This is a genomic window from Aquibium pacificum (assembly GCF_040839445.1).
Classification (GTDB): domain Bacteria; phylum Pseudomonadota; class Alphaproteobacteria; order Rhizobiales; family Rhizobiaceae; genus Aquibium; species Aquibium pacificus.
On the sequence record NZ_JBDPGJ010000005.1, the window covers coordinates 1 to 56,234 of the forward strand.

General features: G+C 64.6%; 54 protein-coding genes and 1 tRNA gene (1 of these 55 running past the window's edge). 23 read left to right on the forward strand and 32 right to left on the reverse strand.

The window, feature by feature from the left end; genetic code table 11:
• Positions 1 to 266: 266 nt before the first annotated feature.
• Positions 267 to 343, reverse strand: a tRNA-Met gene (locus ABGN05_RS20420).
• A gap of 274 nt (positions 344 to 617) precedes the next feature.
• Here ABGN05_RS20420 and ABGN05_RS20425 point away from each other — a divergent pair.
• Complete coding sequence (locus ABGN05_RS20425) at positions 618 to 1,574, forward strand: Gfo/Idh/MocA family protein (protein WP_367955902.1); 957 nt, start codon at positions 618 to 620, stop codon at positions 1,572 to 1,574.
• 57 nt (positions 1,575 to 1,631) lie between these two features.
• Here ABGN05_RS20425 and mnmA read toward each other — a convergent pair whose 3' ends face one another.
• The gene (gene mnmA, locus ABGN05_RS20430) at positions 1,632 to 2,813 is read right to left on the reverse strand and encodes a tRNA 2-thiouridine(34) synthase MnmA (protein ID WP_367955903.1); all 1,182 of its coding nucleotides are present in this window, start codon (positions 2,811 to 2,813) and stop codon (positions 1,632 to 1,634) included.
• 250 nt (positions 2,814 to 3,063) lie between these two features.
• Here mnmA and sciP point away from each other — a divergent pair, with 250 nt between their 5' ends.
• Complete coding sequence (gene sciP / locus ABGN05_RS20435) at positions 3,064 to 3,339, forward strand: CtrA inhibitor SciP (RefSeq protein ID WP_024849925.1); 276 nt, start codon at positions 3,064 to 3,066, stop codon at positions 3,337 to 3,339.
• Between the two features lie 100 nt (positions 3,340 to 3,439).
• Here sciP and ABGN05_RS20440 read toward each other — a convergent pair whose 3' ends face one another.
• Positions 3,440 to 3,904 (reverse strand): paraquat-inducible protein A, encoded by a 465-nt coding sequence (locus ABGN05_RS20440; protein ID WP_367955904.1) that lies wholly within the window; start codon positions 3,902 to 3,904, stop codon positions 3,440 to 3,442.
• 148 nt (positions 3,905 to 4,052) lie between these two features.
• Positions 4,053 to 4,430: a flagellar export protein FliJ gene (locus ABGN05_RS20445; protein WP_367955905.1), complete on the reverse strand. Its 378-nt coding sequence runs from the start codon at positions 4,428 to 4,430 to the stop codon at positions 4,053 to 4,055.
• A 438-nt stretch (positions 4,431 to 4,868) separates the two neighbouring features.
• Here ABGN05_RS20445 and ctrA point away from each other — a divergent pair, with 438 nt between their 5' ends.
• The gene (gene ctrA / locus ABGN05_RS20450) at positions 4,869 to 5,564 is read left to right on the forward strand and encodes a response regulator transcription factor CtrA (protein ID WP_367955906.1); all 696 of its coding nucleotides are present in this window, start codon (positions 4,869 to 4,871) and stop codon (positions 5,562 to 5,564) included.
• A 130-nt stretch (positions 5,565 to 5,694) separates the two neighbouring features.
• Here ctrA and ABGN05_RS20455 read toward each other — a convergent pair whose 3' ends face one another.
• Both ABGN05_RS20455 and chpT read right to left on the reverse strand, forming a co-directional pair.
• Positions 5,695 to 6,063: a response regulator gene (locus ABGN05_RS20455; RefSeq protein WP_367955907.1), complete on the reverse strand. Its 369-nt coding sequence runs from the start codon at positions 6,061 to 6,063 to the stop codon at positions 5,695 to 5,697.
• 166 nt (positions 6,064 to 6,229) lie between these two features.
• Positions 6,230 to 6,859: a histidine phosphotransferase ChpT gene (gene chpT, locus ABGN05_RS20460; protein ID WP_367955908.1), complete on the reverse strand. Its 630-nt coding sequence runs from the start codon at positions 6,857 to 6,859 to the stop codon at positions 6,230 to 6,232.
• A 280-nt stretch (positions 6,860 to 7,139) separates the two neighbouring features.
• On the opposite strand from chpT, the gene ABGN05_RS20465 reads away from it, so the two are divergent.
• On the forward strand, positions 7,140 to 7,727 hold the full coding sequence (locus tag ABGN05_RS20465; RefSeq protein ID WP_367955909.1) for a DUF1134 domain-containing protein: 588 nt from the start codon (positions 7,140 to 7,142) through the stop codon (positions 7,725 to 7,727).
• A 127-nt stretch (positions 7,728 to 7,854) separates the two neighbouring features.
• Complete coding sequence (locus ABGN05_RS20470; RefSeq protein WP_367955910.1) at positions 7,855 to 9,108, forward strand: coiled-coil domain-containing protein; 1,254 nt, start codon at positions 7,855 to 7,857, stop codon at positions 9,106 to 9,108.
• A gap of 10 nt (positions 9,109 to 9,118) precedes the next feature.
• Here the strand turns inward: ABGN05_RS20470 and ABGN05_RS20475 are convergent, their stop codons facing one another.
• The 15 genes from ABGN05_RS20475 to ABGN05_RS20545 form a co-directional block, all read right to left on the reverse strand.
• On the reverse strand, positions 9,119 to 9,946 hold the full coding sequence (locus ABGN05_RS20475) for a TrmH family RNA methyltransferase (protein ID WP_367955911.1): 828 nt from the start codon (positions 9,944 to 9,946) through the stop codon (positions 9,119 to 9,121).
• A gap of 93 nt (positions 9,947 to 10,039) precedes the next feature.
• A complete protein-coding gene (locus ABGN05_RS20480) occupies positions 10,040 to 10,372 on the reverse strand; it encodes an ArsR/SmtB family transcription factor (protein ID WP_367955912.1) in 333 nt (110 codons plus the stop codon).
• A gap of 143 nt (positions 10,373 to 10,515) precedes the next feature.
• Complete coding sequence (locus ABGN05_RS20485) at positions 10,516 to 11,289, reverse strand: HugZ family pyridoxamine 5'-phosphate oxidase (protein WP_367955913.1); 774 nt, start codon at positions 11,287 to 11,289, stop codon at positions 10,516 to 10,518.
• 76 nt (positions 11,290 to 11,365) lie between these two features.
• The gene (locus ABGN05_RS20490) at positions 11,366 to 12,523 is read right to left on the reverse strand and encodes a CaiB/BaiF CoA transferase family protein (protein WP_367955914.1); all 1,158 of its coding nucleotides are present in this window, start codon (positions 12,521 to 12,523) and stop codon (positions 11,366 to 11,368) included.
• Positions 12,524 to 12,534: 11 nt separating this feature from the next.
• A complete protein-coding gene (locus ABGN05_RS20495) occupies positions 12,535 to 13,296 on the reverse strand; it encodes a 3-hydroxyacyl-CoA dehydrogenase (protein WP_367955915.1) in 762 nt (253 codons plus the stop codon).
• Between the two features lie 228 nt (positions 13,297 to 13,524).
• On the reverse strand, positions 13,525 to 14,685 hold the full coding sequence (locus ABGN05_RS20500) for a DUF2333 family protein (RefSeq protein WP_367955916.1): 1,161 nt from the start codon (positions 14,683 to 14,685) through the stop codon (positions 13,525 to 13,527).
• A 112-nt stretch (positions 14,686 to 14,797) separates the two neighbouring features.
• Positions 14,798 to 16,084, reverse strand: coding sequence for a DUF6638 family protein (locus ABGN05_RS20505; protein WP_367955917.1), 1,287 nt, complete (start codon positions 16,082 to 16,084; stop codon positions 14,798 to 14,800).
• 97 nt (positions 16,085 to 16,181) lie between these two features.
• Positions 16,182 to 16,592 (reverse strand): endonuclease domain-containing protein, encoded by a 411-nt coding sequence (locus tag ABGN05_RS20510; RefSeq protein ID WP_367956445.1) that lies wholly within the window; start codon positions 16,590 to 16,592, stop codon positions 16,182 to 16,184.
• 11 nt (positions 16,593 to 16,603) lie between these two features.
• A complete protein-coding gene (locus ABGN05_RS20515) occupies positions 16,604 to 16,921 on the reverse strand; it encodes a type II toxin-antitoxin system Phd/YefM family antitoxin (protein ID WP_367955918.1) in 318 nt (105 codons plus the stop codon).
• A gap of 78 nt (positions 16,922 to 16,999) precedes the next feature.
• Entirely contained in the window at positions 17,000 to 17,260 is a 261-nt protein-coding gene (locus ABGN05_RS20520) for a hypothetical protein (protein WP_367955919.1), read from the reverse strand.
• Positions 17,248 to 19,158: an AAA family ATPase gene (locus ABGN05_RS20525; protein WP_367955920.1), complete on the reverse strand. Its 1,911-nt coding sequence runs from the start codon at positions 19,156 to 19,158 to the stop codon at positions 17,248 to 17,250. Before ABGN05_RS20525 ends, ABGN05_RS20520 begins: the two co-directional genes overlap by 13 nt.
• A 63-nt stretch (positions 19,159 to 19,221) precedes the next feature.
• Entirely contained in the window at positions 19,222 to 20,367 is a 1,146-nt protein-coding gene (locus tag ABGN05_RS20530) for a hypothetical protein (RefSeq protein WP_367955921.1), read from the reverse strand.
• A gap of 55 nt (positions 20,368 to 20,422) precedes the next feature.
• Entirely contained in the window at positions 20,423 to 21,517 is a 1,095-nt protein-coding gene (locus tag ABGN05_RS20535) for a coiled-coil domain-containing protein (protein ID WP_367955922.1), read from the reverse strand.
• 127 nt (positions 21,518 to 21,644) lie between these two features.
• Entirely contained in the window at positions 21,645 to 21,926 is a 282-nt protein-coding gene (locus ABGN05_RS20540; protein ID WP_367955923.1) for a hypothetical protein, read from the reverse strand.
• 11 nt (positions 21,927 to 21,937) lie between these two features.
• On the reverse strand, positions 21,938 to 22,768 hold the full coding sequence (locus tag ABGN05_RS20545) for a sterol desaturase family protein (RefSeq protein WP_367955924.1): 831 nt from the start codon (positions 22,766 to 22,768) through the stop codon (positions 21,938 to 21,940).
• A 111-nt stretch (positions 22,769 to 22,879) separates the two neighbouring features.
• Between ABGN05_RS20545 and ABGN05_RS20550 the strand changes: the two genes are divergently transcribed.
• Positions 22,880 to 23,515 (forward strand): TetR/AcrR family transcriptional regulator, encoded by a 636-nt coding sequence (locus tag ABGN05_RS20550; RefSeq protein WP_367955925.1) that lies wholly within the window; start codon positions 22,880 to 22,882, stop codon positions 23,513 to 23,515.
• 77 nt (positions 23,516 to 23,592) lie between these two features.
• Here ABGN05_RS20550 and ABGN05_RS20555 read toward each other — a convergent pair whose 3' ends face one another.
• A complete protein-coding gene (locus ABGN05_RS20555) occupies positions 23,593 to 23,988 on the reverse strand; it encodes a c-type cytochrome (protein ID WP_373695963.1) in 396 nt (131 codons plus the stop codon).
• Positions 23,989 to 24,091: 103 nt separating this feature from the next.
• Positions 24,092 to 24,703 carry a thymidine kinase gene (locus tag ABGN05_RS20560; RefSeq protein WP_367955926.1) on the reverse strand — a complete coding sequence of 204 codons (612 nt, stop codon included), beginning with the start codon at positions 24,701 to 24,703 and terminating at the stop codon, positions 24,092 to 24,094.
• A gap of 262 nt (positions 24,704 to 24,965) precedes the next feature.
• Between ABGN05_RS20560 and ABGN05_RS20565 the strand changes: the two genes are divergently transcribed.
• From ABGN05_RS20565 to ABGN05_RS20580, 4 genes are all read left to right on the forward strand, one after another.
• Positions 24,966 to 25,910, forward strand: coding sequence for a choline ABC transporter substrate-binding protein (locus ABGN05_RS20565; RefSeq protein WP_367955927.1), 945 nt, complete (start codon positions 24,966 to 24,968; stop codon positions 25,908 to 25,910).
• Positions 25,911 to 26,006: 96 nt separating this feature from the next.
• Positions 26,007 to 26,867: a choline ABC transporter permease subunit gene (gene choW / locus ABGN05_RS20570; RefSeq protein ID WP_367955928.1), complete on the forward strand. Its 861-nt coding sequence runs from the start codon at positions 26,007 to 26,009 to the stop codon at positions 26,865 to 26,867.
• Positions 26,864 to 28,045, forward strand: a complete 1,182-nt coding sequence (choV, locus tag ABGN05_RS20575; RefSeq protein ID WP_367955929.1) for a choline ABC transporter ATP-binding protein — start codon at positions 26,864 to 26,866, stop codon at positions 28,043 to 28,045. Before choW ends, choV begins: the two co-directional genes overlap by 4 nt.
• 156 nt (positions 28,046 to 28,201) lie before the next feature.
• Positions 28,202 to 29,881, forward strand: coding sequence for a formate--tetrahydrofolate ligase (locus tag ABGN05_RS20580; protein WP_367955930.1), 1,680 nt, complete (start codon positions 28,202 to 28,204; stop codon positions 29,879 to 29,881).
• 11 nt (positions 29,882 to 29,892) lie between these two features.
• Here ABGN05_RS20580 and ABGN05_RS20585 read toward each other — a convergent pair whose 3' ends face one another.
• From ABGN05_RS20585 to ABGN05_RS20595, 3 genes are all read right to left on the reverse strand, one after another.
• Positions 29,893 to 31,194, reverse strand: a complete 1,302-nt coding sequence (locus tag ABGN05_RS20585; protein ID WP_367955931.1) for a hypothetical protein — start codon at positions 31,192 to 31,194, stop codon at positions 29,893 to 29,895.
• 10 nt (positions 31,195 to 31,204) lie between these two features.
• Positions 31,205 to 31,414 (reverse strand): hypothetical protein, encoded by a 210-nt coding sequence (locus ABGN05_RS20590; protein WP_367955932.1) that lies wholly within the window; start codon positions 31,412 to 31,414, stop codon positions 31,205 to 31,207.
• Between the two features lie 136 nt (positions 31,415 to 31,550).
• The gene (locus ABGN05_RS20595; protein ID WP_367955933.1) at positions 31,551 to 31,859 is read right to left on the reverse strand and encodes a DUF4342 domain-containing protein; all 309 of its coding nucleotides are present in this window, start codon (positions 31,857 to 31,859) and stop codon (positions 31,551 to 31,553) included.
• A gap of 144 nt (positions 31,860 to 32,003) precedes the next feature.
• On the opposite strand from ABGN05_RS20595, the gene ABGN05_RS20600 reads away from it, so the two are divergent.
• From ABGN05_RS20600 to ABGN05_RS20625, 6 genes are all read left to right on the forward strand, one after another.
• On the forward strand, positions 32,004 to 32,771 hold the full coding sequence (locus tag ABGN05_RS20600; protein ID WP_367955934.1) for a phosphatase PAP2 family protein: 768 nt from the start codon (positions 32,004 to 32,006) through the stop codon (positions 32,769 to 32,771).
• A 54-nt stretch (positions 32,772 to 32,825) separates the two neighbouring features.
• Positions 32,826 to 34,082: a DUF2254 domain-containing protein gene (locus ABGN05_RS20605; protein WP_367955935.1), complete on the forward strand. Its 1,257-nt coding sequence runs from the start codon at positions 32,826 to 32,828 to the stop codon at positions 34,080 to 34,082.
• A gap of 113 nt (positions 34,083 to 34,195) precedes the next feature.
• Positions 34,196 to 35,449 carry an adenylate/guanylate cyclase domain-containing protein gene (locus tag ABGN05_RS20610; RefSeq protein WP_367955936.1) on the forward strand — a complete coding sequence of 418 codons (1,254 nt, stop codon included), beginning with the start codon at positions 34,196 to 34,198 and terminating at the stop codon, positions 35,447 to 35,449.
• A 217-nt stretch (positions 35,450 to 35,666) separates the two neighbouring features.
• Positions 35,667 to 37,862 (forward strand): anthranilate synthase, encoded by a 2,196-nt coding sequence (locus tag ABGN05_RS20615; protein WP_367955937.1) that lies wholly within the window; start codon positions 35,667 to 35,669, stop codon positions 37,860 to 37,862.
• Between the two features lie 37 nt (positions 37,863 to 37,899).
• On the forward strand, positions 37,900 to 38,814 hold the full coding sequence (locus tag ABGN05_RS20620; protein ID WP_373695964.1) for a cation diffusion facilitator family transporter: 915 nt from the start codon (positions 37,900 to 37,902) through the stop codon (positions 38,812 to 38,814).
• Between the two features lie 97 nt (positions 38,815 to 38,911).
• The gene (locus tag ABGN05_RS20625; RefSeq protein WP_367955939.1) at positions 38,912 to 39,172 is read left to right on the forward strand and encodes a hypothetical protein; all 261 of its coding nucleotides are present in this window, start codon (positions 38,912 to 38,914) and stop codon (positions 39,170 to 39,172) included.
• Positions 39,173 to 39,438: 266 nt separating this feature from the next.
• On the opposite strand, the gene purU is transcribed toward ABGN05_RS20625, so the two are convergent.
• The 4 genes from purU to ABGN05_RS20645 form a co-directional block, all read right to left on the reverse strand.
• Positions 39,439 to 40,302, reverse strand: coding sequence for a formyltetrahydrofolate deformylase (gene purU / locus ABGN05_RS20630; RefSeq protein ID WP_367955940.1), 864 nt, complete (start codon positions 40,300 to 40,302; stop codon positions 39,439 to 39,441).
• 68 nt (positions 40,303 to 40,370) lie between these two features.
• A complete protein-coding gene (locus tag ABGN05_RS20635) occupies positions 40,371 to 41,327 on the reverse strand; it encodes an AEC family transporter (RefSeq protein ID WP_367955941.1) in 957 nt (318 codons plus the stop codon).
• 120 nt (positions 41,328 to 41,447) lie between these two features.
• The gene (gene ligM, locus ABGN05_RS20640; RefSeq protein WP_367955942.1) at positions 41,448 to 42,851 is read right to left on the reverse strand and encodes a vanillate/3-O-methylgallate O-demethylase; all 1,404 of its coding nucleotides are present in this window, start codon (positions 42,849 to 42,851) and stop codon (positions 41,448 to 41,450) included.
• Positions 42,852 to 42,915: 64 nt separating this feature from the next.
• Positions 42,916 to 43,689 carry a GntR family transcriptional regulator gene (locus tag ABGN05_RS20645; RefSeq protein WP_367955943.1) on the reverse strand — a complete coding sequence of 258 codons (774 nt, stop codon included), beginning with the start codon at positions 43,687 to 43,689 and terminating at the stop codon, positions 42,916 to 42,918.
• A gap of 433 nt (positions 43,690 to 44,122) precedes the next feature.
• Between ABGN05_RS20645 and ABGN05_RS20650 the strand changes: the two genes are divergently transcribed.
• Complete coding sequence (locus tag ABGN05_RS20650; protein WP_367955944.1) at positions 44,123 to 45,052, forward strand: methylenetetrahydrofolate reductase; 930 nt, start codon at positions 44,123 to 44,125, stop codon at positions 45,050 to 45,052.
• 304 nt (positions 45,053 to 45,356) lie between these two features.
• Here the strand turns inward: ABGN05_RS20650 and ABGN05_RS20655 are convergent, their stop codons facing one another.
• On the reverse strand, positions 45,357 to 46,505 hold the full coding sequence (locus ABGN05_RS20655) for an acyl-CoA dehydrogenase family protein (RefSeq protein WP_367955945.1): 1,149 nt from the start codon (positions 46,503 to 46,505) through the stop codon (positions 45,357 to 45,359).
• Positions 46,506 to 46,609: 104 nt separating this feature from the next.
• On the opposite strand from ABGN05_RS20655, the gene ABGN05_RS20660 reads away from it, so the two are divergent.
• The 3 genes from ABGN05_RS20660 (at position 46,610) to ABGN05_RS20670 (ending at position 49,351) form a co-directional block, all read left to right on the forward strand.
• On the forward strand, positions 46,610 to 47,521 hold the full coding sequence (locus ABGN05_RS20660; protein ID WP_367955946.1) for a LysR substrate-binding domain-containing protein: 912 nt from the start codon (positions 46,610 to 46,612) through the stop codon (positions 47,519 to 47,521).
• Positions 47,522 to 47,860: 339 nt separating this feature from the next.
• Positions 47,861 to 48,583: a class I SAM-dependent methyltransferase gene (locus ABGN05_RS20665; RefSeq protein WP_367955947.1), complete on the forward strand. Its 723-nt coding sequence runs from the start codon at positions 47,861 to 47,863 to the stop codon at positions 48,581 to 48,583.
• A 297-nt stretch (positions 48,584 to 48,880) separates the two neighbouring features.
• Positions 48,881 to 49,351 carry a nucleoside deaminase gene (locus ABGN05_RS20670; RefSeq protein WP_367955948.1) on the forward strand — a complete coding sequence of 157 codons (471 nt, stop codon included), beginning with the start codon at positions 48,881 to 48,883 and terminating at the stop codon, positions 49,349 to 49,351.
• Between the two features lie 106 nt (positions 49,352 to 49,457).
• Here the strand turns inward: ABGN05_RS20670 and ABGN05_RS20675 are convergent, their stop codons facing one another.
• The gene (locus tag ABGN05_RS20675) at positions 49,458 to 50,471 is read right to left on the reverse strand and encodes an NAD-dependent epimerase (RefSeq protein ID WP_367955949.1); all 1,014 of its coding nucleotides are present in this window, start codon (positions 50,469 to 50,471) and stop codon (positions 49,458 to 49,460) included.
• Between the two features lie 368 nt (positions 50,472 to 50,839).
• Here ABGN05_RS20675 and ABGN05_RS20680 point away from each other — a divergent pair, with 368 nt between their 5' ends.
• From ABGN05_RS20680 to glgA, 3 genes are all read left to right on the forward strand, one after another.
• Entirely contained in the window at positions 50,840 to 53,329 is a 2,490-nt protein-coding gene (locus ABGN05_RS20680; RefSeq protein WP_367955950.1) for a glycogen/starch/alpha-glucan phosphorylase, read from the forward strand.
• A gap of 212 nt (positions 53,330 to 53,541) precedes the next feature.
• Positions 53,542 to 54,804, forward strand: a complete 1,263-nt coding sequence (gene glgC / locus ABGN05_RS20685) for a glucose-1-phosphate adenylyltransferase (protein ID WP_367955951.1) — start codon at positions 53,542 to 53,544, stop codon at positions 54,802 to 54,804.
• Positions 54,805 to 56,234: the 5' portion of a glycogen synthase GlgA gene (gene glgA, locus ABGN05_RS20690; RefSeq protein ID WP_367955952.1), read on the forward strand. It continues 4 nt past the right edge of the window; 1,430 of the gene's 1,434 nt are visible here — the first part of the coding sequence; the start codon lies at positions 54,805 to 54,807; its stop codon lies off the right edge, out of view.

The window sequence follows — 56,234 nt, forward strand, 5'->3', positions numbered from 1 at the left end:
GCTGCTGGAGCCCATCGGCAACATCCCGCCGGCCGAAGCCGAGGCACGATACTACGCCATGCTCGAAGAGCCGGCCATGGCGGCGTGACTCAAACAAAACGGCCTCCGGCAAACCCGGCGCGGTTCATGAAGCCCATTTCGCCAAGGCTGGACTGCAGGCACTCAAGCGGATTGCTCGGGTTACCCAAAATGGCACCCAGCGCCATTCGAGCACCATCGCCATGCGTTGCGATTGGGGCTATCTATCTGAAATCATTGAATTTTATTGGTAGCGGAGGAGGGATTCGAACCCCCGACACAAGGATTATGATTCCTCTGCTCTAACCGACTGAGCTACTCCGCCCCGCAAGCGGCACAAGCCGCTCGATGGCTCGCGCCAAGGCTGGGCGGATATAGTGGCGGCATCGCGAGGCTGTCAAGCGCATGTCGGAACTCCGTGGACATACGCTTCCACCCAAGGGCTTACGGCAGCAGACCGCTGGAGGCGGCCGCAGGGCAGTCGCTGGACCACCCTCGAAAGTCCGCGCGATGCGGTGGCCGTGCATGCAAGCGTGCAGGGGTTGAGTTCGGCCCTTCCGCCCGATATGTCAGGCCCAACTTTTTCGGACATGCAAGACATGGCGCCACGCATAGCAGTCCTCGGTTGTGGCTACTGGGGAAGCAATCACATCCGTACCTTGAAGAAGCTCGACGCGCTCCATGCCGTGTCGGACGCCAACCGCGCGCGCGCCGAGGGTTTTGCCGCCGAGGAGGACTGCCTGGCGATCCCGCCCGAGGAGATTTTCGGGCGCGACGACGTGGACGCGATCATCATGGCGTTGCCGCCGCAGTTTCATGCCGAGTTCGCCGTCAGGGCGGTCGAGGCGGGCAAGGACGTCCTGGTCGAGAAGCCGATCGCGCTGACCGTAGCCGACGCCGAGCGGGCGGTGGCGGCGGCGCGCGAACACAAGCGCATCTTCATGGTCGGTCACGTCCTGCGCTTCCATCCGGCCTTCGAGAAGCTCAAGGCGCTGATCGACAATGGCGAGCTCGGCGAGGTGAAGTACATCCACTCGCACCGGCTGGGGCTCGGCAAGTTCCACACCGAGAACGACGCCCTGTGGGACCTCGCCCCGCACGACCTGTCCATGATCCTTGCGATCACCGGTCAGCCGCCGGTGGAGGTGCGCGGCGAGGGCGCCGCCATTCTCGACAATCTTTCCGATTTCGCGCATCTCCACATGCGCTTTGCGAGCGGCGTCCGCAGCCACCTGTTCACGTCGCGGCTCAATCCGTACCGGGAGCGGCGGCTGACCGTGGTGGGAACCAAGGCGATGGCCGTCTTCGACGACGTGGAATCATGGGACCGGAAACTCGCCGTCTATCGCCATGCCGTGTGGCAGGACAGCGGCCAGTGGGCGTTCACGGCCAACGAGCCCGCCTATGTGGAGATCGTGAACGATGCGATGCCGCTGACCCGCGAACTGCAGCATTTCATCGACTGCATCGAGACCCGCCGGGAGCCGCGCACCAGTGGCGAGGAAGCCATCACCGTCCTGCGCATCCTGACGGCCGGCAGCGTCATCCACGACTGACCCGGCGCCTCTCTCCGGCCGCGCAACAGCGGAGGCGGTACCGGTGTCCGGTCCCGCTCAGACCGCCGGCGCCTCGGCGATGCGCGCCAGCATGGCCTCGGCCTTGCCGCTGCGACGGGTCCGTTCGATGAAACCGCCGCCCAGCACGCGTGCCTCGTTGCCGTCGTCGGAATAGAAGACGCAGGCCTGCCCCGGCGCGACGCCCGTCTCGCCTTCCGTCAACTCCACCTCGATGCCGGCGTCGCCGCCCGCATGCAGCAGCGCGGGCCTCGGCGGCCGTGTGGAGCGCACCTTTGCGAACACCTCCATCGCGCTGCCGGCCAGCGCAGCAAGGGGCCGGTCGCCGAGCCAGTTTACGTCGCGCAGCGACACGCGCCGCGTCTCCAGGGCCTCGCGCGGGCCGACGACGACGCGGGCTGCGTCGGCGTCGAGATGGACGACGTAGAGGGCTTCACCGGTCGCCACGCCGATGCCGCGCCGCTGGCCGATCGTGAAGTGCAGGATGCCGTCGTGCCTGCCGAGCACGCGGCCGTCGATGTGAACGATCTCGCCGGCTACCGATGCGTTCGGCCGCAGCTTGGCGATGACGTCGCTGTAGCGTCCCTGCGGAACGAAGCAGATGTCCTGGCTGTCCTGCTTGGCCGCCACCGACAGCCCGAGTTCGGCCGCCAGCGCGCGCACCTGCGGCTTGGCCATGCCGCCGAGCGGAAAGCGCAGGTAATCGAGCTGCTCCTGCGTGGTCGCGAAGAGGAAGTAGCTCTGGTCACGATCTGCGTCGACCGGGCGGAAAAGGGCCCGATGGGCACCGTTGGTACTGGAGCGGATGTAGTGGCCGGTGGCGAGCGCCTCCGCGCCGAGTTCGCGCGCGGTGCCCAGCAGGTCGGCGAACTTGACGGTCTGGTTGCAGGCCACGCACGGGATCGGCGTTTCGCCGGAGACGTAGCTCGCGGCGAAGGGATCGATCACCGCCTCGCGGAAGCGCTGCTCGTAGTTGAGCACGTAGTGCGGAATGCCGAGCGTCTCGGCCACGCGGCGCGCATCCTCGATGTCGCGGCCCGCGCAGCAGGAGCCCGCGCGGTGGACGGCGGCGCCGTGGTCGTAGAGCTGCAGCGTCACCCCCACGACATCGTAGCCTTCCTTCTTCAGAAGACCCGCAACGACGGACGAATCCACTCCGCCCGACATCGCGACCACGATGCGGGTGTCTTCGGGACGGCCGGGAAGGTCCAGGCTGTTCATCGGTCGTTCGCTCTGTCCGTGCGCTCGAGGCTATGCTTTCTCGAGCTCGCGACCCCTACATAAGGCAGGCCGGACCAGGATGCCAGTTCCGGTTCTCGCCCGCGCCTTTGCGCCGCGCCGGAGCGTTTTGAATCGCATTTTAAGAAGTCCCGATTCGTTACGATCCCATTACCGCCTGCTTAGCTATTTTTTAAAGCTGAACCGCTAGGCTGCGGAGGATTGGTACTGAGTGTATTGTGTAGAGAGTGCAATGACCGATCTGGTTAGACCTCGCGTCAAATACGTCATAGGGCCAGACGGCAGCCCACTCACGATTGCGGATCTTCCTCCGTCGAACACGCGCCGTTGGGTCATCCGCCGCAAGGCGGAGGTGGTCGCTGCGGTGCGGGGAGGGCTCCTGAGCTTGGAGGAAGCCTGTCAGCGCTACAAGCTGACGGTCGAGGAATTCCTTTCCTGGCAGGCCTCCATCGACGAATATGGTCTTGCCGGCCTGCGCACGACGCGCATCCAGCAGTATCGGCACTAAAGCGCGTCGCGATCTTTCAGATTCGCTTCCTGCGCTTTAGCTGTCTGTTTTTCCGCATGTCTTTGTCCCGAAACCGGTTCCCACTTTCGGGAGACATGCTTTAGCCGGACAGTTCCTCGGCACCGGAGCGGCGCTTGAGAAGCGCCGTCGCGGTCGCGGTCAGAACCACCGAAAGCGCGAAGAACCAGAGCCCCGGCTTCGTGAAAGCCGTGGCCAACCCGCTTGTCTTGGCCGCGAAGATCACCAGAGCGACCAGCAGCACGTCGAGCATCGACCAGTTCGCGAGACCCTTTATCCATTCGGGAAGGCGGGCATGCGCCTCGGTGCCGCCATGCATGGCGATGTGCAGCAGCGCGAGCTTCAGCGACGGAAACACGATCGAAAACAGCGCGACCGCCGCGGCAAGCAGCCCGTCGCCCCCGGTCCAGAGCGCGACCACGATGCCGGTTAGCGAAGGTTCGTCGGTGAAAAGGTAGAGACGTTCGACCCGGATCAGCGGAAGCACGATGCCGAGCGCGAAGCACAGCGTCGCCGCAAAGAGGATCAGGGGGAGGGTGAGCCGCATGGGTAGGCGTCAGTCCGTTTCCGGTGTCGAGCCCGGCAATGATAACGGACGGCGTCTGAAAGGCCACCTGCGAGATTGGTTGGGGAAGTAATGCCGCGGGGGATTGCGGCCGACCCGGGAGTCCGTCGGCCGTCGTCTTGCGGCAGGCTCAGCCGACGATCGCGCGGCGCAGGTCGGTTTCGGCGTCGCGCACACGCGCGTCGCGATTCTCCAGGTGCTCGGCCTTTTCCAGTTCCGCCTCCGCTTCGCTCAGGCCCGCCTCGGCCGCGCCCTTCTGATGCAGCAGGTCGAGCCGCGAATTGTTGAGGTTGTCGCGGCGCTGGCGCGCCGCCTTCGCAAATGTCGGATAGGCGAAGTGATTGATGTCGCTGATGCCCGAACGCTTCTCCTCGATGGAGATCTGAGCGTCGAGTTCGGCCGCCATGCGGTCGAACTCCGCGATCATGAGGTCCAGTTGCGAAAGCTGACGGCGCTTCTCGTTGACCTGAAACTGCTTCAGCCTGACGAGGTTTCCACGTGACTTCATGAACAGCTAACTCCCGAATACGCTTAACTCACCGGACTCCCTAGTCCGAACGGACGCCTCCAGCGCGCTGTGGTTGTCGATGGCGAAGAAAGTCCTAAAGATTTTTACCGCCGGTAACCATTCGTTTACGCGCATTATTAATCATAGCGGTGAGGGCTTAAGGGGCGGTAAAAAACACCGCGCATCTTGCAGTCATTCCGGACTTCCGAGTCGGGTGAATCGGTTGCAAGGAATCCTTAAGCCATAACTTTAACGAGTCGCTTCGAAGATTCACGTTTGGATTCAATCAGGTGCGGAAATCAGCTCGACGACGGGATTGCGCTTGCCAGGCGGAATCAGATTTTGTTAACCATTTGGTGGCAGCCTCCGATTCAGGAATGACTGCTTCTGGGCCGGCTCACCGGCGCATCCGGTTCGGCGGCGGAAGAGGGGAATGAGATGCGAGTTCTGCTGATCGAAGACGACAGTGCCACGGCACAGAGCATCGAACTAATGCTCAAGTCTGAAAGCTTTAACGTCTATACGACGGACCTCGGGGAAGAGGGCGTCGATCTCGGCAAGCTGTACGACTACGACATCATCCTCCTGGACCTGAACCTCCCGGACATGTCGGGCTACGAGGTCCTCCGGACCCTGCGCCTGTCGAAGGTGAAGACGCCGATCCTGATCCTGTCCGGCATGGCCGGGATCGAGGACAAGGTGAGGGGCCTGGGCTTCGGGGCGGACGACTACATGACCAAGCCGTTCCATAAGGATGAGCTGGTGGCGCGCATCCATGCGATCGTGCGTCGCTCCAAGGGTCATGCGCAGTCGGTCATCACGACCGGAGACCTGATCGTCAACCTCGATGCCAAGACGGTCGAGGTGGGAGGCCAGCGCGTGCATCTCACGGGCAAGGAATATCAGATGCTCGAGTTGCTTTCCCTGCGCAAGGGCACGACGCTCACCAAGGAGATGTTCCTCAATCATCTCTATGGCGGCATGGACGAGCCGGAATTGAAGATCATCGACGTCTTCATCTGCAAGCTTCGCAAGAAACTCGATGCGGCCTCCGGCGGCCAGAACTTCATCGAGACGGTGTGGGGACGCGGCTACGTGCTGCGCGAGCCAGAGGACATGCGCGCCAGCGCATAGCCGAAGGCGGATCGGCGAAGATTTCTAGCCGACAAGGGTTTGGGTCGAAGGCCGCGCTTCGTGCGCGGCCGGGCCGTATGTTCGCAGGGCTACCGAACGGACGCTGTCGTTCTCGAAGCAGGCCGCTGGTTCAGGCGGCCGCCTGAAGGTCCCTGAACCTCTCGACGAGTTGCGCGCGGTTGAAGGGCTTGAGCAGATAGCCGCTCGCCCCCGCTCGCTTCGCCCGCATGATGGCCCCGATATCGAACTGAAGGATCGAGATCAGGATCCGCACGCGCGCCGCGCCGGGCAGGGCCCTGACGCTCTTGATGAATTCGGTGGCCATCATGTCCGGGAGCACGCCATCGACGATGATCACGTCCGGGAGTTCGGCCGCGCACATGTCGAGTGCGTCCCGGCCGTTGCCCGCCTCTACCACGACCATTTGCGGCCCGCCGAGAATGCGCTTGACCACCTTGCGGATGATGCTGGAATCATCGACGACCATGCAGCGTTTCATACCTTCGGTCCCTTCTGGCGCCATGAGACACGGCAGCCCTGGCTACCCCCGCCAATATCCTAGAGCGGAATAGTAAAGGAAAAGCGGATCAAGCCTGCTAAAGTTCGATCGAAGGGAGGTCGGCGAGGGCAGGCGGATGCCGGCTCGGCCCGCCCCTGTAAGGCCCCTATGCCGCCAGCAGCGTGATCTCGTCGGCGCTTGCGTGGATCGAGATCGTCATGCCGGCCTCGCGGGCGAGCAGCAACGTGTAGTAGGGCTGCACCGAATGCGCGTCGATCGGTTCTTCAGGACGCGATCCGGAATGCATCTCGAGGAATTTCGGTGGCACGCGGACCATCGGTCCGGTCGCGACGAGCGTGAACTTCGGCGACGTTTCCACATCCGACAGCGTCATGTGGAGCTTGCCGCCGCGCGGGATTGCGCCAGATCCGATGAGCAGCAGGTTCAGGAGCAGCTTCACCTTGTTCTTTGGCAGGAGCGCTCTGGGCCCCGACCATTCGAGCACCGGCTTCTCGTTGCGGAAATAGGCGGTGGCGACGTTTTCGGCATCTCCCGTGTCGATCTGCATCCCCGCCGAACCGGCGGCTCCGAACGCGATGCGGGCGAACTGCAGCCGTGCCGAGGCAGTGCGTGCGCTTGCCCGGATGAGGTTCATGGCGTCCTCGTCCGCGCCGCCTTCGTCGAGCAGTTCCAATCCGTTGTTGAGGGCGCCCACCGGCGAGATGATGTCATGGCACACGCGGCTGCACAAAAGCGCGGCCAGATCGGGTGCGGTAAGGGAGAAGAGTTCGGACATAGCCAGGGTCTCCGGCGCAGGCAAAAGGACTACGGGTCCACCCGAATCCCCTTGCGAATCAAAAAGCCGAGCGCCCTCGCCGTGGTTGCACACGGCGGCGACGCTCGCAAGAAATCGTGAACGGCGCGTGCGCGCCGACCGCCTTCCATGTGCCGCGCGGGGCGACATGCTTAAGATATGCAAAACGATTTGGGTTTACCATTCCTCACCGATCCAATGCAGCGGACCGCGGATTGCGCCGAGGCGCGCGCGGACCCGCGCCAGCAGGGAGAAGCATGGAATGGACATCTCGAAGCATTTGCGACGCGCAACGCAATTGGCCGCCGCCGCGATCGTCGCCGCCGGGGCGCTGCTCTCCGACCCGGCGCCCGTGGCCGCGAACACGGACGGCTTTTCGGCGCAGGAGATCGTCGATTCGGGACACAAGTTCTTCGGCGCCACGTCCGGAGGACTTGCCACCGTCGTGGAGACCCTCTTTTCGCAATATGGCGTCCCGAACGGCTACGTTCTCGGCGAGGAAGGATCCGGTGCGATCGTGGGTGGCCTCACCTACGGCGAGGGGACCCTCTACACCCGCAATGCCGGCGATCACGCGGTATTCTGGCAGGGACCCTCGATCGGCTGGGACATCGGCGGGCAGGGTTCCCGCACGATGATGCTCGTCTACAATCTCGGTTCGGTGGATTCCCTCTATCACCGATATGCAGGGGTCGCCGGATCGGCCTATGTCGTGGCAGGCTTCGGGTTCAACGTCCTTCGGTACGGGGACGTCCTGCTCGTGCCTGTGCGGACCGGCGTTGGCGCTCGGCTCGGCGTGAACATCGGATACCTGAAGCTGACCCAGCAGGCGACCTGGAACCCGTTCTGACCGCATTGCCAAACGCCGCTGGCGCTTAACCTTAAGGCGAAGTAAAAACGGTCCTGATCTGGATCGAAACAGCGCGCTCGTGCCAGAGTTGCGTTGTGCATTCATCCTTTTTCGCGGACCGTGGGCCTTGATCGAGTCTATTCTGTTCTTCTCGCTCGGCTTTCTCTGCGCCGGCTTCCTGGCGCTGATGGTCGCGCCTGCGCTTTGGCGGCGCGCGGTCGTCTTAACCCGCCGGCGCATCGAATCCACGGTTCCCCTGTCTCTCAACGAGATACAGGCGGACAAGGACCGGATGCGGGCAGAGTTCGCAATGTCCACCCGGCGGCTGGAGATGAGCATCAAGTCCTTCCGGGAGAAGGCAGCGGGCCAGATCGTCGAGATCAACCGCAACCAGGAACAGCTGAAGCGGCTGGCCGAGGAGAAGGCCGAGAAGAACGGCACCATCACTGAACTGGAATCGCAGGCCAGCGAACTGCGCGGCGAACTGCGGCTGCGCGAGGAACAGCTCCAGCAGATCCGCGACCGCATGGCGGCCGCGGACCGGCAGCTCGAGGAACGGGCCCTGGAAATCGAGAAGCTCGGCCGGATGTACGACGAGGCGAGCTTCGCCGCCAGCAGTCGCCAGATCGAGCTTGTTGCCCGCGAGGCCGAATTCGAACGCGTCTCGGGCGATGTCGGCATGTTGAGAACGCAGCGCAAGGAATCGGAGCGCCGCCTTCGCGAGATCGCGACCGAGAACAAGCAGGCGCAGGAAACCTTGCGCGCCGAGCGGAAGAAGACCGAGGAACTCGAAAAGAAGCTCGAGCGGATGGTCACGAGCCTGACCGACCGCGAGGACAAGCTCGACCGGCGCGAAAAGGAACTCGCGCGGCTGAGGGAGCAGACCAAGCAGGCCGCGAAGACGGAGGACGAGCTCTCCCGGCAATTGTCGGAAGCCGAGGCACAGCGGGTCAGGCTCGAAGCGGAACTGGCCGAGTTCACCTTGCAGATGTCGACGCTGCTGTCCTCGGCCACGGGGGGAGATGTGGAGAAGGCGATGGAGAGACTGAACACGGACCGCGAGCGGCTCGAGGAGCGGCTGGCGCTGCTGGTGCGGGAGAACAAGAAGCTCAAGACCGAGCTCTCGGCCTACGAGCGTTCGAAATCCGAGGAGTGGGATCAGCAGAAGCGCGAGAACGCCCTGCTGCGCGAGCAGATCAACGATCTGGCGGCCGAGGTCGTGCGGCTGACCGAAATGCTCGACGGGCCGGAATCGGCGATCTCAACCGCGCTGGCCAAGGCGCCGGCGATGACCGGCGGTGTGACCGGGCAGGAACGCCGGACCGCGAGCCTCGCCGATCGCGTCCGCGCGCTCAAGGAAGCCGCGGCGGCCGGCCGCTGACGATCCGTCGCTATCGGCGCCTCCACAGCTGGTGCAGCATGATGGCCGACGCGGCCGCGACGTTGAGGCTGTCGAACCCGGCCGACATGTCGATACGGACCGACCTTAGTGTCTCCAGGACGGTTTCGGGCAGGCCGTGCCCTTCGCTCCCCAGAAGGATCGCCGTTCGGCCCCGGCAATCCAGCGCGGTCGAAGCGATCCGTCCGCGCGGCGACAGCGCGAGGCACTCGAAGCCATGCCGCGCAAGGGCTGTCAGGATGCTCCCGGCGTCGCCCGACCGCACGAACGGCACCTTGAGTGCAGCCCCGACCGAGACGCGGATCGACTTGCGGTAGAGAGGGTCGCAGCTGGTCTCGTCGAGCAGGACGCCCTCAGCCTCGAACGCGGCCGCATTGCGGAAGACCGCTCCGACGTTGTCGTGGTTGGAAATCCCGATGAGGATCGGAAGGACCGCCCTCGCGGACAGGCCGCCGAGAAAGCGGTCGAGGTCCGGAGGCTCGCCGCGGCGGCCGATCGCCAGAACGCCGCGATGCACGTGGTAGCCGGCGACGGCATCCAGCACCGACTTTCCCGCCACGTAGATCGGCACATGCGGCGGCACGCGTTCGATGATGTCGGTCGTTCCGTCGAGGCGGCTCTCGAGGATCAGGACGGATTCCGCCTCGAATGCGGAACTCCCGAACAGCACGTTCAGCACGACCTTGCCTTCGGCGACGAAGCGTCCTTCCCGCCCGACGAGGTCCCGCTCGCGGATGTCCCTGTAAGCCGCCAGCCGCTCGTCGGCAGGATCGTCGATGCGGGTGAGGCGCGAAGCCTCGCTCACCGGATCTGGATGCATGTATGTCTCGCGCTCGATGTCACGCGGCGGATAGACGGCGAGGAGCGGAAAAGGTCAACAGCCGGCCGGTTCACGGCCCGCGTCGCGGCGCGATCAGGTCGAACGAGCGAGCGCGAGGGGGACTTTGGCCGGTTCGTCCACGAACATCAGGTCGAGCGTGGAGAAGAGGGTTCTGACGTTTTCGGAATTGCAGGAGTAGTAGATCGTCTGCTTGTCGCGGCGGGTGCGCACGAGCCCGAGGCTTCTCAGTCTAGCAAGGTGCTGGGACAGGGCGGACTGGCTGAGCCCTACCTTTCCTGCGATCGTGCCGACGGCGAGTTCTCCCGAAAGCAGCTCGCACATGATCTGGATACGCTTGCTGTTGGCAAACGCGGTGAGAAACGCTGCCGCGTCGTCGGCATGGAGACAAAGTGGTCCCTTGTGCAATTTCGCCTCCGTCCGTCCTTCAAACCCCGCAGGACCAGCAAGCGGAGAAGTTCCGCTTTCTGAGCTTACGCTAACGTAGCGTAATTCAGTTTGTCCTCGAACGAAAGTCGGCTGGAGCGAATTTGTGCCGGGTAAGAAGAAATTCAGCGGATTTCTCTCGCTGCCCGCGCTTCCGCCGCCATCGAAACGAGTGCCTTGCGCAAATCGGCGGCCGATTCGAGAGGTTGGGGGAAGAAGACGCGGCGCGAATCATCGCCGCAGGCGACGTCGATCCCGTCCGCGTCGATGCCCGTCATGATCCAGTCACCGTCACCCTTCGCCCTGGCGAAATGATCTGCATAGAGGGCGATGGCGTCGCGATGATCGGCGTTCATGTGGTTGAGCGCACCCTGCTCAGCGACGGCCAGTCCTTCGGTTGCGGGACTTCGCGTGAGCAGATCGGACGCTTCCAGCGCGTATGCCTTGCCGAATCCGCCATTCAGGCTCGCCCGCTCCGGCCGTAGCCGGAAGAAAGAGAAGTCGCCGAAATCGGCGTAGAGCGCCGCCTTCGGATGGCGATTGAGGTACCGGCGCCGCGCCCGCTTGCCGTCGTCTGACTCCCGGTCCAGGCGCTCGGCGAGGCAGGCGAGCGTCACGCGCGGATGGGCGAGGGGGTCGCCCTTGCCGGGTTCCCCGAGCAGAAGCGAGCAGCGCGGGTCGGCCATGAGGCCGCCGGTGTGCGTCGAGAGCGTCGAGACGAGGATCAGCGGCGACCCGTCGAGATCGGTCGCGGTCGCGACGCGACTCGCGAAGGGCGCACCGGTCCCGGGTTCCAGTACGGCGAGCGCGCCGTATCGGGAGGCGCGCAGCAGCGACTTGGCGAGACGGATCGCCTCCGCGTCGGTGGGACGGATCACGTCCTTCTTCTCGCCGGCCATTCTGGCATCTCCCTCGTCAGATCACGTGGATTGCGTCGTCCGCGTGCTTCAGGATAAGCGGACAACGTCTGTCCACTTATCCTCCGATCACCCCGCTTCGGGCAAGGGCTTCCGCGCGGTCCGTGGATATGCCGAAGGCGGCGAGCGCTGCCATGCCGTCGTTCTTCGTTGCGGGACCAGACGGCGCGGAGACTGTGCGGGAAAAACGCGGCGCGGGTGCGGCGCGTCTGAGTTTTCCCTGGGCGCGGAACGTGCCGCGGGCGACGTTGAGGGCGTGGTCGGGTGCCTCGGCCATCGACAGGACGGGGGCGACACAGGCGTCCGTTTCCGCGAAGATCGACCACCAGTCGTCGCGGGATCGCTGCGCGACCGTGCCGGCAATGGCCTCTCGCATCGCAGGCCAGAGCGAAACGTCGTATTGCGCCCTGGCAAGACGCTCCTCCAACGGCAGGAGACGCGCGAACTCGGCGAAGAACTGCGGCTCGAGACAGGCGACGGCAATGTGGCGGCCGTCGGAGGTTTCGTAGGTGTCGTAGAACGGCGCGCCCGAATCGAGCAGGTTCGAGCCGCGCTGGTCGTGCCACAGACCCGCTGCAAGCAGCGCGTAGGGGAGGGAGCCGAGCGTGGCGGCGCCATCCACCATCGCCGCGTCCACCACCTGGCCCCTTCCGGAGCGCGAGCGCTCGAACAGCGCCGCCAGAATGCCGGCGATCAGGAACATGGTTCCCCCGCCATAGTCCGCCACAAGATTGAGCGGTGGCACCGGCTTTCCGCCCTTCGGCCCGATGGCGTGCAGCATGCCCGTCAGTGCGAGATAGGTGAGATCGTGGCCGGCGCGCGCCGCGAGCGGCCCCTCCTGTCCGAACCCGGTCATCCTGCCATAGACCAGGCCGGGATTCGCCTCCAGGAGTTCATCCGGACCGAGGCCGAGCCGCTCCATCACGCCGGGCCGGAAACCCTCGATCAGGACGTCGGCTCCGGCGGCGAGTTCGCGCATCAGTGCCATGCCCTCCGGTGCCTTGAGGTCCACCTTGACGGTGCCGCGGCCCTGTCTGTCGAGATCGAGTTCGGGCGGCAGATTGAGGAAGGAAGCGGCGGCGCCGAGGCGGGCGACGCGAACCACGGTCGCCCCCATCTCCGACAGGATCAGCGCCGCCAACGGCACCGGACCGAGCCCGGCCATCTCGATGACCTTGAGGCCGCTAAGCGGCCCCTTCCGTTCCTCCTCCCCCACCGATTTCGCGCCTAGCGCGGCGCCATGCGGATCGCGCCGTCGAGGCGGATGGTCTCGGCGTTGAGCATCTGGTTCTCGACGATGTGGCAGGCGAGTGCGCCGTATTCGGCCGGTTCGCCAAGGCGCGAGGGGAAGGGCACCTGCTGCCCGAGCGAGCGCTGCGCATCCTCCGGCAGGCCGGCGAGCATCGGCGTCTTGAAGATGCCTGGCGCGATCGTACAGACGCGGATGCCGGCGCGCGACAGGTCGCGCGCGATCGGCAGCGTCATTCCCACCACGCCGCCCTTCGAGGCCGAGTAGGCGGCCTGGCCGATCTGGCCGTCGAAGGCCGCGACCGAAGCCGTGTTGACGATGACGCCGCGCTCGCCGCCTTCCAGCGGCTCCGACTTCTCGCAGAGCGAGGCGAACAGCCGGATCATGTTGAAGGTGCCGGCGAGGTTGACGTTGATGACCTTCAGGAAGGCATCGAGCGGATGCGCGCCTTCTTTGCCGGTCGTCTTCATCGCGATGGCGATGCCGGCGCAGTTTACCAGGATGCGCGGGGTGCCGAGTTTATCGACCACCGCCTTGAACGCGGCCTCACCGCTCTCCGCGCTCGACACGTCGCATTTGACCGCGATGCCGCCGATGTCGGCGGCGACCTTCTCCGCGCGCTCCATGCCGACGTCGAAGACCGCGACCTTCGCGCCGCGCGCGGCGAGCGCGCGCGCCGTCGCTTCGCCGAGACCCGATCCGCCGCCGGTTACGATGGCGACCTGACCCGATGCGTCCATGAGATATCCTCCCGAAATGTTATGAAGCAAAACAATCTTGCCTCATGGTAGCGGGAGGAGAGGCGGAAAGGCAAGACTGCCGGCCCGTCCTGGCCGTGCGACATGGATGCATCGGCCCGGCGACATTCCGCGCATGCGCTCGTTGCGGCGCCGGATGTTTTCCACCGTCGTCAGGAACGGGACGGAGAGCGCGACCGGGAGGCCGACGCGCGTCCGGATCGCCGGGCTCTAGCGGTCCAGCACGCTTCTGATCTCGACCAGATTGGACCGCACCCGCAGCACGTAGAAGCCCATGGTGGCGAGGTGCGTGGGCATGATCCAGCCGGCTTCGTCGCCGTTGGAGATGATGAAGGGCGTGATCTTGAGCGCCGAGACGATCTGGTTCTCGGTCGTCTCCCACAGCGTCGCGAGCCCGCGGCTGGTGATGACGTCGGTAAAGTCGTGCCGGGCGCCCTTGAGGACGCCGTAATATCCGTAGAGTTGCCCATACGCGAACCAGAACCGGTCGTCCGCGCGCACGTCGAACCAGCCCGCGTTGTAAAGCTCGGAGCGCTCACGAAGGATAGCCGAGGTCGAGCCGATGTCGCTGGCTATCCGGTCGAGGAACTGGACGAGATTGTCGGCGCGGGCGTCGAAGACGGCATTGCAGGCCTCGAGCCGCGCGTTGAACGCATGCAGGTGTTCGATGGCCGACCGGTAGAAGGCCGGGGTCGGCGTCTTGAAGCCGAAGGGATCGGTGCCGAAGTACCAGGTGTACTCGTCGAACTGCATGGCGCCGCGGGCGTCCTGGAGGCTCTGGTCGATCTGGCTGGTTCCGCGCACGCGGCCGAGCGTGTCGACGAGTTCCACCGTGGTCCGGCGGATGGCCTGGTTCACGCCGCGCTGGAACGATGCCTTGTTGTCGAGAAAGGGCGTGCTGTCCCAGTCGATCCCGAACAGCCCGACCTTGTAGAGGATCATCGACGAGATCCAGGCGTTCTGGTTGACGTTGAATTCGATCAGGTCGGCGGCGACTTCGGTAATCGCCGAACGCGTGCAGGTGCGGATTTCCCCTTCCGCGCCACGCGCGGCCGCACCGCCGGTCGCGTCGCCATTCGCGGGGGGAACGCTTTCGCCGGGGTTGGTGGCGGGAGCGGATACGAACTCGTACTTGGCGGCATATTCCGGGTCGAACCCCGACCAGACCTGCGTATTCCAGATGAAATAGCCATAGAGGCCGATCAGCACGAGCAGCATGATGCCGATCGGGCCCTTGATCAGCCAGCCGCGGCGCGCATACCAGCGGCTCGCCGCCATGAACGGCCACAGGAGGATGCCGACGACCCAGCCGATGCCGCGACCGATGGCCTGGAAGACCCGGCTGAAGAAGTTGACGATAGGATCGAGCATATTAACCCCCTGAAGCATGTCTCCGAAACCGGCACCGGTCTCGGGCCGGAGACATGCACAAAAAACAACAAACTAAAGCGCAGCGAGCGAATCCGAAAGATCGCGGCGCGCTTTAGTCGGCCAGCCCGTAGAGCCGCGCCCGGAACCCAGCCTTGTCGCTGAGATAGTTGGTCTTCAGCATGTCCACAACATGACCGCGCCAGGACTCGTCGAAGCTCTCGTAGTCCTTATAGAAGGTCTGCTTGTTGAAGACGTAGCGCGACATGAAGTCGTCGGGCACGAAATCGGCGATCAGCATGTTGGTCAGCCAGGCGTCCGGATGCTCGGGCTTGGCACGCACCAGCAGGAACCTTCGCGCCGGATCGACCTCGTTGAGATCGATGCGCCCGGTCTGGGCCGCCTCCCGCTTTGCCGCGTTCAGGAAGGGGAAGGTGCCGTCGCGATTGACCTCGTCGGCATGGTTGTGGATCCAGGTCTGCAACCAGACCTTGTCGATGCGCGCGGGATCGGCGGTCGGCTCGATCCGCCGGATGAGGCCCCGCATCGTCATCTGCGCCCGATGTTCGAGGTAGCCGGACCGGTCGAGCCAGGATTCGCGCGGCAGGTCGAGGCGGCCGGTCGACAGCAGGAAGTCGAAGACGCGTTTGGCGTCCCGGATCGACAGGTAGCTGACCTGCCACGGGCGCGACCGGCGGAAGCCTGGCGCCGACGGATCCGAGATGACGGTCGTCATGTCGGGATCGACAAAGACGTAGAGCCCGCCGAAATGGCTGGTCCAGAAGGCGTTGTGGCGGAAGATCACCTGGTCCGGCACCAGCGCGTTCTCGCGGATGTCGCCGCAGACCTTGGCGAGTTCGACCATGCGCGACAGCATGGCGTCGTCGCGCCAGGCCTCCGGCTCCTGCTTCAGCCGGTCGGCGAGTCGCCCGAGTTCGGCCGCCTTGCCGAGCACGTCCTCGGCCGACAACACGCGGAACTCGACCTGGTTGATGGAGAGCAGGTCCTCGATGTCCTCGACCTTGGCGACCGAGTCCTCGATCTCGCCGTAGATCACGTCCTTGATGGTGAGAGCGTCGATCGCGCGGCGGTTGCGCGACAGGAATTCGTACATCAGCTGCGAGGTGTTGGAGAACGCGGTATGGACCACGGGCAGCTCGATCTGCGCGGGCGTGAGGATGATGAACCGCCGGTTCACCTGATTGGGATCGAGATAATGATAGTCGCCGAGTTCGTCCGCCACCTGCGGGGAAAAGCCGGTGCGGTCGATCTCGAAACTCTTGAGCAGCGTCGGCTTCACCCCGAACGCGGCAAGCGCCTTGTTGTAGCGCTCAATGAGATGCGCGCCCTCGACGGCGAGCAGCCGCCCGTAGATCAGCTCGTTGTCGCGCAGGAGGTTCATCGTCCCTTCTCGCCGTCTACGGGGGTCCGAAGGACGGGCGGGACACGTGGCTCGCCCGGGTGCCCGAAGGGCGGATGAGGGGCGCGGAAGGACATGATCATCGCTCCACCTGCCGCGCAGCGGGCAGAAATTTCACCTCGCTCGACAGCATGCGCTCGGCGAGGCGCCCCTCGACGGCCGCCACGACCATGTCGAGAACCACCCCCCGGTCCCGCAGCACGTCGGCGTGCCAGACCCTGAGCACGGACCATCCATTCGCATTCATCGTTTCGTCCCGAAATCGGTCGCGTGATTGGTGAGCATGCTGGCTGCCGTCGACCTCCAGAACGAGATTGACCTGCCGGCAGGCGAAGTCCGCGTAATACGGCCCGATCGGCAATTGCCTGACGAACTTGTGGCCATTCAGTCGCCGCCCGCGCAGTTCCTGCCAGAGAATTTCCTCCGCTTCGTTCTCGACCTGCCGCAGCGCCCGTGCCCGCTTCGTTCGTCTCGCATTCTCTCCACGCATCGAACTGCCCCTCATCCGCCCCTTCGGGGCACCTTCTCCCCGCGAGCGGGGAGAAGGGGGTGCCACACCACTGCCTTCACCAAACCTCTGCAAACCTTACCGGATCTCCTGGATCCGGCCGCGCCACCCCCCTTCTCCCCGTTCACGGGGAGAAGGTGCCCGAAGGGCGGATGAGGGGCGGCGCTGACGCCTCGGGATTTCCTGGTCGGCGGTAGCAGATGTGCGACCGGCTTTCCGTACCGCGTAATCGTGATCTCCTCGCCCTTCTCGACGAGTTCGATAAGCGCGCTCAGCGAATTCTGCGCTTCCAATGTGCCTACTTCACGCATGTCATCGCCTTCCAGCCAGCCACGCAAGAGCTTGATGGTTTTCTATCCGGCAGCAACCTCGAGATCTGCGGGCGCCGTTCATTTCGGACCCAAGACCATGTCGGCAATGGTGGCGGGGATGCCAAACAGGATCATCCAGGCGAAAAGCGGACCGATCAGGCGGAATGCCTCAGCGTTCAGACCCAAGAACCGATCGTCACCTGTACTATTCCAGTGTTCGCGCCAACGCCTGCGCATCGAGTACAAGATCGCGATCATCCCGGCCAGAAACACCCAAATGAGATTGAGCCGGATGTGCTCATTCCAGATCTCCGCAGCCGTCTCCATCAGGCGTTCCAAGCCCCCTTCGCCTTCATCGCCTCCATCTCCCGCACCGCGCGCTCCCTGAGCCTCGCATCGCGGATCATCTTCGACACCGCCGCGTCGTCGGAGCGGTCCGAATAGCGGAATTCGGAGTCGGCGTAGCGGTTGACCTCCTGCATCACCATGGCCATCGAGAAGGGCTTGCGCAGGTCCTCGATCATCGCCTTCTTCTCGTCGTAGGGCCTGTGCATGAAGGCCTCGGGCGTCTCGAACCAGGCGTCGGGCAGGTCGATGTCCATCGCCCGCATCTTGATCGCGTCGGTGACGTTCTTGATGGCGCGACCGGTGAAGCGCGGTTCGGCTTCCTTGATCATGTGCAGATAGGTGCCGACGTCGGCCATCGTCTGCGGTTCGCCGTACCGGTCGAGATAGCGCTGGTAGACTTTGAGCAATCCCTCTTCCTGCGGCTTCGAATGCTCCTCGTAGGCGGTGCTGACGGCCTTCTGGATCACCTGCGCTTCGAAGAGATCGTGCTCGCCGAGCGGGATCTTGTGGTTCTTGCCGGCGAGCAGCACGAAGATGTCGATGTAGTCGTCGCGGGTCTGGGGGCCGTCGACCAGCCAGCGTGCGCCGGCGCGCTGGCGCAGCGCGTCGTCGACGTTTTCGGGATAGTTGGAGAACATGCCGAAGGAGCAGTTCCCGCGCACCACGGTCGAGGCCCCCTGGAAACTTTCCATCAGGACGCCGGTGATCTCCTGCTGACCGGCCGAGGCGCGGTCGTCGGAGCGTTTTGCCGCCACCTGGTCGATGTCGTCCACGGTGCCGAAGCCGATGGCGCGCGGGTTGATGACGTTGTTGACGAACTGCTTGCAGTTCTGGCCCGACTTGCCTTGGTAGGACGAGATCTGGTCGACGCCGAAATTCTCGTAGTGGAACGGGTAGCCGGCGACCTGGCAGTAGTCGTTGATCAGCCCCGCCGTCATCTGGATCAGCATGGTCTTGCCGGTCCCCGGCGCGCCGTCGCCGATGAAGGTGAAGAGGAAACCGCCGAGTTCCACGAAGGGGTTCATCTGCCGGTCGAAATCATAGGCCATCAGCATCTTGGCGAGCCGCATGGCCTGATACTTGGCGATGTGGTTGCCGACGATCTCGTTGGGCTTCTTGAACGACATCGACAGCGGCTTGCGCTTCTGGCCCGGCGCGACGTCGAAGCCGTCGAGCGTGAAGTCGTCCGAATCCAGCCGGATGTGCGCGTCCTCGAAGGCGCCCAATCCGTCGAAGCGTCCCTTGCGCGACAGCAGCCCCTCGATCGCGACCCGCGCGAAGGCGCGTGCGCGGGGGGCGAGCTCGGTGTCGTCCTTGGCGCCCGCGATCGCCCGGTCGAGTCCGGCGACCATCGATTTCAGCGCGTCCTGCGCCGTGTCGAACAGGAAGTCCGGTTCTTCCGTGTCGTTGACTGGCTCGCCTTCGCCGTCCACAAGCTGCAAGAGGTACGATCCGAAGGCGAAGGCGGCGACGTAGGCCGCGGCCGACAGGAGCTTCTTGTAGCGCGCAGCCTCTTCACCCTGCAGCGGCGACTGCATGTTCTTCGATTGCAGGCTCTCGAGGTCGCTGCCCTGCGCGAAGACGTCGCCGATCGCGAGTGACACCTCCAGCCCGCGCCGTGCCCGAAACAGCAGCGTGTGCTGCGGGATAGACATCAGCTGGTCGCCGGGGCGGACCGAGGCGACCGTCTTCGCAAGCTCCACTTCCTTGGTGCGCCGCACCGAACCGGTGGAGACGGTGGAGACGAAGCGCCGGCCGGTGCCGGCAAGCGCCGTCTGCGAACCACCGCCGTCGCCTTCAAGCACGATGATGCGCGTGATCATCGACTGCGCGGTGGCGCGGTGCTTCTCGATGTCCTTCTCGGAAAGGGTGGTCAGGCCGGCGTCCATCTGAAGCCTCGTGTGTTGTGATACTTCATCGGCGCGCGCTCTTGCAGGCTCATGAAGCGAAGCTCACATGTCATTGATCACGCTTCCGCCCGACAGGACGTGGACCTTGTATCCGGCGAAGATCTTCTGCGCCTCTCCGGCAGCATAGAGCGCCTGATAGGCCTCGTGCGGGATCAGCGCGTGCTTCTCGTAGGCGCTGACGCCCTGCCGCGCCGCTTCGAGATCGTCCGTCTCGATGTGGAACTCCTCGCGCGCCGGCTCGCTCGACCACAGCCCGTGCCGGCCGGGCCTCTCGGATTTCGAATAGACTTCCTGGATCGTCCAGGTGAGCAGCCAGGCGTTCTGCGGCCGGTGGACCTTGTCGAGGATGGCTTCGACGGTGGAATTGTTCTCGGTGATCCCGGCCGAATAGAACGGCCCGAGCACCACGCGGCGCAGCTGCTTGGGGTGAAGCTCGGGAAAATCCTTGTCGAGGTTGCCGGCGATGGTGGCCGGCGACAGGCCGTAGGCGGAGTTCTTCTCGGCGAAGTCGTCGAAGCGGTGGGCGAGGCCGGGATTGAGCAGGCCCTCGACCGGCAAGGGTATCGGCACGTTCTCGGCGAGCTTGCCGTCGCGCGTGACCAGCATGTCGACGAGGTCGGGCGAGGAGTCCTCCACCAGCGCCATGTAGACGAGCGGCAGGTTGGCGGACCCGTCGAAGGCGCCCCAGTGCACGAGGTAGTAGGGCCGGCGGGTGTTCGGATTGACCGATACCTTGACGGTCTTGGGCAGCACGAACGGCGCGAAGACGAGACCGGTGCCGACGTCCTGGAGGTAGAGGCGTTCCGCCATCGTGCGCTGCAGCGCCTTGGGGAAATCCTTGTGGCGCAGGATGAAATCGACCATCTCGGCGCGCAGTTCCTCGGGCGGCGGAATGGCGGCCAGTCGCTGTTCGGCCGTCCGCCGGTCGTGCTCCAGCTCGAGCACGTTCTGGAAGACCGGAAAGCCGCTTTCGGCGCGCGAGATGCGGAAGCTTTCGACGAAGCCCAGCCGGTTGTTCCAGCAGGCGAAGGAGTTCTCCAGCCGCACGATGTACTCGCCGACGACCTGCGCCACCAGGCCATGGTTTTGGAGACGCGACCGGTCGTCGCGCAGGAAGACGTCCAGTCCCGCTAGCGCGGCCGAGATCGCGTCGAAATAGCGGGCAGCTGCGGTGTCGGGCGGCTTCATGACGGCGCGGCCTCGGGTGGTACCGGTGGCATGGAGAAACGCGGGTCCGCCGTCTTCAGGCACTCGGCCTCACGTAGTCGGCCGCGTTGTGCTTCTTCATGACCTCGTCGAAGCGCCGCGCGAAGGCCTCGTCCGCGAGTTTCTTGCGCCGCTGGATGTCGGCGGTCGCCACCATGTTCTTCTCGTGCATTTCGAGAAGGTCGCCGATGTGGCGCTGCGCGGCGGCGCCGATGCCCGCCATGGTCTGCTCGGCGGTGTTGTCGACCTGGCTGCCGAGCGTGTTGATCTTGTGCGCGACGTCCTGCTGTGCCGCCGTCTTCAAGCTGTCCTCCAGTGCCTTGTAGAGGACGATGCGCTGCTCGGTGTCGATGGTCAGCTTGTTGATCAGCGTGTTCTGCGCGGCGATCTGGTTGTTGAGCGAATCCACGAAGGTCTGGAACATGGAGGTGTAGCGCTCCAGCGTCTGGCTTTCGGCCAGAAGTTCCTGCTCCTTGGCCTGCCTCTCGTTGTATTCGGTCGCGAGCTTGGAGCGTTCGCCTTCGAGTTCGGTGCGCTGGGTCTGGTCGGTCGACGCGGCGATGCGGTTTTCCACGTCGAGCAGCATCGGGTTCAGTTCCTCGATGCGCTTCTGCGTGTCGGTTAGGGCTTCGATCGTCGCCTTGCGGCGCTCGATCACCTGGCTGAGGCTCGCCTCCGAGGTCGCGTAGCGCTGGTCGAGCACCTGCTTCTGCGCCTTGAGGATGCCGACGATCGTATCGGACTTCGCCAGCAGTTCCTGGAGGTTTCCGGCAAGCGACATGTTGCGGACGCGCTCGGTGCGCATGCGCTGCTGGCGCTGTTTGGAGAAGATGCCCACGAAGCTTTCCCAGCCCGTGTAGTTCTTCATGCTCTCGAATTCGGTGCCGAAGACGTTGGTGGCATCCTCAAGGCCGATGATCAGGTCGGCGATGTTGGCTTCCATCGTCTTCTGCTGCTTGAGTACGTCCTGGATGCGGGCGTTCTCGATATCGAACTCGGCGTCGCCGATCTTCTGGTCGGTCTGCGCGAACTTGTCGAGCACGATGCCCGACTGTTCGATCTTTGACCGCATCTCCTCGACGACGCGTTTCGTCTTGGCAATCTCGGCGTCGAAATTCTGCAGCGTCGCCATTCACACCCCCAAGGCTTCACGTCGCGTCAGGCGACGCGGCGAATATAGGAGGGGAATGTTTCGAATGAAAGTCTGCGGCGCGTGCCTTGCGCAACGTCGACCGGATGGGGGTGGCCATCCCCCACGATTATTCGGCGGCGGGCGCGATCGGTCTTGCCGGGCATTCGATGCTGAGTGGAACCATCGCCGCCGTCTGCGGATCACAAGCGGCCTCCGCCAGACTGGCCGCGCATTTCGGGCTGAGTTTCGCGAAGTTCGCGGCCATGCACGCCAGCACCCGTCCCTCTCCGGGTGCTGTGCCCAGGCAGTGGCGCAGATAGTCGCCCTGGCAGGCCTGGCGCTGCTCGGCCGAGATGTCGGGCTGCGACGCACCGGCCGCCCATCCGGGCACGAGGAGCGCTGCGATCAAGGCGGCGCGCCTCACGACACGGCTCCGGCAGCCGCGCGGCGCGAAGCACGGGGACCGTTGCCCACGCGCTCGCCGAGACGGTCGAGCCCTTGCCCCGCACGTGCCCGTGCGTAGACCTGCTCATAGTCTTCGAAGCGGGTGGAGAACCAGCTGTCGAGCACGGTCGTGAAGAGGCCGTAATGGCCCCGGAACCGGGCATGGTGCATGGCATGGTAGCTCGGAGTGATGAAGACGCGGCCGATCCGCGACGTGGCGACGCGTTCGGGAATGAACTCCACGTTCGAATGTCCAAGCACGTTGAGGACGTAGTTCGACAGCCCGGCGGCGATCAGCCCGGTCATGCTCAAGGGAAAGACGTGAGATACCGCTCCTGCGAAGCCGAGGATGCCTCCGATCAGGATGGCACGCTCGAGGATAGAGAACGACAGCGACGTCAGAGGGTCCGTCACCTTCGCGGTATGGTGCTGGCGATGGATCCAGAACAGTGCCTTGTGATGCATTGCACGGTGCGTGACGTAGAACCAGACTTCCGTAGTCAGGAAGACGAGCAGGAATGTGCCGGCGAATGTCGTCAGGCCCGGTTCGGGCGCGTACCCGATCAAGTCGAAATGCCTGACGGTCGATAACAGCAGCGCATCGAAGGCGATCACCGTCACCGCGGACCGCAATTCGCTGCCGATCTGCCCTTCGCCGTAGGCGACGCGATAGACCCGCCGCCGCTGTGCGAAGCTCGAAGCGTTGTACCACGCGAAGGCCGCGCCCACGACGATCAGGCTGCGGATCGTCATGGATGCCAGGACGATCGCAAAGGTGATCGCCCAGCCCGTGCTCATCTGTTCCATGCTGATGCTCCCGGATGATGGATTGCGGCGAACCGCGCTCCCTGTATCATGTGAGCATTGCTCGCATTTGCATACTCGCATCGCCGTGGCGCCGCGACGAACGGAGGCAAGATGGTCAAGCATCTGATATCGAAGCGAAAGGAGCCCGCCCAGGACCGCGCGCGGCAAACGGTTGAGTCGATCCTGGACGCCACGGCTCAGCTTCTGGACGGGGACGAGAGCGTATCCACCAACCGCATCGCCGAGCGCGCGGGCGTGTCGATAGGATCACTCTACCAGTATTTCCCGAACGCAACCGCCATCTTCGCCGCCATCGCGGAACGGGAGCGCGCGAGGGTGAGCGATGCGATCAAATCCGCCTTGGCGACGCTCGACCCGTCGGAACCTGAACCCGCGATCCGCGCCGCGATCCGGGCTCTGCTCGATGCGTTCGGCAAGCGGCAGCGCGTACGCCGCAAGATACTCCTCGCATTGATGCCGGTCGTCGGTCGCGAAACGCAGGAGCGGTTCTTCGAGGCAGCGATCGACGAGATCGCGGAAGCGGCGCGCAGCTCGAAAGACGGCCCGTTCAGGCCGCTGAGCCGGATGGCGACCCTTGTGCTCGGCAGCGCTGTCATGGGCGCCGTCCGGATGGCCGTCATGTCCGGGTCGACCGATCTGACGGATCCCGAATTCGAGGACGAACTGGTCCTTCTCGCCATGGGCTTCCTCGCCGCCCGTCGCGTCCCACCTGTTTTCGATACGTGAGTGCCGCAGGTCGGCCGGCTACCGTCCCGCGAAGCGCTTGGATGAACCGCGCAAACCGACCGCCGTCGGCCCGAGGCTCATTCCGGCTTCGGGTCGGCCTTCAGGTAGGCGATGATGTCGGCGAGTTCCTGGTCCTTCTTGAGGCCCGCGAACGCCATCTTCCCGCCGGGGACTTTATCCCGTGGCGCCCGCAGGTACTCGGTCAGGCTGGCATCGTCCCACACGAGGCCCGCCGCGCCAGCTTCCTTCATGGCCTTCGAATACTTCGACGCGAAGCTTTCCAGCGTTCCGGCGGTCCGGCCATGGACGCCGGAGAGGTTCGGCCCGACCTTGTTCTTGTCCCCGACGGCGTCGTGGCAGGCCTTGCACTTGTTGAAGACCTTGAGCCCGGCGGCGGCATCGCCGTCGGCCATCGCCGGCACGGCAGCCGCCAGCACGATCGCGCCAGCCTGAAGTACAATCCCGATCCGCATCGTCTAATCCTCCATGAGCTTTGAAACTTACCCCTGAACGCGCCGCCGGGATAGCAGAACCGGCGATGCCCGGCGCGGGCGCGAATTGTCACAACCTCGGTGCTCATCTTCGGACGAAGCCGATCATGTCCTCGGCCGGCCAGCGGCCCATTTCCTCTTCCCAGTGGCGGCGGCACAGCGAGACATAGACGTCCTTGCCGATCGCGACCTGTTCGCCCTCCCGCGCCACCTTTCCATCGGCCCCGAGCCGCACGACCATCGTGGCCTTTCGTCCGCAGCGACAGATGGTGCGCACCTCGCGCAGCTCGTCGGCGAGTGCCAGAAGCGCGCGCGATCCGGGAAACAACTTGCCCTGGAAGTCGGTCCTCAACCCGTAGCACATGACCGGGATCCCGAGCCGGTCGGCCACTCTGGCAAGCTGCCAGACCTGATCCTCCTCCAGGAACTGCGCCTCGTCGACGAACACGCAGTGGATCGTCTCATGCTCGTGATGCTCGGCGATCCGCGCATAGAGGTCGTCGCCGCTGCGGAACATGTGCGCGTCCGACTCTAGGCCGATGCGCGAGGAGATGTAGCCCGCGTCCTCCTTCCGGTAGTGGCCGGCGACGAACATCATCGTCTCCATGCCGCTTTCCCGATAGTTGTAGGACGCCTGCAGCAGCATCGTCGACTTGCCGGCATTCATGGTGGCGTAGTGGAAGTAAAGCTTGGCCATGTGCAGCCTTAAAGCGCAGTTTGGCGCCGCATGGGAGTCGGCAGGCCGTTCCCGCACCGCAAAAAGCAAGTCTCGTCCCCGGTGAAACAAGTCTCGTCCACGGTGAAAAGCGCGGTCTGGTCGCCGGTGCGACGCGAAACGCCCCCTACGGGCACGCAAGTACCTTGAAACGGCACCGAAATGGTGTTTGGCTCATGCGATTGCAGGAGAGGCGGAACAGCCGCACGGTGCTGCAGCCGCGAAGACAACGGGAGAATCCAGAATGAACCAGTTGAAGGCTTGCGCCATCGCGTTCGGGCTCGCGACGACGTTGACGTCGGGTGCGCTCGCCGCCGATCCCGAAAGCTGCCAGGAGATCGTATTTTCCGACGTCGGATGGACCGACATCACCGCCACCACCGCAACCGCATCGGTGATCCTCGACGCGCTCGGTTACGAACCGTCGGTCGAGATCCTGTCGGTGCCGGTCACCTATACATCGCTCAAGAGCGGCGACGTCGACGTCTTCCTGGGTAACTGGATGCCCACGATGGAAGCCGACATCGCGCCCTACCGCGATGACGGTACCGTCAAGACGCTGGTGACCAATCTGGAAGGCGCCAAGTATACGCTGGCAGTGCCGAAATACACCTTCGACGCCGGCCTCCAGAGCTTCCAGGACATCGCCAAGTTCCAGACGGAACTCGACGGAAAGATCTACGGGATCGAGGCCGGCAACGACGGCAACCGCCTGATCCTCGACATGATTTCGGGCGACCAGTACGGGCTCGGCGGCTTCGAACTCGTCGAAAGTTCGGAAGCGGGAATGCTCTCGGCCGTCAGCAAGGCCGTCGGAGCCAAGGAGCCGATCGTCTTCCTGGGCTGGGAACCGCACCCGATGAACGCCAATTTCGAGATGGCATATCTCTCGGGCGGCGACGACGTCTTCGGCCCGAACTACGGCGGCGCCACCGTGCACACCAACGTGCGCGCCGACCTTCCTGAGGAATGTCCGAACCTGGCGAAACTCCTGACCAACCTCGTCTTCTCGCTTCAGATGGAAAACGAGATCATGGGAGCGATCCTCGACGACGGCAAGGATCCCCAGGCGGCGGCGACGGAATGGCTGAAGGCCAATCCCGGCACCATCGAGCCGTGGCTTGCAGGCGTCACCACGCTGGATGGCGGCGAAGCCATGCCGGCGGTGAAATCGGCGCTGGGAATGTGATCGTCCGATCGTCCGGGCAGACGGTTTTCGGCGGCCGGACCACCGTCCGGCCGCCGTTTCGTTGGGGAATGAACAGCGCCTGAGGGGTGGCCTGCGATGGATCCGGTATCGGAGTGGATTGCCGATCGCGACAACAAGATTCCGGTCGGAAACTGGGGCCGCCAGTTCTTCGACTTCCTTACCGCCAACTTCGAGTGGTTCTTCGACAGCATTGCCGACGGTCTGACGGCCGTCCTCGACGGCGTCGCCGATCTGCTGCTGCTGTTGCCGCCGGTCCTCGTCGTGGCACTGATCGCCGCATTCGCCTGGTGGCTGAAGAAGTCATGGAAGCTGGCGCTGGGCGTGGCGCTCGGGCTTCTCTTCATCATCAACCAGGATCTATGGAAGGAGACGATCGAGACGCTCGTGCTGGTGGTCGCGGCGGCGACCTGCTCCATGGCGATCGGCGTGCCGATCGGCATCTATGCCGCCCACAACGAACGCGTCTACAAGGTCATGCTGCCGATCCTCGACCTGATGCAGACGCTGCCGACCTTCGTCTACCTGATTCCGATCCTGATCCTGTTCGGCCTCGGCGTCGCTCCTGGCCTGATCGTCACCGTTATCTTCGCCATGCCGGCGCCGATACGGCTGACCTATCTCGGCATCACCTCGGTGCCGAAGCCGATGATCGAAGCCGGCCAGAGTTTTGGCGCGACGCGGAGCCAGCTGCTCTGGAAGGTCGAGCTCCCCGCCGCCCTGCCGACCATCATGGCAGGTCTGACCCAGTGCATCATGCTGTCGCTCTCGATGGTGGTCATCGCCGCGCTGATCGGCGCCAATGGGCTCGGCAAGCCGGTGGTCCGTGCGCTCAACACCGTCAACATCCCGCTAGGGCTCGAGGCCGGACTGGCGATCGTGATCCTGGCCATCATTCTCGACCGTGTCGCCCGCATCGGGCAGGGGAAGGCGAAATGAGCACCGCCGTCGAGTTCCGCAACGTCGACATCATCTTCGGCGAGGACACCAGCCAGGCGCTCGCCATGCTGGACGCCGGCGCCACGAGGCAGGAGATCCTCGAAAAGACCGGCGCCGTTCTGGGCTGCGCGGGCTGCAACCTGACGGTCGAGGAGGGTGAGATTTCCGTCCTGATGGGCCTGTCCGGTTCCGGCAAGTCGACGCTGCTGCGCGCCGTCAACGGCCTAAACCCGGTGACGCGCGGCGAGGTCATCGTCCATGACGGCGACTGGTCGGCCGACGTCGTCACCTGCGGGACGGACAATCTGCGCAAGATTCGGCGCGAATGCGTGGCCATGGTCTTCCAGCAGTTCGCGCTGCTGCCCTGGCGCAGCGTCGCCGAGAACGTCGGCTTCGGCCTCGAACTGGCCGGTGTCCCCGCCGCAGAGCGCAAGGAGCGCGTACGCAAGCAGCTCGAGCTCGTCGGCCTGTCGCAGTGGGCGGACAAGCATGCCCACGAGCTGTCCGGCGGCATGCAGCAGCGGGTGGGCCTGGCGCGCGCCTTCGCCACCGAGGCGCCGATCCTCTTGATGGACGAGCCGTTTTCCGCGCTCGATCCGCTGATCCGCACCAAGCTGCAGGACGAACTGCTGCAGCTCCAGGCCGATCTGAGGAAGACGATCATCTTCGTCAGCCACGACCTCGAGGAGGCGCTGAAGATCGGCAACCGCATCACCATCATGGAGAGCGGCCGCATCGTCCAGTCCGGCACCCCGGAAGACATCGTGCTGAAGCCGGCCAACGACTACGTGCGCGACTTCATCGCCAACGTGAACCCGCTGTCGGTGCTGACGGCGTGGAACGTCATGCGCGACCGCCGCGACCTGGAACAGGCGGGCGAGGGCTGGGTCTGGCTCGACCGCCGCCAGACGACGCGCTTCCGCCTCGACGAGAACTTCATGGTGATCGCCGCGGAGCACAATGGCGAGCCGGCCGCCTGGACGTCCTGCGACGATCTCGAAGCGGTGCCGCGCGACCGTCCGCCTGTCTTCTGGGCCAAGCCCGGCACCTCGCTGAAGACGGTCATGCACGCCATGCACCAGTCCCAGACCGCGCCGGTGGCGCTGTTCGACGAGCAGACCCGCTTCATAGGCTCGATCGGCGTGCGCGACGTGCTGCGGGCGGTGCTGCGCCGCTGACGGCTCCGGAGGGGCGGACAGCCCCTGTCGCAATCGGTGCATTCCGCGGCTGTTTTGGGACGGCGGCGGCTTTGCCAGTCGGGCTTGTATGCCGGCCGTGCGAAGGACGGTCGATCCTTCGCGCCGAAGATTGCGAAATTCGCCGGGGGAGCCGACATGGCCGAGTACAAGTCCGACATCGAGATCGCGCGCGCCGCGAAGAAGAAGCCGATCATGGAGGTCGGCAGCAAGCTCGGCATTCCGGCCGAGCATCTCCTGCCCTATGGCCACGACAAGGCGAAGATCTCGGCCGATTTCATCGCCTCTAAGCGCGGCGGCAAGGACGGCAAGCTGATCCTGGTGACCGCCATCAACCCGACGCCGGCCGGCGAGGGCAAGACCACGACGACGGTGGGCTTGGGCGACGGCTTGAACCGCATCGGCAAGAAGGCCATCACCTGCATCCGCGAGGCCTCGCTCGGACCGAACTTCGGCGTCAAGGGCGGGGCTGCCGGCGGCGGCTATGCGCAGGTGGTGCCGATGGAGGACATGAACCTCCACTTCACCGGCGATTTTCACGCCATCACGACGGCGCACAATCTTCTGTCGGCGCTGATCGACAATCACATCTACTGGGGCAACGAGCTCGGCATCGACACCCGCCGCGTTGTGTGGCGCCGCGTCATGGATATGAACGACCGTGCGTTGCGCGGGATCGTCTGCTCGCTCGGCGGCGTCGCCAACGGCTATCCGCGCGAGTCGGGCTTCGACATCACCGTCGCATCGGAAGTGATGGCGATCCTTTGCCTGGCCACCGACCTGAAGGACCTGCAGAAGCGAATCGGCGACATCATCGTGGCCTATCGCCGCGACAAGACCCCGGTCTACGCCCGCGACCTGAAGGCCGATGGCGCGATGGCGGTGGTCTTGAAGGACGCCATGCAGCCGAACCTCGTCCAGACACTGGAGAACAATCCCGCCTTCGTGCACGGTGGCCCCTTCGCCAACATCGCGCATGGCTGCAACTCGGTCGTCGCAACCACCACGGCGCTGAAACTCGCCGACTACGTCGTTACCGAGGCCGGCTTCGGCGCGGATCTCGGCGCGGAAAAATTCTTCGACATCAAGTGCCGCAAGGCGGGCCTGAAGCCGGCTGCGGCCGTCATCGTCGCCACCGTGCGCGCAATGAAGATGAACGGTGGCGTCAAGAAGGAAGACCTCGGCAAGGAGAACGTCGAGGCAGTCAGGAAGGGCTGCGCCAATCTCGGCCGTCACATCGAGAACGTGAAGCAGTTCGGCGTGCCGGTGGTCGTGGCGATGAACCACTTCGTCTCCGACACCGACGCCGAGATCGCGGCGATGAAGGACTACGTCGCCGGCCAGGGCTCGGAAGCGATTCTCTGCAAGCACTGGGCGCACGGATCGGCCGGCATTGAGGAACTGGCGCACAAGGTGGTGCAGCTCGCCGAGAGCGGTTCCTCGCAGTTCTCGCCGCTCTATCCCGACGAGATGCCGCTGTTCGAGAAGATCAACACGGTCGTCAAGCGCATCTACCGCGGCTCGGAGGCGATCGCCGACAAGTCGGTGCGCGACCAGCTGCACCAGTGGGAGCAGGCGGGCTACGGCAATCTGCCGGTGTGCATGGCCAAGACGCAGTACTCGTTCTCGACCGATCCCAACCTGCGCGGCGCGCCGACCGGCCACGTCGTGCCGGTGCGCGAGGTCAGGCTCTCGGCGGGCGCCGGCTTCGTCGTGGCGATCTGCGGCGAGATCATGACCATGCCCGGCCTGCCCAAGGCGCCCTCCTCGGAAAGGATCTTCCTCAACGAGATGGGCCAGATCGAGGGGCTGTTCTAGGGCCTCCCCGCTCAGCCCGAGCCGCCGGAACCTCCGGCGGCGGCTTCGCGGCTTCCCGCGGCTCCGGCTTCCCGCTCGGCCCGCGACGCGCCGAACCGGCGCACCGTCGTGTTGGCGAAGGCGACGAACTCGTCCAGCACGGTGAAGAACACGTCGATGGAGAAGCCGAAAAGGAAGGCGAAGGAGAACAGGCCGAAGCCGATCCCCGCCACGTCCGTCTCGAACCGCGCGTCGGGCGCCAGGAACCATGCCAGGATCATCCCGGCCAGTGCGCCCAGCGCCACCCTGTGCAGCAGGGCGATAAATTGCGGGTTGGGGCTGAGCGGATCGAGAATGCGCCGCATCTGGAACATCAGCGCCCCCAGCGCGCCGTAGAGCGCCGGCAGGATCCACAGGGCGTAGGGCGATATGGACTGGCTGATCTGCTCGATGCTTCGGGTGAGCGCCGAATGAATGGTTTTCGGATCGACGGTGATCGATCCATTGCAGAACAGGACCATGGATGCGTCTTTGTAGTCGCCGAGGATGTCCTTGGCGGTGCTCGACGTGGTGTCGTTCACGGTCAGCACCTGCCCCGGTGCCGAGCATTCCACGTTGTTGAGATAAGGCAGATTGTCGTAGCTCTGGTCGCCATAGCCACATCCAGCCGAGGCAAACTTGTCCTGTAGCGTGCCGGTTGCCATCAGCCGGGTGTAGATGCAGTAGGCGCGATGCATTCCGATCAGCGGGAAAGTCGCTCTGAACGCTAGATCCGAGACGCGAAGCGACGTCTCCGCGATCGTCGTGTTGAGCTTCCTCAGGTCGTAGTCGAGGCTGTAGATCGATTCCCGTGCGACCGAGCTGTCGTTGATGTTGCGCACGACGCTGGGGTCGTGCGTGGCAGACCAGATCTGCCGCACGAGGCGGCCGAAGCGCTGCTCGGTATCCTGCTGCTGCAGGCTGATGACTTCCGAGAGCAGGGTCACGCCGCGGTTGTAGATGTAGGTCAACTGTGCGGTGGCGGCCATCAGCGTGATCGACAGCGCGACCAGAAGGGCTGACATCCATGCGGACTTGCGTGTGCTCCGCCGCGGCGACCAGTCTCCGTGCAAAGCGGCGAAGGTGGTAAACGGGATCAGCTTCGCTGCATCGTTCAGGTGCTTCTGGAGCCGGACGATTGCCGGGTCGCTGATGGTCCGGATTTCCAGCTTCTCCGCCTCGGCGACGGCGGAGAAGAACTCGTCGTTCTTGAAGACCCCAGAGAGCCTGCCGTAGTCGGCGAGCAGCCGCGCATCCTTGATGATGTCTTCGACGAAGGGATCGCTGTCGGACATGGCCGCGTCCTCACCCGAGAACGCCCTGCACCGGGCCGGCTGGTCCGTTGCAGAAACACCGCAAGCCCGGAGGGCCGGGCGGCTGAGCCCAGCACCAGAACTGCTGCGTAAAGCAGATGGTGCCCGGCACGTGCGGCGGCACCTGGGCCAAGGCGCGCGTCGGCAGGAGCGCGATGGAGAAAGCGGCGAGAATCAAGGCGATGCGGCTTGGGGAAAGCATGACGTTCCTCCGCAAAGTACCGGATCGCACTCGACACCAAGTCAGCCGGATGGACTATGAAGTGCATCACAGTCGGTCGGCTCCTTTGCGTCGGTCCTGAACGTTCTCCTTTGCTTGCCTGTTGCCTGCGCCGCGCTCAGCCCGCAGGCTTCTGTCCCTGGTCTTCTTCTTCCTCGCGTACGATTTCGATCTTCACCCGTGTCACCATCGCGGCGATGACGCCGAGGATCGCGAGCCAGGGTGCCGCGAGCGCTACCGCGCCGCCGGCCAAAACGCCGATCGTCAGCGGCGTCTCGAGATAGATGTCGCCGTCCTCGGCCTTGAGCCGAAGCTGGCGTACGTTGCCCTCCGCGAGGATCGCCTTCACCCGTTCGACCAGTTCGTTGCCGGCGATTTCGATCTCCTCGGTGAATGTCCGCTTCTGCTGGTCCAATCGCTCGTCCATGACTTTCATCCTTCCTGTCCTAGGTGAAATGCCGGTATGCATGATCTATGTGGATGCAAGGATAGAGGAGCCGCGGGGCTTGGCATTGATTTCGCGCAAGCGTGAGGGGACGGCGGCGGGCCGGCCGCGCTCGGAGGCACGGGTTTGATCCGTCCGACCGTCACCATGCTGGTGCGCGGCATGCGGGAATACCGGGCAGCGGTGTTGCCCGTGACCATGCTCGCCATCCTGGCCTTCGGTGTCTTCTCCTTCTTCTCGATCGCCGACGAAGTCGCCGAGGGCGAGATCCGCGAAATCGACGAGGCGCTCTTCCTGATCTTCCGCCACGCCACCAACACCGCCGATCCTCTTGGCCCTCCCTGGCTGGAGGAGGCGGCCGCGGAGATCACCGCGCTCGGCGGCTATCCCGTCATCATCCTCGCGGTTCTGGTCGTGACGGGCCTGCTCCTGATCACGCGGCGCTATGGTCCGGCGCTCTACACCGTCGTCTCGGTAGGGTCGGGTGCCGCCGTGTCCCAGGTGCTCAAGAGCTATTTCGAGCGCCCGCGTCCGGACATCGTCGATCATCTCGACGTCGTCCACACGGCGAGCTTTCCGAGCGGCCACGCGATGGTCGGCACCGTGGCCTACCTGACGCTAGCCGCGCTGGTGACGCGCTTCTTCGACAACTGGTATGTGCGGGCCTATGTGATCGCGGTCGCGTTCGCGATGTCCGTGCTCATCGGCTTGACGCGCATATATCTCGGAGTGCACTGGCCGAGCGATGTCGCCGCTGGCTGGGCCCTCGGCACGGCATGGGCAAGCCTTGCCTGGCTTCTCGTGTCTGCACTGCAATATCGCCGGTACCGCAAGGCCATGCGCCACGGCGCGGACGGGACGAAGGCAGCGGCGGGAGCGGTTTCCCGTGAATGACCTCTCCGGCCTCCCGCCGCCGCCGCGGCGATCGGGGCAAGATGTGACGGAGGCATGATGACGTCCCGATGGAAATGGCTGCTCGGACTGCTGACGCGGCGCCTCTGGTTCCGCGCCACGCTGATTTCCCTGCTTGCCGTGGCTTCCGCGCTGATCTCGATCGTCGTCGCCCCGTTCCTGCCGGAGGGATTGTCCGCCAAGATCGGCGCGGACGCAGTCGACAGCATTCTCACGATCATCGCTTCCAGCATGCTGGCGGTGACGACGTTCTCCCTGAGCACGACAGTGGCCGCATACAGCGCCGCCACCTCGCACGTCACGCCGCGGGCGACCAAGCTTTTGATCGAGGACGCGACGACGCAGAACGTGCTGGCGACCTTCGTCGGGTCCTTCCTGTTCAGCCTCGTGGCGATCATCACGCTCTCCATGGGTGCCTATGGTGAGCGGGGCAGGGTTGTCCTGTTCGTGGTCACCATCGCGGTCGTCCTCCTGATCGTGGTCACGCTGCTGCGTTGGATCGACTACCTGCTGCGCCTGGGACGGGTGGGCGAGACGACCGAGCAGGTGGAGAAGGCGGCCGAGCGCGCCTTCGCCTCGCGACTGGAGAATCCCTATCTGGGGGGAACGCCCCTCATGCAGCACAATTCGATCCCCGTCGGGGCGGTGCCCGTGCTGCCGGTCAATGTGGGATATGTCCAGAATGTCGATGTCGCCGCCATTTCGGCGATTGCGGAGCGATGCGAGGGCGAAGTCTTCCTGACCGCCATTCCCGGCACCCTGGTCGATTTCAACCGCCCGCTGGCATGGTGCGCATGTTTCGGGGAGGAGGTGCCGATCGAGGATCTGCAACAGGCCTTCACCGTTGCGAACGAGCGCACCTATGATCAGGACCCGCGCTTCGGGTTGAGCGTGCTTGCGGAGATCGCGTCGCGTGCCCTTTCCCCGGCGATGAACGATCCCGGCACGGCGATCGACGTGATCGGACGCTCTGTCAGGCTTCTGTCGACATGGGCTGCCGATCGCGACACGGCCGAGATACGCCATCCCCGGGTGAAGGTTCCGGAAATCAGCCCGGGCGAACTGCTCGACGACATCTATCATCCCATCGCCCGCGACGGCGCGACCATGGCGGAGGTGCACGTGCGCCTTCAGAAGGCCCTGCTCTCGCTCGCCAGAATGGGCGAGCCGCGATTCAGGACGGAAGCCGTCAGGCACTCCAGGCTGGCGATGAAGAGAGCGGAACTCGCCATGACTTTCCAGCCGGACGTGGATCGCGTGCGGCAGGCGGCGCAACCCTTCGAGACCCTGTGACGGCCGGACGGCCGGAGCCGGGATCGCGCAGAAAATGCTTGCCAGGCGGGACTTCGCGGGCTCCTCTGGTGTCGTAGGCGAAAACGCGGTCCGGCACAAAGAGGGATCGTCGAGTGCAGGATCTTTCTCTTCGGGAAGTGAACGACTGGGTCACGCAGGCCGGCCTGAACGGAACGAGCGAACCTGAGCTCCTTGCCGGGTTCTGCCAGCGTCTCGGCGCCGCCGGCGTGCCCGTCGCGCGGGCGAACGTCGCGATGGAAACGCTTCACCCTGTGCACGAGGGCCGGCTGTTCTTCTGGGATCCCGAGGCACCGGCGGGCGGCGAGGTGATCGAGGTCAGCCACGTCGAAGACAGGGGAGCGCTTCACGGGCAATGGCTGCGCAGCCCGTTCCATCATTTGCACGTGTCCGGCGAGAGGATGCTGCGCAGGCGCCTTTCCCCTGCCGGTCCCGAAGATTTCGACGTGCTGGCCGATCTGCGCGGGGAAGGGTATACCGACTATCTGGTCCAGTTGCAGCGGTTCGCGCCGGCCGGTGCCATCGGCGAAATGGACTGCGTCAACGCGTCCTGGGCGACGCGAAGCCCCACCGGCTTTTCCGACCGCGACATCGAAGCGCTGACCGCGCTTTTTCCCGGCTTCGCGCTCGCGTTGAAGTCCGTCTCGCTCCAGCGGATCGCGGCGACGCTGCTCGAAACCTATCTCGGCCGCGACGCGGGCCGGCGCGTGCTTCAGGGGCGCATCGAGCGCGGCGAGACCGAGCACGTGCGGGCGGTCATCTGGTTCAGCGATCTGCGCAGTTTCACGCGCCTCACCGATACGGCGCCGCCGGATCACATCATCCCCTTCCTCAACGGCTATGCCGAGGCGGTCATCTCCTCGATCCACGAGGCGGGCGGCGATGTATTGAAGCTCATCGGCGACGGAACCCTGGCGATCTTCGATGCCCGGGACGAGGCCGCCGCCTGCCGCCGCGCGCTCGACGCCGTCTCGCGCGCGCGCCGACGCGTGGCGGAACTTAATCGAACCAGGCGATCCGATGGGCTCTTCGCCACCGAAGCCTATGTCGGATTGCATCTCGGCGAAGTCTTCTACGGCAACATCGGCAGCACCGACCGTCTCGACTTCACCGTGATTGGACCGGCCGTCAACATGGCCAGCCGGATATCGGCGATGTGCCGTTCGGCCGAACGGGACGTGCTCATCTCCGCCGATTTCGTCCGGCATCTCGCCGACCTGCCACCGGAGGTGGTTTCGGTCGGCCGCTATGCCTTGCGTGGCTTCGACAGGCCGCAGGAACTTTTCACGATCGTTCCGGAGGAGCCGATTGAATCGAATTCGTCGCTTCCGTCCGCTCTTCCCGCCTGACGCTGCGCACGAAGCGGCTTGCCGAACCGCACGTTCGCCGCTATGGAATCTGGCATGACGAAAATGTCGATCGCACAGGCTTGGTGGTGGGGCTGCTGACAGCGGCCTGATCGCGCGTGCGTTCAATTCAGATGATGGCCGCTTCGGATGTTCCGGGCGGCCTTTGTTTTTCAATGAGGCTCCCGGCGCTTCCGCCAGACAGGGAACGGAGACGGAAATGACGGTGGAAGTGCTTGAGAACGGCGCGGAGCGATTTGTCACCGCGGGCGGGATATCGATCACGCGCGAGCGCCACGAAACCGCCTATGACGGCGCGATCGAGACCTATGTCGACGGGCTGAATACGCGGCGCGGCGCGGTCTTCTCCTCGAACTACGAATATCCCGGCCGCTACACGCGCTGGGATACCGCCATCATCGACCCGCCGGTCGTCATCTCCTCGCGCGGCCGCGCCATGCGCATCGAGGCGCTGAACCGGCGCGGCGAGGCGATCCTGCCGGCGATCGGAGAAGCGATTTCGCCGCTCTCCGAGATCACTGTGACCGAGCGGAGCGAGCGCCTGATCGCGCTTGACATCGCCGCGCCGGGACGGGTCTTCGCCGAGGAGGAACGCTCGCGCGTGCCGTCGGTCTTCACGGTGCTGCGGGCGATCGTGGCGCTCTTCCGCACGGAGGCCGACCCGAGCCTCGGCCTCTACGGCGCCTTCGGCTACGATCTGGCGTTCCAGTTCGATCCCGTGGAGTACAGGCTGGAGCGCAAGGAGAGCCAGCGCGATCTCGTGCTCTTCCTGCCCGACGAGGTTCTGGTGGTCGACCACCATGCGGCGAAGGCTTGGCACGACCGCTACGACTATGCCGGCAAAGGCTGGACCACCGAAAGCCTTCCGCGCGAGGCCGTGGAAGAGCCGTTCAGGCCGTCCGACCGCATCCCGCCACGCGGCGACCACGAGCCGGGCGAATACGCCAGGCTCGTGCGCAAGGCGATGGAGAGCTTTCGCAAGGGCGACCTCTTCGAAGTCGTGCCCGGCCAGAAGTTCTACGAACGCTGCGAGACCCAGCCGTCCGAGATCGCGCGTCGGCTGAAGACGATCAATCCCTCGCCTTATTCCTTCTTCATCAATCTGGGGCAGGGCGAGTACCTCATCGGAGCGTCGCCCGAAATGTTCGTGCGCGTTTCGGGGCGCCGGGTCGAAACCTGCCCGATCTCGGGCACGATCAAGCGCGGCGAGGATGCGATCTCGGATTCCGAGCAGATCCTGAAGCTCCTGAACTCCAAGAAGGACGAGTCCGAACTCACCATGTGCTCGGACGTCGACCGCAACGACAAGAGCCGCGTCTGCGAGCCGGGTTCGGTGCGGGTGATCGGCCGCCGCCAGATCGAGATGTATTCGCGGCTGATCCACACGGTCGACCACATCGAGGGGCGCCTGCGCGAGGGCATGGACGCCTTCGACGCGTTCCTCTCGCACGCCTGGGCCGTGACCGTGACCGGCGCGCCCAAACTCTGGGCGATGCGCTTCATCGAGCAGAACGAGAAGAGCCAGCGCTGCTGGTATGGCGGCGCGATCGGCATGGTCCATTTCAATGGCGACATGAACACCGGCCTGACGCTGCGCACCATCCGTATCGAGGACGGCATAGCCGAGGTGCGGGCCGGCGCGACCCTGCTTTACGATTCGGTGCCGGACGAGGAGGAGGCCGAGACCGAACTCAAGGCTTCCGCCATGCTTGCCGCCGTCCGGGAAGCCGGGTCCAGCAATGCGCCGAGCTCCGAGCGCCAGTCCGCGCGGGTGGGCGAGGGCGTCTCGATCCTGCTGGTCGACCACGAGGACAGCTTCGTCCACACGCTCGCCAACTACTTTCGCCAGACCGGCGCGCACGTGACCACCGTGCGCACGCCCGTAACCGACGAGGTCTTCGACCGCGTGCAGCCGGACCTCGTCGTGCTGTCGCCCGGCCCCGGTTCCCCGAAGGACTTCGACTGCGCGGCCACGATCGCCAAGGCGCGAGCCCGCGACCTGCCGCTGTTCGGCGTCTGCCTGGGGCTGCAGGCGCTGACGGAAGCCTATGGCGGGGAACTCCGCCAGCTCCACATCCCCATGCACGGCAAGCCCTCGCGCATCCGCGTGACGAAGCCCGGCATCGTCTTTTCCGGCCTGCCGAAGCATGTGACCGTCGGCCGCTATCATTCGCTCTTCGCCGATCCGGTGCGGTTCCCGTCAGACTTCGACGTGACCGCCGAGACGGAGGATGGCGTCGTGATGGCGATCGAACACAGGCGCGAGCCGGTGGCCGCGGTGCAGTTCCATCCCGAGTCCATCATGTCGCTCGGCCAGAACGCCGGCATGCGCATGATCGAGAACGTCGTCGCCCACCTGCCGCGCAAGGCGAAAGTGAAGGTGAAGGCGGCGTGACGTTTCGGGCTTTCATAGGCTCCGCTTCGCTGGGAGGATGAGAGTGCCTGCCAAGAAGCAGATCCAGCGGCTGGCCTTCTACTCCATCTTCGTGGCGCTCGGCGTCATGGGGCTGAAGTTCGTCGCTTGGTGGGTCACCGGCTCGGTGGCGCTCTACTCCGACGCGCTGGAATCGATCGTCAACGTGATTGCGGCGAGCGCCGCCTTCTGGGCGATCCGCGTCAGCCACAAGCCGGCCGATGCCGACCATCCGCATGGTCACCATAAGGCGGAGTATTTTTCGGCCGTCCTGGAAGGCGTGCTCATCGTCCTTGCGGCGCTCCTCATCATCGCCGAGGCCTGGAGCGCCTTGCTGTCGCCGCGCCTGTTCGACGAGCCGGCCCTTGGCCTCGGCATCAACGCGGCGGCCGCGATCGTCAACGCGGTCTGGGCTTACATACTCATCCGGGCGGGTAGGGCGGAACGATCCCCGGCGCTGGTAGCCGACGGTCGCCACATCATGACCGATGTCGTGACCTCGGCCGGCGTGATCGTCGGTCTGCTTGCGGCCCTGGCGACCGGATGGGCGGTGCTCGATCCGCTCCTCGCGGTCGTGGTCGCCCTGAACATCTTGTGGCAGGGATGGAAGGTCATCGCCCAGTCCGTGCAGGGCCTGATGGACGTCGCCGCGGACAGCGAGGACACGCAGAAGATCCGCGACATCATCTCGACCAATTCCAAGGGCGCGCTCGAGGTGCACGATCTCAAGACGCGGATTGCCGGACGTGCGACCTTCATCGAGTTCCACCTCGTCGTCGACAGCGGGATGACCGTCGGCGAGAGCCACCGCATCTGCGACCGTGTCGAGGAAGCGCTGAAGGCGGAGATCCCGTCCGTTCGCGTCATCATCCACGTCGAGCCGGACGACGAGGCCAAGCTGCCGCCAGGCACCACGGCGGTGCCCTTCGCCTGAGCGCCCGAGCCAGCCTCCTTCACATTCCCTTGCGCCACCGCGTCGCGTCTTCGAGTCCCCTTGACCTTCCGGACAAATGTTCCTCATTTGTTCTATCATGACCCGAACGATCGACACCATCGGCCGCGCCGCCCGCCACGACATGCTGATCCGCATCGAATGCGGCCATTGCCGCCATGTCGGCCACCACCGCGCGCACGAGGTGGCCAAGGTGGTGGGCATGGGCCGCTCGATCGAATCGATCCGCTTCGTGTGCTCCCGCTGCAAGACGCCCGCCCGCAAGGCGGTCCCAATCGAGTTCGACCGCGACCGCCCGCCCAAGGTGATCGTCTGGGTTCCGATGGAGCTGAAGCGGTAAGGGGCGGGAAGTGCGACAATCGCGAGGCGCCCCTTCGCCCTGCGCATGATCTCGCCAGGCGCCCCCCTCTGTCGGCTTTGCCGACATCTCCCCCACGAGGGGGGAGATCAGCAGCGTCGCCATCGCCGCGTCTCCTTCGATTTCGAAGGTTGGCGAGATCTAAATGAAGGCCGATCTCCCCCCTCGTGGGGGAGATGCCCGACAGGGCAGAGGGGGGCGCCTCGCGAGATGCTTTCGCAGCAAGCGCTCCGAAAGCCGCGCCCAGCCTACTCCGGAAATACGATCGTCCGCATGCCGTTCAACAGCACCCGGTCCTCCAGATGCGCCCGCACCGCACGCGCAAGCACGCGCCGCTCGATGTCGCGGCCCTTGCGTACGAACTCGGCGGCGCTGTCGCGATGGCTGACGCGTTCGGTGTCCTGCTCGATGATCGGCCCCTCGTCGAGATCGCTGGTAACGTAGTGGGCGGTGGCGCCGATGAGCTTCACGCCGCGCTCGTAGGCCTGGTGGTAGGGCTTCGCGCCCTTGAAGCCGGGCAGGAAGGAATGGTGGATGTTGATGCAGCGACCCGAAAGCCGCGACGACATCTCCTCCGACAGGATCTGCATGTAGCGGGCGAGCACGACCAGATCGACCTTCTCGTCCGCGATGAGCCGCGACAGCTTCTCCTCCTGCTGGGCCTTGGTCGCCTTCGTCACCGGCAGGTGGTGGAAGGGGATGTCGCCGAAGGAGAGGTTCGGATAGGTCTCGCGCGGATAGTTCGAGACGATGCCGGCGACGTCCATGTTGAGCTCGCCCATCCGCCAGCGGTAGAGGATGTCCGCCAGGCAGTGGTCGAACCGCGAGGCCATCAGGAGCACGCGGCGCCGCGCGTTCTGGGCCCGCAGCGACCATGTCATGCCGAAGCGCTCCATGATCGGCGAGAGCAGGCCGCGTACCTGGTCGTCCGTCAGCGGCGCTTCGGCGGCGCCGAAGACCACGCGCGAGAAGAACTGCCCGCTGTCGGGATCGTCGAACTGCTGCAGGTCGGCGATGTTGCCGCCCGCTTCGAAGATGACCTTCGACACCGCGGCGACGATGCCGGGGCGGTTTGCGCAGTAGGCGGTGAGAACGAAGGAATTTTCGGTCAAGTCTGTCTCCAGTTCCGGTGTGGGGGCGGGGGGAAAGGACGGATCGCTCCGCCGGGCGCGGTTGCGGATCAGGTTCCGATCGCAGGCCCGAAGCGGTCGAGAACGAAAGCCAGCACGGCCGCGGTCGTGACGAGGCATAACACGGTCGCTATGATGAGGGCGGCGGCCGCGGTGTTTTCCATTCCGGCCCGGCGGGCGAAGATCGGATAAATCGTCAGCATCGAGACGCTGGAAAACAGGATGCCCGTGGCGGCGAGTTCGGGCGGCACGCCGGGGACCAGCAGGAACGCGCCCGTCACCGCCAGCGGATGCAGGACGAGCTTGCCGAGCACGATCGGCGCGATCTCCATCCCGAGATCGCCGCGCCGCAGCGCCGCGATCGTGCCGCCGACGACGAACAGCGCGACCGGCGCGGACGCCTGGCCGAGCAGATCGATGCTCGAGGCGAGCGGAGCGGGAAACCGCACACCGAGGAAAGAGAGCGCCGCGCCTGCGATGATCGCGATGACGAACGGCATGCGCAACAGCCGCATCGCCGTTTCGCCCAGCATCCTGCGAAGCGAAGCGCCGTTGCTCGTCCCCATCTCCGCCAGGGCCAGCCCGAGCGGGATGATCAGCATGTTCTCGACGATCATCGTCATCGGCATGGCGATCGTGGCCGGCGCGCCAAGCACCAGTGCCGCGATGGGAAATCCGATGAAGCCGGTGTTCGATCCCGCCGCGCCCAGCGCTCCCATTCCGGCACGTTCCAGCGGCCGTCCGAGCCCGAAGCGGATGAACAGGAACACGACGGCGAAGGCTGCGAGCGAGCCGAGCGCATAGGCGGCGAGATAGCCCGGGCTGATCGAGTGGCCCAGATCCTGGTGCGCCAGTGCCGACAGGATCACCGCCGGCAGCGCGAAGTTGATGACGAACCCGCCCAGCCCTTCGATCTGCGCCTGCGAGGCCAGCCCGCTGCGCACCGCCACGAGGCCCAGCCCGATCAGGAACAGGATCGGGAACATCAGCGAGAAGATCTGGAGCATGCGGGCGAATTCGTCTCCTTGACCGGTGGAAACCCGGCGGGGAATTGTCGCGGCGGAACGCCGGGGGAAATATGGAAAGGGGAGGCGTCGGCCTCCCCTTTCCCTGTCTCTGCGACCGTATCAGGCCGGCTGCCGGCTGCGCCAGCTGTCGGCGTAGGATTCGCGGGCGTCGCGCGAATAGGGAACCGGCGAGACCTTGACGCGGATGTCCATCTGGGTCGACGGCTCGACGGTGGTCTTGTCCGTGCCGCCGTTCGGCTCGCCCCACACCAGCGTCAGCACCTCGCCTTCCTTGATGTCGGGGTTGACGATGCCGAGCGAAAGCATGCGGCGCTCGTTGTAGGAGTAGCCGCCGAACATCGAGCCGCCGACCATCTTGCCGTCCTTCATGATCATGTCGAAGGAAGTGGAGGCGTAGTTCGACAGCGGCCAGTCCATGTATTTCACGTTCGGCCCCTCGCGGTCGAACATGGTGGCGAAGGCCTTCACCACGTCCTCCGGGTTCCACTCGAAGGTCACCTTGCGGCGATGCGGCTTGTCCGCGATCTTCTCCAGCGCCTCGCGGCCGATGAAGTCGTGGTCGAACTTCACGTAGATGCCGTAGCCGAGCTCATAGGGCGTCAGGTAGTAGTCCTCGATGTTGTCGGACACATAGGAGCCGCCGATCGCGCCGGTCGCCTCGTAGGAATTGGCCGGCAACCACTCGCGATAGCCCTTGATGCTCTCGCCGGTGTAGATCGCCGGCAGCGGCGAGGGGATCCAGCCGGATTCCAGCGTGTTGGTGGCATAGGCGCGACTCCCTACCGCAACCAGTCCATGGCCTTCGCCGGCCTCCATGATCGCCTCGCGGATCTCGTCGTACTGCTCGTAGGGGCCGTAGAGTTCGAGGCCCGGAACGCCGGCCATGCCGTGGCGCAGCGCGCGCACCTTGCGGCCCTTGATGGTGATGTAGTCCATGTTGAAGAACTTGATTTCCGGCACGGCAGCGCCGTTCAGCTTCTCCAGGATCGCCGGCGCGTTCGGCCCTTGCACCTGGAAGCGGTAGTGGCGGCGCACCACCGGCTTGCCCTGCGGGCGCGACGGCGAGCGCGGATCCTCGGTCAGCTTCACGTCGTAGTTGCCGATCGATGCCTGGTACTGCACCCAGGAAACCGTCGGCGCGCGGCCGACCAGGTTGAACTCGCTCTCGCTCTCGCGGAACATGATCACGTCGCCGATCACGTAGCCTTCCGGCGTCACCGGCACGAAGTGCTTGGCCTTGCCCGGGGTAAAACTCTTGAAGGAGTTGATGGCGAGGTAGGAGAGCAGCTTCTCTGCGTCCGGCCCCTCGACCTTCAGTTCGGCCATGTGGTGCGACTGGTCGAACAGCACGGCCGATTCGCGCCACGCGCGTTGCTCGTCGCGCCAGTTGGCGAATTCCGGCGCCACGACGGGGTAGACGTAGGCGCCGACTTTCGAGTTGCGCAGCATGCGGACGGTGTTGCCGGCCTCCTGCAGTCTCTGTTCCAGGTTCTTCGCACTCATCTTGGGTTTCCTCCTGCTTGAGAGTGGTTGAAAGTATCGGAGAGCGCTTCGCGCCTCGGGTTTCCTATCGTCCGGTCCGGATCAGCGACCCGCCCGGGACCTGCTCCAGCACCTTGTCGTCGCGCAGCGCGAGCCGCAGGTGCCGGCCGGCCAGTCGCGCGTGTTCCTGCATGATCGCCTGCGCGCGGGCGCCCTGCCGGTCGGCGATCGCCTCGGCCACGCAGCGGTGCTGGTCCTGCGCCACGATCAGCACGCCGCGCGATTCCGGCATCAGCGTCTGCGCCTTGATGAAGGCGTTGGGCGACGCGAACGGCAGCGACACCGCCCGCTCGATCTGCCGCTTCAGCGACGGGCTTTCCGCCAGTTCGACGATCAGCGCGTGAAGCCGCGCATTGGCGCTCATGTAGCGCATGAAGCCGTCCTCGCTGTCGAGCGAAGCCGGCACCAGCCTGTCCAGTTCGGCCACGCATTCGTGCAGCGCCGAAAGCCGCACCGTGGAGGATCCGCGCTCGGCGGCGAGCCGCGCCGCGAGTCCCTCCAGCGTTCCGCGGATCTCGATCGCATCGAACACGTCGGTCTCTGAAAAGGACTTCACCGCGAAGCCGCCCGAAGGGATCGCCTCGACGAAGCCCTCCTCTTCCAGGCGCTGCAGGGCGGCCCGCACCGGCGTGCGCGAAATGCCCGTCTGCTCGACGATCGCCAGTTCCGAGACCCGCTCGCCGGGGCCGAGGCTGCCGTTGAGGATCATGCCGCGCATGGCGAGCAGCGCGACGGTGGCGCGCGATTGCCCGCCCGCCTCGCCGCGCCCCTGCGTCTCGAACTGTTCGGCCTTATTCATCGAGCCTCTTGGTTTCGCAACCGCTGTCCTGTTCCAGCCGCGGCGCGAGCTATGTATACAGTCTGTATGCGATAGCTGCCGTTGTCAATTCCGTCAATGGCTATTCGGGGCGCCCATGTGGTCCTTGCGAATGCGCATGGCAAATGTCGCGGCCGGGTCCCGGGCGCTCTCCCGTAGAGCCATGCGCACCACCTGCACGGGCGTTCGTCGCTGCCGGAGCTGCTGCGCTTGGATGGGGCGAAATGTATGCAGGCGGTCAATCCGTCGAGGGCAAATGGCATCGCCTGCATTCCGGCAAATGGAGGGCTTTACCCATGTAGGATCAGTCGTTTCCGGGTATGCGAATGTCGCGGACTGGAAATTGACGTCGCCTGCGCTACCTCATAATGTATACAGAGTGGCCAGATACTGGCCGGCATGCGAGGAGGATACGATGTTCGGGTTTTTCGATCGGCGACAGGAACAGGATGCGCTTGCCGGGTCCGGATCCGATCTTCGTTCCTTCCTGGAAGGGTTCTCGATCGAGGTTATGCCGCGCACCGCCGCCAAGGTCGAAAACTTCCGCGATTTGCTCCCTTCCGGAACGCGCGTATACATCGCGCACATCGAAGGCACCCCGATCGACGACATGGTCTCCACCGCCACGCGCCTCTCCGCGGACGGTTTCGACGTCATGCCGCACATCCCGGCGCGCCTCATCCGCGATGCCGGCGAGCTCGAAACCTGGGTCGGTCGCTACCGCGAGGAGGCGGGCGTCGACCAGGCGCTGCTTCTGGCCGGCGGCGCGGCGCAGCCGGCCGGCGATCTCACCAGTTCGATCGACATGATGGAGACGGGCGTCTTCGAGCGCCATGCCTTCCGCCGCCTGCACGTGGCGGGCCACCCGGAGGGCAACAGGGACATCGATCCCGACGGCTCCTCGACCCGCACCGACGAGGCGCTGGCCTGGAAGCAGGCCTGGGCCGAGCGCACCGGCTGCGCCATGGCCATCACCACCCAGTTCGCCTTCGATGCCGCGCCGATCATCGGCTGGGCCGAGCATCTGGCGGGGCAGGGCATCCGCCTGCCGATCCACGTCGGCGTCGCCGGCCCCGCAAAACTCCAGACGCTGATCAAATACGCCATGGCCTGCGGCGTCGGCCCCTCGATAAAAGTCCTCCAGCGCCGCGCCCTGGACATGCGCAAGCTCCTGATGCCCTACGAGCCCGACGAGGTGGTCGCCGCCCTCGCCGCCTACAAGTCAGAGCATCCTCAGAGCCTGATCGCCAAGGTCCACCTCTTCCCGCTGGGCGGCATCAAGGCAAGTGCGGAGTGGGCTGCGGAGAATGGCGGAGCGCGCGAGGAGCGGGTGGCTGCGGAGTAGCGGGCGGGGGCATCGGGGCACTCGCTGGCGGCATGGGATTCACGGCCGGGGCGCGGACCGCCGGTGTTTGCCGTTAGGGCTCGCGGGGGATGTCGGCTGTCGACCCCTTTGCGGTCGTTCAGGCTGAACCGCAGAGCGCTCAAAACCTGCCGTTCGTTCAGCATCCGCAGTTTGGCTTGAGCGGGTCCGGAAGAAGACAGTCAGCTTGCGTGCTCCGGCTGAACTTTGCAGGAACTAGTCGATCCTGGGTGCGCTCACGACTCTGTCCCAAAGCCGACCTTCATTAGATAACAGCGATTGGCAGTTAGAAGCTAGCGCCGCTGATATCGCCGCCAAGCGCGTAGCGGCCACCTATTACAAACTGCTCGGCGCTCATGGCGGTGTGCTTTGCTGCCGCTCGAACGTCACGTTCGCGCCTCTCGAATGGCTGGGACTCGGCAAGGGCGCGTGCCCCGATGAGATCATTCACCCTTAGCACGATGCGCACCGCGGATTCAGCTGCGTGAGAACAGGCAAGTCGGTAGTTGATGCGGGCCGCGACAACATCAGAGCCCTCGCTTTCGATGGACTCGCACAAGGCCGACATGGCTGACCGCATGTAGGCGCCAGCCGCCCTGCACTTTGCAAGGCAGCGTCCGATCTCGGCCTGAACCAGTTCGCGTTCTGCGAGGGGAAAAGTGATGCCCAATCGACTGTGGCCGCTACTGACCGATATGAGCGCGTCGATCGCACCTTTAGCGATCCCAAGCGGCACTGTGGCAACTGTCCAGACAAAGGCGGAAATGCCCGGAAGGCGATATACGACGCCGGCGACGGTAGGGATTGGCTGAAAGTCGCAAACGAATTCGGCTGGTAGGAATGCGTTGTCCGCCTCGAAGTCCCAGCTTCCGGTGCCTTTCATCCCTGACACATGCCAGTTGTCGATCAGCTTGACGGCCTCGCGGGGCAAGAACGCTAGAACCATCTGCCTGTTGCCTTCGATCACCTCGCAAAGCGGGGCAAAGAACGTAGCGTGAGGCGCGCCGCTGGCAAAAGGCCACCTGCCCGTGATGCGGTATCCGCCCTTGGTAGGGACCGCCTTGCCAATCGCGCCTGTGCTTGAGGCGACGAAGGCCGATTGTTTCCCGAACACCTCCTGTGCGGCGTCCAACGGCAGATAGCCGCCAGCGCGCGAAATGCCGCCTCCGTTTCCGACGAGCCAGCCTATTGTCCCATCGAATGCTGCCGCATGCTCGACCACGGTCATGAAATCGAGGAGCGAAAGCCCGCATCCGCCCAGTTGGGATGGCAGCAGAAGGCGGAAGAGCCCCGCTTCGCTCAGCGCAGCAAACACCTCGTCCGACAGCCTTCGATCCGCGTCAAAGCGCCAGGACTGCGCTGCCAGCAAAGGGCGGATCTGTTCGAACCTTTCGATCATGGTGGCAGCGGTCGATACCGATTGTCCGTCCGGCATGATTATCTCCTTCTAGAATACCGGAATGGTCGGACCCAATGAGATGCGGGGCAACAGCAAAGAATTTGGGGCAAGATGAGCACAATTCATCTAGAGTTTGACGCATGCACCGTCTTCCGCCTCTTCGCGAGCTTCAGGTCTTCGAATCCGCGGCCCGCCTTCTGAGCTTCAGGAAGGCGGCCGAGGAACTGTCGGTCACACCCACAGCCGTTAGCCACCAGATACGGCTGCTGGAACGCTACTGCGGCCAGCCCCTTTTTCAGCGCCAACCTAGGCCCTTGCAGCTCACCACTGCGGGCGCACAGCTTCTGCCGGTTGTCAGGGACGCTTTTCTGTCGATCTCGGACGAGCTTGCCCGTCTTATCCCGGGTAGCCCGATCGGCCATCTTCGGGTGACGACAACCAGCGCCTTTGCCGCGCGCTGGCTGCTGCCGCGCCTGGGAAGTTGGCGAGCGGAAGCGCAGGGATCGACGCTAGAAGTTGTGGGAACGGATGCGGTACTGAACCTTCGCACCGGCGAAGTCGACGTTGCGATCCGTTATGCGCGGCGATCTCCGACAGACGGAGTCGCGGTGGAGTTACTTCGCGATACCTTCCACGTCGTCGCGGCGCCATCGATGCTTCGCGGAGGCATTGGCTTGATTGAGCCTCAGGCGATCCTCGATCTGCCGCGTGTGGAGGTCGGCTGGCCCCTGACTGACGTAGATGCACCCACTTGGCGCCGCTGGGAGGCTGTGGCCCGAGCGGCAGGTCGCCGAATCAGCGGCACCGTCCGGCCACCGCAACTGAAATTCTACGAAGAACACCACGGGATCGAAGCGATCGTGACCGGACAGGGTCTTGGGCTGTGTAGTGATGTCCTGGTTGCACGGGAGCTTCGCGATGGCCGTCTTCTGCGAGTCAGTGATATCGTCCTGCCTGGCTACGGCTTTTACTTTGTTTATCGGGCCGAGCACCCGAGGCGCGGGGCTTTGGAAGCCCTGCTTCGCTGGATGCAGCGGCAAGCCTTCGCGTGAAGACGATTGTCAACATGCGCGTACGCCTGCTCCCTAGGATGTGTACTCATAAACGCCGATGTCCAGTTTCTAGCGGTCACCCGACATCGGCGCGGTCGAGGCGTTTGGCCGCTGCGCGGACGAAGCTGACATTCGGGGCGCACGCTGTCTGAGGCAGGGTAACAGCCGCTTCCGGTCGGACGTTGCTGCATTCATTCCAATTCGTAGATCGTCTATGTTTGCGGTCTGCCCCTATGGCTGACCCGATTCAGTTTTTGGTGCACCACAGGTTCGGGCCTTGCGGCCGGCGAGACCGCTTCGGATGGCGAAAATGGCCACATTTGCGCGGAGTTGGCTCTGATGAGCATCAAAACTCACGACTACGAAAAACACGCCGGAGCATTTGCCGACCTAGAGATGCAAGGGACACAATACCTAGCGTTTCGCGACGTACCCATGCTGATCGGCGAGCACGCAGGTTCCGTCGCATCCGTGCTTGACTATGGCTGCGGCGCGGGTCGCTCAACACGATTTCTGAAGCGCCTTGGCTACGATGCAGTTGGCGTAGACATAAGCCAGGATATGCTCAAGCAAGCTCGCTCCAAGGACGAGGCGGGCCAGTATCACCATGTCCCCAGCGGGCGCCTACCCTTCGAAGACTCCGCTTTCGATCTGATTTTTGCCAGCTACGTGTTCCTCGAAGTTTCGCGGATCGAGGAGATCGAGAATATCCTAAAGGAATTGAAGCGGGTCCTTAAGAAGGATGGGATAATAATCCTCGTGACCTCGTCGACAGAGGCGACCGAGGGAAGCTGGGTATCACTGACGTACGCGTTTCCCGAGAACGACAAATCGCTCCAAAGCGGTGACACAGTGAAGCTGCTGATCCAAGGCATCGACGTCGTCTTGTATGACTATTTCTGGACGGAGGGGGATTACATCGGGGCAGCCCAACGCGCCGGCCTGGACCTTGTCACGCTTCACAAGCCGCTCGGTTTGCCTGACGAAGCAATTGAATGGCGCGACGAAACGAAGATGTCACCGATCGCAATATACATCTTTAGGAATCTGTCCTCGATGTAGTAGCCATGAGAGGGCGACAAGCATCGTCAGAAGTGGGCTTCTGCGCCACGCACGAATGTCTTGGAAGGGCTCGAAGCGGTCAAGCGGTCGCCGGTCCGTATGTCGGAAAGCTGAACGAGTTCGGACGTTCGCGGTGCGCGTTGATGCCACGAAGTGCCGACCTTGGACGGCCCGACCTTTTCAGTACACGGCTGCATTTAGCTGTGATACATTTTGCGCGCGCAGGGCTGGAATTATATGTCGTCTATACCCTGCGAAACCAGACTACTTCATCTTTTGCACGGTTGGCTGCGCGATATGACCCGCGATCAGATGCTCGCTCACCTTCGCACTGCAGATGCTGTCGCGCGTGAGGCAGCGGCGCATGGCCATCATCCCTTCGGGGCTGTTCTGGTTGGTCCTGACAACACGATCCTCATGCGTCAAGGCAATATCGACACGGTTCATCACGCTGAAACCGAGCTCGCCCGGCGTGCCGCCATCGCATACGAGCCGGAATTCCTGTGGCAATGCACGCTAGTCTCAACCGGCGAACCCTGCGCGATGTGCACCGGAACACTTTACTGGGCGAACATTGGCCGCTTGGTTTACGGTTACGAAGAGGCGAAGCTCCTCGTGCTGACCGGCAACAATTCCAAGAACCCGACCATCAACCTGCCCTCTCGCACCGTGCTCGGCCACGGACAGAAGGAGATCGAGGTGCACGGCCCTTTCCCTGAAATCGAGGGCGAACTCCTCGCACCGCACCGGACCTTCTGGCAGTCGTAACCTAACGCGCCCCGTCCCCCGCGCAGGGTTTCGAAACGCACTGCGTCGCTCCCGAAACCCGCCGTTCCGCATTCCACCCCAATCCCGCCAACACCCCAGCGAGCCCTCACCGCCCCTCCCCATAATACCCCCGATACCACTCCACGAACCTCCCCACGCCCTCCCGGAGCGTCGTCTTCGGCGCGAACCCCGTCTCCGCGACCAGTTCCTCGATATCGGCAAACGTGTTTTCCACGTCGCCGGCCTGCATGGGCATCATGTTCAGCTTCGCCTTGCGGCCGAGCGCGTCCTCGATGGCACCGATGAAGTCGAGGAGGCCGACGGGAAAATTGTTGCCGACGTTGAAGATGCGGTAGGGCGCGGTGGAGCGGGAGGGGTCGGCGTCGAGCGTCTCGCGGTCGGCCGCCGGCTGCGGCATGCGGTCGAGCAGCGCCAGGATCTGCGCCACCATGTCTTCCACATAGGTGAAGTCGCGCGAGGACTTTCCCTCGTTGTAGACGTCGATCGGCTCGCCCGCGAGGATGGCGCGCACGAACTTGAAATAGGCCATGTCGGGCCGGCCCCAGGGGCCGTAGGCGGTGAAGAAGCGCAGGCCCGTCACCGGCAGCCGGTAGAGGTGGGCATAGCTGTGCGCCATCAGTTCGTTCGCCTTCTTCGTCGCCGCGTAGAGGCTGAGCGGATGGTCGACATTGTCGCGCACCGAGAAGGGCAGCTTGGTGTTGCCGCCGTAGACGGAACTCGACGAGGCGAAGATCAGGTGCGGCGTCTTCTGGAGCCGGCAGCCTTCCAGCACGTGCAGGAAGCCGGTGAGGTTGGACGCTGCGTAGAGATGCGGCTGGTCGAGCGAGTGGCGCACGCCCGCCTGCGCGGCCATGTGGACGACGCGGTCGTAGGCCGGCCGCGCGAACACCGCCTCCATCGCCGCGCGGTCCTCTAGCGAGCATTCCACGAGCGAGAAGCCATCCGAGCGGGCGAGCCGTTCCGCCCGCGCCCGCTTTAGCGACGGGTCGTAGTACCCGTTGAAATTGTCGAGCCCGACGACCTCGTGCCCCTTTTCGAGCAGGGCCGAGGCGATGTGAAACCCGATGAAGCCCGCCGCTCCCGTCAGGAGGATGCGCAAGATCTCTGCTCCCGGTTCGTTGCCTGATTCGCTGAATGCGCGGGAGTTCGATCCCGCCGGGCGGAAGGCGCAGTTGTCCCCGCCACCCTCACGCTCCCATGATCGGAGAGCCTGTTAACGGCGAACGCGGGTTTGGGCAACGCATCAACTGACATCTTCGCGCTGCAGGGAGGCTCAAGCTCGACCGGCGCTCCCCGCTGCGGGCCAAAACGGACCGGGCGTAAACGCTGTTAACATTTGTTATCCCCGGTCAATCCGGTTATCTCTGTTGAATTTGAAGCGGGTCAGTCTAGCATACGCGTGGGAGGAATGCTGGAGACCTGACGCGGGCCGGTCGCGATACCTGCCCGCATCGCAGAGGAACCACCATGGACCGGGCGACGACCATCGAACTCCCACCTGTCGTGCATGACAATGATCCGAAGGCGCTGGCCGCCGAGATCCTGAGCTGCCTCACCTATCGCGTCGGCAAGGATTCCTCCGTCGCCACGCAGTACGACTGGCTGACCGCCGCGATCAAGGTCGTGCGCGACCGCATCATCGAGCGCTGGATCGCTTCCACGAAGGAAGCCTACGAAAAGAAGCAGAAGCGCGTCTATTACCTTTCGATGGAGTTCCTCATCGGACGGCTGATGCGCGACGCCTTCTCCAATCTCGGCCTCATGGAAAACATGCGCGAGGCTCTCCAGAGCCTCAATGTCGACATCGACATGATCGCCGGCCTGGAGCCTGACGCCGCCCTCGGCAATGGCGGCCTCGGCCGGCTCGCCGCCTGCTTCATGGAAAGCATGGCCTCGGTCGACCTGGCCGCGCATGGATACGGTATCCGCTACGTCCACGGCCTCTTCCGCCAGGAGATCCAGGACGGCTGGCAGGTCGAGCTTCCCGAGACATGGCTCGACCACGGCAATCCCTGGGAGTTCGAGCGCCGCGAGCGTTCCTTCGAGATCGGCTTCGGCGGCACGGTGGAATCGATCACGTCGAAGGACGGCAGACTGGAACGGCACGTGTGGAAACCGCAGGAGCACGTGCTGGCGGTGGCCTACGACACCCCGGTCGTCGGCTGGCGCGGCCGCCGCGTCAACACGCTGCGCCTCTGGTCGGCGATGGCCGTCGACCCAATCCTTCTGGCCGCCTTCAACGCCGGCGATCACATCGGCGCGCTCAAGGAGGCCAATCAGGCCGCCTCGCTGACGCGGGTGCTCTACCCCGCCGACAGCCACCAGGCGGGCCAGGAACTGCGGCTGCGCCAGGAGTATTTCTTCTCCGCCGCGTCGCTGCAGGACATCCTCGAGCGCCATCTCAGCCAGTATGGCGAACTGCATTCGCTGCCGGACAAGGCCGCGATCCATCTCAACGACACGCACCCGGCGATCGCGATCGCCGAACTGATGCGCCTTCTGATGGACGTCCACGGCCATGACTTCGACATGTCGTGGGACATCACCAAGCGCACCTTCGCCTATACCAACCACACGCTGCTGCCCGAGGCGCTGGAGAGCTGGCCCATTCCGGTCTTCGAGCGATTGTTGCCGCGCCACATGCAGATCATCTACGCGATCAACGCCGAGGTCCTCCTGGAGGCGCGCAGCTACCAGCGCTACAGCGACGAACAGATCAGCCGCATCTCGCTCATCAACGAGGGCGCCGAGCGCCGGGTGAGGATGGGCAATCTGGCCTTCGCAGGCTCTCATTCGGTCAATGGCGTTTCGGGACTGCACACGGAACTGATGAAGGAGACCGTGTTCTCGGACCTGCATAATCTCTATCCCGCCAGGATCAACAACAAGACCAACGGCATCACGCCGCGCCGCTGGCTGATGCAGTGCAATCCCGGATTGACCGGCCTCATCCGCGAGGCGATCGGCGACCGCTTCCTCGACGACACCGAGGCACTTTCGGAACTCGACCGTTTCGCCGACGACGCCGCCTTCCGGGAAAAGTTCGCCAGCGTGAAGCGCGAGAACAAGAACCGGCTGTCGAACTACATCGCCGAGCGGCTCAGCCTGCGCGTCGATCCGTCCGCCATGTTCGACGTGCAGATCAAGCGCATCCACGAATACAAGCGCCAGCTCCTCAACATCATCGAGGCCGTGGCGCTCTACGACCAGATACGCTCGCACCCGGAAAAGGACTGGATGCCGCGGGTAAAATTCTTCGCGGGCAAGGCGGCGCCGAGCTATCACATCGCCAAGCTGATCATAAAGCTCGCCAACGACGTGGCGCGCGTCATCAACCGCGATCCGGCGGTGCGCGGACTTCTCAAGGTGGTCTTCGTGCCGAACTACAGCGTCTCGGTGGCCGAGACGATGGTCCCTGCCGCCGATCTTTCCGAGCAGATTTCGACGGCGGGTCTGGAGGCGTCGGGAACCGGCAACATGAAGTTTGCGCTCAACGGCGCGATCACCATCGGCACGCTCGACGGCGCCAACGTCGAGATCAGCGAATGCGTCGGCGCCGACAACATCGTCATCTTCGGGCTGACGGCCGAGGAGGTCGAGCGCAGGAAGCGCGAAGGCTATGTCCCGCGCGCCACGATCGAAAAGTCGCCGGAACTGGCGCAGGCGCTTTCCGCGATCTCCTCGGGCGTGTTCTCGCCGGATGACCCGGCCCGCTACCGCGACCTGATCAACGGCATCTACGAGCGCGACTGGTTCATGGTCGCCGCCGATTTCGACGCCTATGCGGATGCGCAGCGCCGGGTCGACGACATCTGGCGCAACGCGCCCGACTGGTATGCCAAGGCGATCCGCAACACCGCGAACATGGCGTGGTTCTCATCGGACCGGACCATCCGCGAATATGCCCGCGACATCTGGGACGTTCATACGGGCGAGGTTCTGTCCAGACAGGCTTGAGGCCGTGCGGGCGGCGGACCATCCGTCAGATCGCGCATCCGGACGCAGGCGACGCGCGTTCGCGGCGCCAGTGAAAACCCTTCCGCGCCCGCGAGTCCGTGGCCGCCACGACGGGCGGGGACGCAATTTGGCAATCTTGGCCCGTGACTTCTCCTCCCGTTGCGGCGATCATGCGTGGAAATGATCCGCGAAAATTGGAGGGGGAGGAGACATTGACGGAGAAACGCATCCAGCCGCTCGCTCGCGATGCGATGGCCTATGTGCTCGCGGGCGGGCGTGGCAGCCGTCTGAAGGAACTGACCGACGTGCGGGCGAAGCCTGCCGTCTATTTCGGCGGCAAGACGCGCATCATCGATTTCGCCCTGTCGAATGCCCTCAACTCCGGCATCCGGCGCATCGGTGTGGCGACGCAATACAAGGCGCATTCCCTGATCCGCCACCTGCAGCGGGGATGGAACTTCTTCCGTCCCGAGCGCAATGAGAGCTTCGACATCCTGCCGGCCAGCCAGCGCGTGTCCGAGACGCAATGGTATGAGGGAACTGCGGACGCGGTCTATCAGAACATCGACATCATCGAGGATTACGGCGTGGAGTTCATGGTCATCCTGGCCGGGGACCACATCTACAAGATGGACTACGAGTCCATGCTGCGCGAACATGTCGAGACCGGCGCCGACGTCACCGTCGGCTGCCTCGAGGTGCCGCGCATGGAGGCGACCGGTTTCGGCGTCATGCATGTCGACACCCAGGACCGGATCGTCTCCTTCGTCGAGAAGCCGGCGGACCCGCCCGGCATGCCCGACAAGCCGGATTTCGCGCTGGCATCGATGGGCATCTACGTGTTCCGGACCAGCTTCCTGATGGAGGAACTGCGCCGCGATGCCAGCCAGCCCGGCTCGAACCGCGACTTCGGCAAAGACATCATTCCGCACATCGTCGCCAACGGAAAGGCGGTGGCGCACCGCTTCTCGAAATCCTGCGTACGCTCGAACTTCGAGACCGAGTCCTATTGGCGCGACGTCGGCACGGTCGACGCCTACTGGGAAGCGAACATCGATCTGACCGACATCACGCCCGAACTCGACCTCTACGACCGCGACTGGCCGATCTGGACCTATGCCGAGATCAAGCCGCCGGCGAAGTTCGTCCACGACGAGGAGGGCAGGCGCGGATCGGCCGTCTCGTCGCTCGTGGCGGGCGACTGCATCATCTCGGGCGCGAAGCTGCGCAGGTCGCTGATCTTCACCGGAGCCCGGGTGAACTCGTTCTCCATGCTCGACGAGGCGGTGGTGCTCCCGGACTGCTTCGTCGGCCGCAATGCGCGGCTGACGCGGGTCGTGATCGATCGCGGCGTGCGCATTCCCGAAGGGCTCGTGGTCGGCGAGGATCCCGACGTGGACGCGAGCCGCTTCCGCCGCACGGAAAGGGGCGTCTGCCTGATCACGCAGAAAATGATCGATCGGCTCGGCACTTGAATGCAGGTCCTCGCTGTCGCATCGGAAATCTTCCCGCTCGTGAAGACGGGCGGGCTGGCCGACGTGGCCGGCGCACTTCCGGGCGCGCTCGCGGCCCACGGGGTCACGGTCCGGACCCTCGTGCCCGGCTACCCCGCGGTCATGAAGGCGCTCGCACGGCATTCCGCGCCGGTCCGGCATTATGACGAACTCTTCGGGGGCGCCGCCTCGGTCGTCGCCGCCGAAGTGGAGGGGCTGAACCTTCTCGTCCTCGATGCGCCGCACCTCTTCGACCGTCCGGGGCTCTACGGCGACGGCGGCGACTACGACGACAACTGGCGCCGCTTCGCCGCGCTCGGCAAGGCCGGCGCCGACATCGCCGAGCACGGCGTGCCGCACTTCCGGCCCGATCTCGTCCATGCCCACGACTGGCAGGCGGCGATGACCCTGGTCTACATGCGCTACGGCAACGCGCATGCGGTTCCGTCCGTCATGACCATCCACAACCTGGCCTTCCAGGGACAGTTCGCCGGCTCGATCTTTCCATGGCTCGGCCTGCCCGATGCGGCGATGTCGATCCACGGCGTGGAGTACTACGGCGGCGTCGGGTTCCTGAAAGCGGGGATTCAGGCCGCGAGCGCGATCACGACCGTCAGTCCGACCTATGCGAAGGAGATCCGCACGCCGGAGTTCGGCATGGGGCTGGACGGGTTGCTGAACGGACGGGCCTCCGATCTCCACGGCATCGTCAACGGGATCGACACGACGATCTGGGACCCCGAGACCGATCCGCACCTGCCGTCGACCTACGGCCCCCGCTCACTGGTGAAGCGGCGGCGAAACCGCGCCGCGGTCGAGGCCAGGTTCGGTCTCGACGACGACGCCTCCCCGCTCTTTTGCGTCGTCAGCCGCATGACCTGGCAGAAGGGCATCGACCTCCTGGTCGACGTGCTGGACGCTATCGTCGCCGCCGGCGCGAAGCTGGCTATCCTGGGCTCGGGCGATCACGCGATGGAAGGCGCGCTCCTGTCAGCGGCCGCGCGCCACAGGGGACGTTTCGGTATCGTCATCGGCTACGACGAGCCGCTCTCGCACCTCATGCAAGCCGGTTGCGACGGCATCCTCATCCCATCGCGTTTCGAGCCGTGCGGCCTGACGCAGCTTTACGGCCTGCGCTATGGCTGCGTCCCGATCGTGTCGCGCACCGGCGGGCTGGCCGACACGGTCATCGACGCCAACGAGGCCGCGGTCGCGGCCGGCGTGGCGACGGGGCTCCAGTTCTCGCCGATCGATGCATCATCCCTCTTGCGGGCGATCGAACGGGCGATTTTCCTCCATCGCGATCCGGGGGTGTGGACGTCGATGCAAAAGCAAGGGATGAAGGCGGACGTCTCCTGGGACCGCAGCGCCGGGCGTTACGCGAGCCTCTACGAGACGCTCATTTCAGAAGA

Excerpts from the sequence above, each read along its gene's own strand:
- ABGN05_RS20505 (WP_367955917.1), bottom strand. The coding sequence starts at position 16,084 with ATGAACCTCCTGCGCGACAACGAGCTGATCTACGGGCGGCTGCTCGCC.
- ABGN05_RS20500 (WP_367955916.1), bottom strand. The coding sequence starts at position 14,685 with ATGCTCGATCCTATCGTCAACTTCTTCAGCCGGGTCTTCCAGGCCATC.
- ABGN05_RS20515 (WP_367955918.1), bottom strand. The coding sequence starts at position 16,921 with ATGCGTGAAGTAGGCACATTGGAAGCGCAGAATTCGCTGAGCGCGCTT.
- ABGN05_RS20595 (WP_367955933.1), bottom strand. The coding sequence starts at position 31,859 with ATGGACGAGCGATTGGACCAGCAGAAGCGGACATTCACCGAGGAGATC.
- ABGN05_RS20585 (WP_367955931.1), bottom strand. The coding sequence starts at position 31,194 with ATGTCCGACAGCGATCCCTTCGTCGAAGACATCATCAAGGATGCGCGG.
- ABGN05_RS20680 (WP_367955950.1), top strand. The coding sequence starts at position 50,840 with ATGGACCGGGCGACGACCATCGAACTCCCACCTGTCGTGCATGACAAT.
- ABGN05_RS20525 (WP_367955920.1), bottom strand. The coding sequence starts at position 19,158 with ATGGACGCCGGCCTGACCACCCTTTCCGAGAAGGACATCGAGAAGCAC.
- ligM (WP_367955942.1), bottom strand. The coding sequence starts at position 42,851 with ATGAGTGCGAAGAACCTGGAACAGAGACTGCAGGAGGCCGGCAACACC.
- ABGN05_RS20605 (WP_367955935.1), top strand. The coding sequence starts at position 32,826 with ATGATGACGTCCCGATGGAAATGGCTGCTCGGACTGCTGACGCGGCGC.
- ABGN05_RS20655 (WP_367955945.1), bottom strand. The coding sequence starts at position 46,505 with ATGCCGGACGGACAATCGGTATCGACCGCTGCCACCATGATCGAAAGG.
- ABGN05_RS20510 (WP_367956445.1), bottom strand. The coding sequence starts at position 16,592 with ATGCGTGGAGAGAATGCGAGACGAACGAAGCGGGCACGGGCGCTGCGG.
- ABGN05_RS20590 (WP_367955932.1), bottom strand. The coding sequence starts at position 31,414 with ATGCTTTCCCCAAGCCGCATCGCCTTGATTCTCGCCGCTTTCTCCATC.
- ABGN05_RS20560 (WP_367955926.1), bottom strand. The coding sequence starts at position 24,703 with ATGGCCAAGCTTTACTTCCACTACGCCACCATGAATGCCGGCAAGTCG.
- ABGN05_RS20665 (WP_367955947.1), top strand. The coding sequence starts at position 47,861 with ATGAGCATCAAAACTCACGACTACGAAAAACACGCCGGAGCATTTGCC.
- ABGN05_RS20580 (WP_367955930.1), top strand. The coding sequence starts at position 28,202 with ATGGCCGAGTACAAGTCCGACATCGAGATCGCGCGCGCCGCGAAGAAG.
- ABGN05_RS20550 (WP_367955925.1), top strand. The coding sequence starts at position 22,880 with ATGGTCAAGCATCTGATATCGAAGCGAAAGGAGCCCGCCCAGGACCGC.
- ABGN05_RS20440 (WP_367955904.1), bottom strand. The coding sequence starts at position 3,904 with ATGCGGCTCACCCTCCCCCTGATCCTCTTTGCGGCGACGCTGTGCTTC.
- ABGN05_RS20625 (WP_367955939.1), top strand. The coding sequence starts at position 38,912 with ATGACCCGAACGATCGACACCATCGGCCGCGCCGCCCGCCACGACATG.
- ABGN05_RS20650 (WP_367955944.1), top strand. The coding sequence starts at position 44,123 with ATGTTCGGGTTTTTCGATCGGCGACAGGAACAGGATGCGCTTGCCGGG.
- choW (WP_367955928.1), top strand. The coding sequence starts at position 26,007 with ATGGATCCGGTATCGGAGTGGATTGCCGATCGCGACAACAAGATTCCG.
- ABGN05_RS20545 (WP_367955924.1), bottom strand. The coding sequence starts at position 22,768 with ATGGAACAGATGAGCACGGGCTGGGCGATCACCTTTGCGATCGTCCTG.
- ABGN05_RS20660 (WP_367955946.1), top strand. The coding sequence starts at position 46,610 with ATGCACCGTCTTCCGCCTCTTCGCGAGCTTCAGGTCTTCGAATCCGCG.
- ABGN05_RS20620 (WP_373695964.1), top strand. The coding sequence starts at position 37,900 with ATGAGAGTGCCTGCCAAGAAGCAGATCCAGCGGCTGGCCTTCTACTCC.
- ABGN05_RS20425 (WP_367955902.1), top strand. The coding sequence starts at position 618 with ATGGCGCCACGCATAGCAGTCCTCGGTTGTGGCTACTGGGGAAGCAAT.
- ABGN05_RS20565 (WP_367955927.1), top strand. The coding sequence starts at position 24,966 with ATGAACCAGTTGAAGGCTTGCGCCATCGCGTTCGGGCTCGCGACGACG.
- choV (WP_367955929.1), top strand. The coding sequence starts at position 26,864 with ATGAGCACCGCCGTCGAGTTCCGCAACGTCGACATCATCTTCGGCGAG.
- ABGN05_RS20645 (WP_367955943.1), bottom strand. The coding sequence starts at position 43,689 with ATGAATAAGGCCGAACAGTTCGAGACGCAGGGGCGCGGCGAGGCGGGC.
- mnmA (WP_367955903.1), bottom strand. The coding sequence starts at position 2,813 with ATGAACAGCCTGGACCTTCCCGGCCGTCCCGAAGACACCCGCATCGTG.
- ABGN05_RS20445 (WP_367955905.1), bottom strand. The coding sequence starts at position 4,430 with ATGAAGTCACGTGGAAACCTCGTCAGGCTGAAGCAGTTTCAGGTCAAC.
- ABGN05_RS20465 (WP_367955909.1), top strand. The coding sequence starts at position 7,140 with ATGGACATCTCGAAGCATTTGCGACGCGCAACGCAATTGGCCGCCGCC.
- ABGN05_RS20530 (WP_367955921.1), bottom strand. The coding sequence starts at position 20,367 with ATGAAGCCGCCCGACACCGCAGCTGCCCGCTATTTCGACGCGATCTCG.
- ABGN05_RS20495 (WP_367955915.1), bottom strand. The coding sequence starts at position 13,296 with ATGGACGCATCGGGTCAGGTCGCCATCGTAACCGGCGGCGGATCGGGT.
- ABGN05_RS20485 (WP_367955913.1), bottom strand. The coding sequence starts at position 11,289 with ATGGCCGGCGAGAAGAAGGACGTGATCCGTCCCACCGACGCGGAGGCG.
- ABGN05_RS20635 (WP_367955941.1), bottom strand. The coding sequence starts at position 41,327 with ATGCTCCAGATCTTCTCGCTGATGTTCCCGATCCTGTTCCTGATCGGG.
- ctrA (WP_367955906.1), top strand. The coding sequence starts at position 4,869 with ATGCGAGTTCTGCTGATCGAAGACGACAGTGCCACGGCACAGAGCATC.
- ABGN05_RS20615 (WP_367955937.1), top strand. The coding sequence starts at position 35,667 with ATGACGGTGGAAGTGCTTGAGAACGGCGCGGAGCGATTTGTCACCGCG.
- ABGN05_RS20475 (WP_367955911.1), bottom strand. The coding sequence starts at position 9,946 with ATGCATCCAGATCCGGTGAGCGAGGCTTCGCGCCTCACCCGCATCGAC.
- ABGN05_RS20555 (WP_373695963.1), bottom strand. The coding sequence starts at position 23,988 with ATGCGGATCGGGATTGTACTTCAGGCTGGCGCGATCGTGCTGGCGGCT.
- ABGN05_RS20535 (WP_367955922.1), bottom strand. The coding sequence starts at position 21,517 with ATGGCGACGCTGCAGAATTTCGACGCCGAGATTGCCAAGACGAAACGC.
- ABGN05_RS20670 (WP_367955948.1), top strand. The coding sequence starts at position 48,881 with ATGACCCGCGATCAGATGCTCGCTCACCTTCGCACTGCAGATGCTGTC.
- chpT (WP_367955908.1), bottom strand. The coding sequence starts at position 6,859 with ATGTCCGAACTCTTCTCCCTTACCGCACCCGATCTGGCCGCGCTTTTG.
- sciP (WP_024849925.1), top strand. The coding sequence starts at position 3,064 with ATGACCGATCTGGTTAGACCTCGCGTCAAATACGTCATAGGGCCAGAC.
- ABGN05_RS20455 (WP_367955907.1), bottom strand. The coding sequence starts at position 6,063 with ATGAAACGCTGCATGGTCGTCGATGATTCCAGCATCATCCGCAAGGTG.